At 46.7% G+C, this 51,914-nt stretch carries 35 protein-coding genes and 1 pseudogene; 14 read left to right on the top strand and 22 right to left on the bottom strand.

Annotation, left to right across the window (positions count from 1 at the left end):
- The 6 genes and pseudogenes from rseP to ACYVGO_RS37140 form a co-directional block, all read right to left on the bottom strand.
- Positions 1-1,097, bottom strand: a pseudogene (gene rseP, locus ACYVGO_RS37165) (RIP metalloprotease RseP); the annotation flags it as partial.
- 273 nt (positions 1,098-1,370) lie between these two features.
- A complete protein-coding gene (locus tag ACYVGO_RS37160) occupies positions 1,371-1,586 on the bottom strand; it encodes a type II toxin-antitoxin system HicB family antitoxin (RefSeq protein ID WP_142770677.1) in 216 nt (71 codons plus the stop codon).
- Positions 1,587-1,709: 123 nt separating this feature from the next.
- Complete coding sequence (locus ACYVGO_RS37155; RefSeq protein WP_460973870.1) at positions 1,710-2,882, bottom strand: 1-deoxy-D-xylulose-5-phosphate reductoisomerase; 1,173 nt, start codon at positions 2,880-2,882, stop codon at positions 1,710-1,712.
- Positions 2,879-3,469, bottom strand: a complete 591-nt coding sequence (locus ACYVGO_RS37150) for a hypothetical protein (protein WP_460973869.1) — start codon at positions 3,467-3,469, stop codon at positions 2,879-2,881. The genes ACYVGO_RS37155 and ACYVGO_RS37150 overlap by 4 nt, the downstream gene beginning before the upstream one ends.
- On the bottom strand, positions 3,453-4,829 hold the full coding sequence (locus ACYVGO_RS37145) for an AAA family ATPase (RefSeq protein ID WP_460973868.1): 1,377 nt from the start codon (positions 4,827-4,829) through the stop codon (positions 3,453-3,455). Before ACYVGO_RS37145 ends, ACYVGO_RS37150 begins: the two co-directional genes overlap by 17 nt.
- 6 nt (positions 4,830-4,835) lie before the next feature.
- Positions 4,836-6,338: a GH3 auxin-responsive promoter family protein gene (locus tag ACYVGO_RS37140; protein ID WP_460973867.1), complete on the bottom strand. Its 1,503-nt coding sequence runs from the start codon at positions 6,336-6,338 to the stop codon at positions 4,836-4,838.
- A gap of 190 nt (positions 6,339-6,528) precedes the next feature.
- On the opposite strand from ACYVGO_RS37140, the gene ACYVGO_RS37135 reads away from it, so the two are divergent.
- From ACYVGO_RS37135 to porU2, 10 genes are all read left to right on the top strand, one after another.
- Positions 6,529-7,554 (top strand): rod shape-determining protein, encoded by a 1,026-nt coding sequence (locus tag ACYVGO_RS37135; RefSeq protein ID WP_018619308.1) that lies wholly within the window; start codon positions 6,529-6,531, stop codon positions 7,552-7,554.
- A gap of 88 nt (positions 7,555-7,642) precedes the next feature.
- Positions 7,643-8,479, top strand: a complete 837-nt coding sequence (mreC, locus tag ACYVGO_RS37130; protein ID WP_142770682.1) for a rod shape-determining protein MreC — start codon at positions 7,643-7,645, stop codon at positions 8,477-8,479.
- A gap of 92 nt (positions 8,480-8,571) precedes the next feature.
- Positions 8,572-9,078, top strand: coding sequence for a hypothetical protein (locus ACYVGO_RS37125; protein WP_142770683.1), 507 nt, complete (start codon positions 8,572-8,574; stop codon positions 9,076-9,078).
- 89 nt (positions 9,079-9,167) lie between these two features.
- Complete coding sequence (locus ACYVGO_RS37120) at positions 9,168-9,650, top strand: GAF domain-containing protein (RefSeq protein WP_460973866.1); 483 nt, start codon at positions 9,168-9,170, stop codon at positions 9,648-9,650.
- A 97-nt stretch (positions 9,651-9,747) separates the two neighbouring features.
- Complete coding sequence (locus ACYVGO_RS37115) at positions 9,748-10,212, top strand: DUF4890 domain-containing protein (RefSeq protein WP_460973865.1); 465 nt, start codon at positions 9,748-9,750, stop codon at positions 10,210-10,212.
- 182 nt (positions 10,213-10,394) lie between these two features.
- Positions 10,395-11,465, top strand: a complete 1,071-nt coding sequence (locus tag ACYVGO_RS37110; RefSeq protein ID WP_460973864.1) for an NHL repeat-containing protein — start codon at positions 10,395-10,397, stop codon at positions 11,463-11,465.
- Positions 11,466-11,480: 15 nt separating this feature from the next.
- Complete coding sequence (locus tag ACYVGO_RS37105) at positions 11,481-13,007, top strand: c-type cytochrome domain-containing protein (protein ID WP_460973863.1); 1,527 nt, start codon at positions 11,481-11,483, stop codon at positions 13,005-13,007.
- A 177-nt stretch (positions 13,008-13,184) separates the two neighbouring features.
- Positions 13,185-16,664, top strand: coding sequence for a DUF1553 domain-containing protein (locus tag ACYVGO_RS37100; RefSeq protein WP_460973861.1), 3,480 nt, complete (start codon positions 13,185-13,187; stop codon positions 16,662-16,664).
- 91 nt (positions 16,665-16,755) lie between these two features.
- On the top strand, positions 16,756-18,207 hold the full coding sequence (locus ACYVGO_RS37095; RefSeq protein WP_460973859.1) for a DUF1501 domain-containing protein: 1,452 nt from the start codon (positions 16,756-16,758) through the stop codon (positions 18,205-18,207).
- A gap of 39 nt (positions 18,208-18,246) precedes the next feature.
- Positions 18,247-21,501: a putative type IX secretion system sortase PorU2 gene (gene porU2, locus ACYVGO_RS37090; RefSeq protein WP_460973857.1), complete on the top strand. Its 3,255-nt coding sequence runs from the start codon at positions 18,247-18,249 to the stop codon at positions 21,499-21,501.
- A gap of 8 nt (positions 21,502-21,509) precedes the next feature.
- On the opposite strand, the gene ACYVGO_RS37085 is transcribed toward porU2, so the two are convergent.
- The 10 genes from ACYVGO_RS37085 to ACYVGO_RS37040 form a co-directional block, all read right to left on the bottom strand.
- On the bottom strand, positions 21,510-22,187 hold the full coding sequence (locus tag ACYVGO_RS37085) for a hypothetical protein (protein WP_460973855.1): 678 nt from the start codon (positions 22,185-22,187) through the stop codon (positions 21,510-21,512).
- Positions 22,188-22,207: 20 nt separating this feature from the next.
- Positions 22,208-23,185: a hypothetical protein gene (locus ACYVGO_RS37080; RefSeq protein WP_460973853.1), complete on the bottom strand. Its 978-nt coding sequence runs from the start codon at positions 23,183-23,185 to the stop codon at positions 22,208-22,210.
- A 36-nt stretch (positions 23,186-23,221) separates the two neighbouring features.
- Positions 23,222-23,374 carry a lasso RiPP family leader peptide-containing protein gene (locus tag ACYVGO_RS37075; RefSeq protein WP_460973851.1) on the bottom strand — a complete coding sequence of 51 codons (153 nt, stop codon included), beginning with the start codon at positions 23,372-23,374 and terminating at the stop codon, positions 23,222-23,224.
- A 29-nt stretch (positions 23,375-23,403) separates the two neighbouring features.
- Positions 23,404-24,495, bottom strand: a complete 1,092-nt coding sequence (locus ACYVGO_RS37070) for a T9SS type A sorting domain-containing protein (RefSeq protein ID WP_460973849.1) — start codon at positions 24,493-24,495, stop codon at positions 23,404-23,406.
- Positions 24,496-24,723: 228 nt separating this feature from the next.
- Entirely contained in the window at positions 24,724-25,932 is a 1,209-nt protein-coding gene (gene mraY / locus ACYVGO_RS37065; RefSeq protein ID WP_142770694.1) for a phospho-N-acetylmuramoyl-pentapeptide-transferase, read from the bottom strand.
- Positions 25,933-26,033: 101 nt separating this feature from the next.
- Positions 26,034-27,512, bottom strand: a complete 1,479-nt coding sequence (locus ACYVGO_RS37060; protein ID WP_460973846.1) for a UDP-N-acetylmuramoyl-L-alanyl-D-glutamate--2,6-diaminopimelate ligase — start codon at positions 27,510-27,512, stop codon at positions 26,034-26,036.
- Between the two features lie 106 nt (positions 27,513-27,618).
- Complete coding sequence (locus ACYVGO_RS37055) at positions 27,619-29,730, bottom strand: penicillin-binding protein (protein WP_142770696.1); 2,112 nt, start codon at positions 29,728-29,730, stop codon at positions 27,619-27,621.
- A complete protein-coding gene (locus ACYVGO_RS37050) occupies positions 29,720-30,118 on the bottom strand; it encodes an FtsL-like putative cell division protein (RefSeq protein ID WP_142770697.1) in 399 nt (132 codons plus the stop codon). The genes ACYVGO_RS37055 and ACYVGO_RS37050 overlap by 11 nt, the downstream gene beginning before the upstream one ends.
- 83 nt (positions 30,119-30,201) lie before the next feature.
- Positions 30,202-31,695 carry a M20/M25/M40 family metallo-hydrolase gene (locus ACYVGO_RS37045; RefSeq protein WP_142770698.1) on the bottom strand — a complete coding sequence of 498 codons (1,494 nt, stop codon included), beginning with the start codon at positions 31,693-31,695 and terminating at the stop codon, positions 30,202-30,204.
- Between the two features lie 248 nt (positions 31,696-31,943).
- Entirely contained in the window at positions 31,944-32,618 is a 675-nt protein-coding gene (locus tag ACYVGO_RS37040; protein WP_460973844.1) for a DUF3431 domain-containing protein, read from the bottom strand.
- A gap of 202 nt (positions 32,619-32,820) precedes the next feature.
- Here ACYVGO_RS37040 and ACYVGO_RS37035 point away from each other — a divergent pair, with 202 nt between their 5' ends.
- Both ACYVGO_RS37035 and ACYVGO_RS37030 read left to right on the top strand, forming a co-directional pair.
- A complete protein-coding gene (locus ACYVGO_RS37035) occupies positions 32,821-34,899 on the top strand; it encodes a S9 family peptidase (protein WP_460973843.1) in 2,079 nt (692 codons plus the stop codon).
- A 124-nt stretch (positions 34,900-35,023) separates the two neighbouring features.
- Positions 35,024-36,565 carry an FG-GAP-like repeat-containing protein gene (locus ACYVGO_RS37030; RefSeq protein WP_460973842.1) on the top strand — a complete coding sequence of 514 codons (1,542 nt, stop codon included), beginning with the start codon at positions 35,024-35,026 and terminating at the stop codon, positions 36,563-36,565.
- A 93-nt stretch (positions 36,566-36,658) separates the two neighbouring features.
- Here the strand turns inward: ACYVGO_RS37030 and ACYVGO_RS37025 are convergent, their stop codons facing one another.
- From ACYVGO_RS37025 to ACYVGO_RS37005, 5 genes are all read right to left on the bottom strand, one after another.
- A complete protein-coding gene (locus tag ACYVGO_RS37025) occupies positions 36,659-38,032 on the bottom strand; it encodes a glucoamylase family protein (protein WP_460973841.1) in 1,374 nt (457 codons plus the stop codon).
- Between the two features lie 103 nt (positions 38,033-38,135).
- Positions 38,136-39,803 (bottom strand): glucoamylase family protein, encoded by a 1,668-nt coding sequence (locus tag ACYVGO_RS37020; protein WP_460973840.1) that lies wholly within the window; start codon positions 39,801-39,803, stop codon positions 38,136-38,138.
- Between the two features lie 77 nt (positions 39,804-39,880).
- Positions 39,881-40,801 (bottom strand): LamG-like jellyroll fold domain-containing protein, encoded by a 921-nt coding sequence (locus tag ACYVGO_RS37015; RefSeq protein ID WP_142770704.1) that lies wholly within the window; start codon positions 40,799-40,801, stop codon positions 39,881-39,883.
- A gap of 179 nt (positions 40,802-40,980) precedes the next feature.
- Positions 40,981-42,516, bottom strand: a complete 1,536-nt coding sequence (locus ACYVGO_RS37010) for a RagB/SusD family nutrient uptake outer membrane protein (RefSeq protein ID WP_460973839.1) — start codon at positions 42,514-42,516, stop codon at positions 40,981-40,983.
- Between the two features lie 14 nt (positions 42,517-42,530).
- Entirely contained in the window at positions 42,531-45,599 is a 3,069-nt protein-coding gene (locus ACYVGO_RS37005) for a SusC/RagA family TonB-linked outer membrane protein (protein WP_460973837.1), read from the bottom strand.
- 235 nt (positions 45,600-45,834) lie between these two features.
- On the opposite strand from ACYVGO_RS37005, the gene ACYVGO_RS37000 reads away from it, so the two are divergent.
- Positions 45,835-48,693 (top strand): ligand-binding sensor domain-containing protein, encoded by a 2,859-nt coding sequence (locus ACYVGO_RS37000; protein WP_460973836.1) that lies wholly within the window; start codon positions 45,835-45,837, stop codon positions 48,691-48,693.
- Positions 48,694-48,778: 85 nt separating this feature from the next.
- Here ACYVGO_RS37000 and ACYVGO_RS36995 read toward each other — a convergent pair whose 3' ends face one another.
- Positions 48,779-50,062 carry a Gfo/Idh/MocA family protein gene (locus tag ACYVGO_RS36995; protein WP_460973835.1) on the bottom strand — a complete coding sequence of 428 codons (1,284 nt, stop codon included), beginning with the start codon at positions 50,060-50,062 and terminating at the stop codon, positions 48,779-48,781.
- A 297-nt stretch (positions 50,063-50,359) separates the two neighbouring features.
- Here ACYVGO_RS36995 and ACYVGO_RS36990 point away from each other — a divergent pair.
- Positions 50,360-51,914, top strand: a 1,555-nt coding sequence (locus ACYVGO_RS36990; RefSeq protein ID WP_460973833.1) for a hypothetical protein, incomplete at its 3' end; no start/stop codon positions are given.

The raw sequence follows: 51,914 nt of genomic DNA, 5'->3' as shown, positions 1-51,914 counted from the left end.
CAGAAACGGTCCCAAACCCAAATACCGCCGAATAGATTCTGAGCGATACCAATTGGGCCACTTAGGGCTTTAGAAGCTGAAACCTCTCCCCGGAAAATTTTACCGAATCCTTTAATGTTATCGAACACCACCTGAAACGCCTTCGCTGTACCCACGCTTAGGGCTTCACCAAAGGTATAGTCCTGCTTGGTGAAGGGCAGCAGAAACTCAGGATAAAAACCAATCGTTCCCTCGGCCGTAGTCGTCATCTTGAGCGTATCGAGCTTGCCGTTCCGATTAATGCTAAGGGTTATGGGTTTGTTTTTAAGCGGCTTTACGATCTCCGTAAACTCGTGATAGAATTGGATGGGTTTGCCATTGATGCTGGTGATCACATCGCCTGCTTTCAGGCCTGCCTTGCCAGCGGGTTGACCCGGTACTAACTCGGCAACTTTGAAGGGTTCAATGGGTTCAATAAATTGCCCGGCGGCTTTTTTGTCGGCCAGCTTGTCCACAAAATTATTGGGGATATAGATGTCCATCTGCTTCCCGTTTCGCTCAATGGTATAGGAGCTATTGTTGCCTAAAAACACATCTGAGCTACGGACTTCATTGAAGTCGGTTATTTCTTTTCCGTTGACTTTGAGGATCTTATCGCCGGTCTGTAAGCCAATGCCTTTCGCCAGGTCGTACGCCACGATACCGTATTTAGCGTCTTTGGCTGCCAGATAGGTATTCCCGTTTTTATAGGCTAGGATGACGAAAATCAGGATGCCTACAATAACGTTGACGATAATGCCGCCCAGCATGACGACCAGCCGCTGCCAGGCTGGCTTCGCTCTGAACTCATACGGTTGGGGCTCAGCATTGACGTGGGCTGTGTCGAGCGATTCGTCGATCATGCCCGAAATTTTTACAAAGCCACCCAACGGAATAGCGCCGATACCATATTCGGTTTCACCCCGTTTAATACTCCAGACTTTAGGAGGAAAGCCAATAAAATACTGTTCTACGCGCATCCCAAAGGCCTTGGCAGCCAACAGGTGCCCCAATTCGTGTAATCCAACTAAAATTGACAGACCCAAAATGAGCTGCCCTGCCATTACTAAAATTTCCATTTGATTTGTCTTGAGTTCATTATTTGCGACTTAATAATCGCTCGATTACTAGTTGTTTATCAATGCCCAGATGCTCAGCCATATCGCTCACTATACTATTCAGCGTTCCAATTTTCAAGGGCTTATGCTGGGGAATACTAAGTGTATGTTCGCCGTTCTGCTGAGTTCTGATAATGATATGACTCCCTGTTTAATGATGAAACTGATAGCCATAACGCTCCAGACGCTTAGCTAAATCAGTCCCATTAAGGTCACGCGGTAATTTCATCCAACTCAGGCTAATGCGAAGACTTCATTAACCTGAAGCCGGATGGTTTGAGGTAATTCATCTGGTTTATCGGAAAAATAGCCCGAAACAGCGTCTTTAATCATTAGCTTTAATTCATCCAACGTATCACCTTGCGTGATAATTGAGCCACTTGCCAATTTTGTCCTGGCAACATAGCCACCATCTTCGTCTGGCTCAACCTGAAACACAAGTTCTTTCATAAAAAGTCAAGAGTTATTCGAACTGCGCATCGATGAATGCACTGGAATTTGCAGTGAATTACGTCAAAGGTCAGCAATCCACGTGAATATAAACGCTGTGCTTTATTGATACCGTACAAACAGCTAAACCAAACTTTTAATTCGCTCCATGGCCAGCCTGCGGGTTTCCTGATCTGTGCTTACGTAGTCATCGTAAGTTGGGATTTGCACAAAGGTAGCTTTGGCTAAACAGCCTTCAATAATCTCCGAGATTTCCAGAAAGCCGATTTGGTCATGCAGAAAGGCATCTACGGCTACTTCATTTGCCGCATTGATAATGCAGGCTGCATTACCGCCTTGGTCAAGGGCATCAAAAGCAAGCTGTAAATTACGAAACGTTTCGAGGTCGGGTTGCTCAAATGTGAGGGACGGATAATCCATGAAGTTGAACCGTGGAAAATCCGACTTCAACCGATTTGGATACCCCAAGGCGAATTGAATCGGCAGGCGCATATCAGGTAGCCCCATTTGTGCTTTTAGACTTCCGTCCTCAAACTGCACTAAGGAATGAATGATGCTTTGTGGATGGACAACCACGTCAATCTGATCGGAGCGGAGGCCAAACAACCATTTGGCCTCGATGACCTCCAGCCCTTTATTCATCAATGTAGCGGAGTCGATGGTGATTTTGGCCCCCATCGTCCAGTTGGGATGCTTGAGCGCCTGCGCCTTCGTCACCGTCGATAAAAACTCCCGTGATTTCCCCCGAAATGGACCACCCGACGCTGTCAGGATGATTTTCTCAATGGGATTGTGAAACTCGCCCACCAGGCACTGAAAAATAGCCGAGTGTTCGGAATCGACCGGGTAGATGTTCACCGCTTTCTGGGCAGCCAGCTGCGTGATGAGTTCGCCCGCGACAACCAACGTTTCCTTGTTAGCCAGCGCGATGGATTTTCCCGCTTCAATGGCCTTGATAGTTGGCAACAGACCCGCATAGCCAACCATGGCGGTCAGCACCATATCGATCGTGTCCATCTGGACAACAGAAGCAATGGATTTTGCACCCGCGTAGACTTTGATGTCGAGTGGATCAAGGGCCAAGAAAACCTGATCGTAGCGATCTTCATTACAGATGACAACGACGTTGGGTTTCAGCTCAATGGCCTGCTGAATAAGTAGTTCAGCGTTGTTGTTCGTTGTCAGTACCTCAACCTGAAACTGGTCGGGGTGGGCCTTAATCACATCGACGGCCTGCGTTCCAATGGAGCCGGTCGAGCCGAGGATGGCGATATGGCGTTTTTTTGGTTCAGTCATGTAGTTTTTACCAAGTCAAAATTGACTTTTATACCTAATTCTTCTTCGAGGGCGCGGATGTAATAGACTAAACTTGGCCTTGTTTTCAGCAAGTCATCAATAAACTGTTGAGCCGTTTTTTTAGATAAACCAATGGTTTCCTTAAGATTCTCCAAATAACATCTTCGTTCAAAAGCCAGCCTCTCATCATCTAATTTTAAAAGCCGGATGAGATTAATAGCTTCTTGGTCGTTAATAGAGGCTGCTAGATACTCACCCTCGAAATAAATAACTCGCTCTTCAAAAGCATCATCTGTTGGATATAAAATGGGTTGGTAACGTTCCCACTTTGACGCTTTTTCGCCGTTCAATTGAGCCTTCACTAAAAACCAGTTCTGATAGCTGTCATCAGGGGTATCCTTTAATGTAGGGTTGAAATGCTCTATATCCTTTTTATCAAATCGGCCAAAATACTCTTCGGTATAAGCGCAGATATTATGTTGTTCATCGCAAAGAGTGCTGGTCAGCCTCTTATTATCGCCCCCATCTTTATACGTCAATTTTTCTTGCAGAATAATTGAATTGTCTAGTTTATTTACTCTGCGCATATTGACCAGCAAAATTGTAGCGATTTCCTAACTCAAGTCGCTCGACAATGAGTTGATTTTTCTTTTCCTCATCAGTTTCCGCCCGGATTTGCATAGCCAATTGGCGGTACCGCTCATATTCCTCAAGCCCTTTCTGTAACATCAACTCGGCCATTGCGAAATCCTGCCGTAAAATATCATTTGGATCATCACCTTCTGGAGCGACACCAGTATGATAATTTACCTCGCCATTTTCATCGAAATATAAAATGAAGCGTTCGCATGGTTCAAAAGCTGAGGCAATGATAGGGGAGTGGGTAGCGAAGAAGAATTGGGCTTCAGGAGCAAGGGAGGTATAGTACTTTATTAATTCACGCTGGATATCAGGAAATAAAGAACGCTCTGGTTCGTCAAAAAGTATAACGGTATCTTTAGTGTCGAATTTATAGATAGGAATAGCTGTAGCAAGAAGTTGACGTGTACCAGAGCTTATAAAAGTGCTATCAAGTGTAATCCCCTTTTTGGTTTTAATTTTTATAGGAACCTCCGTGCTTTCTGTGTCCATTTCCAAGAAGAAATGATTTAAAAGAGGATTTAAGCATCTTTTTGCCAAATCAATTCTGGGGTTTGGCGTATTATCTCGCCAATGGACTAATCTTTTTATCAATTGATCCGCAGTGATTTTTTCTCTGTCTGAAACAATTCCCATCACCAATTCACGACCTGTTTCATCGTACTGACTAATATCCCTTAGCACATACTCCCAAGTAGGAAGTGACTGACTATCACCCAAGGATATAGTTTTCTTTCTTCCTGCTTCGCTAATTAGATTCTCTTTATCACGTTTGTCATTTTCAACTTGAGTATCTGTTTTTACCAATCCACCAAATATTGACTGAGGAGTGCCTTTCTGGTCAACTAAAAATGCATCTGCCTCACGAGCTATAGAGTCTTTTATGTATAGACAAATTTTATTTGTATCGTTGATTTTGTATTGCTGAGTCTTAGTTCTTTTTTCTAGGAACCAATTACTCAAAAAATCTTTATCTGATTTTCCTATTTCTGAAAACCTATCAAAAAGAATTTGTTGACCATCTATATTAAATGAAAAAATAGTACGTTCAATTGATTCGGGTAGAAAATTGTCAGATAAGGAATTAAAGCTTGAAGTATCGAAAAGTGAAGACATTGCATGTATCAACGCATTCTCTAATTCCCAAATTAAATTCAACAACGTCGTCTTCCCAGTCCCACTCTGCCCAATAAAGCACACCTTTTCTAACGGCTGTCCTTCTTTGGGATGCCCTTTCGGATACGTAAAATCAAACTTTATATTCTTAAACTGACGATACTCGCCAATCTCGATGCCGGTTATTTTCATTTTACATTATCCATTATGCATTACCTCCAATAACCCTTCTGCAATTTTCCGATCATTCGCTAAACGGGGTACTTTGTTCTGGCCACCTAATTTGCCCTGCGATTTCATGTAGCGTTGAAACGCACCACGCGATAGGCTCGTTAGTTTGAGCGGTTGCAGGATGGAGCCCGTAATCAGGTCGTCGTAATATACGTTTAGTTTGGTTAGTCGGTTGTCTACGTCGCGGGCGAAGGCGGCTGGATTGTGCGGGGGGGTGGCAAATTCAACCAGCCATTCATGATAGGGCAAGCCTTCCTTCGGGCTAACCATCGGCGCAACGGTGAACTCAACGACTTCGGTTTCGGGGTGTTTTTCCATTGCGTCTTTCAGCGCCTTTTCTACTTCTTCGCCAATGACGTGTTCACCGAAGGCCGAAATGAAATGCTTAATGCGCCCTGTCACCAGCAGGCGGTATGGCTCCCGCGATACAAACTTCACGGTGTCGCCGAGGGAGTACCCCCACAGGCCAGCGTTGTTGTTGATAATGACCGCGTAGTTTTTGCCTAGCTCCACTTCATCAATGGTGTATCGGCGCGGGTTTTCGGTAAAATAGTCGTCGGCGGCAATGAACTCAAAAAAGATGCCGCTGTCTAACAACATCAATAAGCCTTCTTCAGTCTGGCTGTCTTGAAACGCAATGAAGCCTTCGGAAGCTGGATACGTCTCAATCGAATCAACGCGTTTGCCAATGCTCTCGAATAACTTGGCCCGGTACGGCTCAAAGTTGACGCCCCCGTACACGAACACCGAGAAATCAGGGAAAACATCTTTAATCAACTTGCCCGTACGTTCCTGAATTCGGTCGAAGTACATCTGCACCCAGGGTGGAATCCCCGAAATGAGCGACATCGGTTGCGGCAGGGTCTCGTCTATGATCCGCTCCAGTTTGGTCTCCCAATCGTCGATGACGTTGGTTTCGTAACTAGGCAACTGGTTCGTGCGCAGATAAGCGGGTACGTGGTGGTTAGCAATGCCTGATAGCCGCCCGATGTTGATGCCGGCTTTCTGGGTGAGTTCGGGACTGCCAGACAGAAAGATTAATTTCTTGTCCAGAAAGGCACTGTTTCCTGTTTCGTTAATGTAGTTCAGCAGGGCATCCCTGGCTGAGTTAATGTGGTTGGGGATGGATTCCTGAGAGATCGGAATGTACTTAGTGCCGGACGTTGTACCCGAGGTTTTAGCAAAATAAAGCGGTTTCCCTTTCCAGAGAATATCAGATTCGCCATGCAGAATTTGCTCGATGTAGGGCTTCAGATCTTCGTAATCACGAACGGGCACGGCCTGCCGAAATTCTTCGATTGTCTGAATATCCTTAAACCGGTGGTCGCGGCCAAAAACGGTAGTACGACCGCCGTCGATCAACTGCCGAAACCAGCGTTGTTGAGCCTCGGCGGGCTGGTACATCCAGGTTTGCTGACGCTCGACAACCCACTTTGCCAAAGGCTTACTGACAATTGAACGAATTCCCATAATGGTGCAAAAGTAATGTATAATGAAGAATGAATACTACAAAATGGGGATAGGAGCTGGTAGAACGGTTTTACCATTATTCATTTCACATTATCCATTATTCATTGAAGACATTCTCTTGAATAATCTATATTTTTGCACACCTTTCAATAAACAGTATTTGTAATAAGGCGTTCTGCGCCAACCTATAATGGGACTTTTCAATTTTTTAACCAGCGACATTGCTATTGACCTGGGCACGGCGAATACCTTGATTATTCACAAGGATCGGATTGTGGTAGATGAGCCTTCAATTATTGCAATGGACAAAGTCAGCGGTAAGGTGCTGGCCATTGGTCATAAGGCCATGCAAATGCACGAAAAGACCAATGAAAACATCAAGACAATTCGCCCGTTGAAGGATGGTGTGATTGCTGACTTTACGGCCGCCGAACTGATGATTCGGGGCATGATTAAAATGATTGATACGGGCAGCAAGCTGTTCTCTCCATCGCACCGGATGGTTATTTGTATTCCATCGGGTATTACAGAAGTAGAAAAGCGGGCCGTTAAAGATTCTGCCGAACACGCCGGAGCCAAAGAGGTATATATGGTTCACGAACCTATTGCAGCCGCTATTGGCATTGGCATTGATATAACCCAACCTAATGGAACCATGATCGTGGACATTGGAGGAGGAACAACCGAGATTGCGGTAATTGCTTTGTCGGGTATTGTCTGCGAACAGTCGATTCGTATTGCGGGCGATGTGTTTACCCGCGATATCGTGGATTATATGCGTCGGGAGCATAACCTGCTTATTGGTGAGCGTTCGGCTGAGCAGATCAAAATGGAAGTTGGTTCGGCTCTTCCCGAACTCGACAACCCACCGGCTGATTACGAAATCCGGGGTCGCGATTTGATGACCGGTATTCCGAAAGAAATCAAGGTTACCTACAGCGAAATTGCCTATGCGCTCGACAAATCCATCTCGAAAATTGAAGAGGCTACCATGAAGGCCCTCGAAATTTCGCCACCGGAGTTATCGGCCGATATTTATACCAACGGGATTCACCTGACAGGCGGGGGAGCTTTATTGCATGGTCTCGATAAACGTCTGGGTGCTAAAACCAAGTTGCCGATTCACGTTGCCGATGATCCGCTCAAGGCCGTTGTAAAAGGTACGGGCGAGGTAATCAAGAATCTGGAAATGTATCGGTCTGTACTGATTAGTTAAAGTATTTTTGTGTAGCCTGGACGTCTACGTCCGGATGTAGATCAATAGGCTACACCCGGACGTAGACGTCCAGGCTACACAGTTTACTATGGGAGAGTTAGTCGATTTTTTTATTCGAAGCCGGAACTTCATTTTGTTTGTGTTGCTTGAAGTGCTTTGTTTCTACTTCATTATCAATACAAGCAATTACTGGAGCGCCACTTTTTTCAACACCTCGAACCGGTACGCGGCTCAGGTGCTGGCATGGTCGAATGCGGCTAATCAATACGCCAGTTTGCGTCAGGTAAATGCCGATCTGGCGCTGGAAAACCAGCAACTCAACGCTCGGCTCACAAAATTACTCCAAAGCAAACCCGCTGCTCCTGCGGAATATCGGGCCGACTCTGCCTTTGCCGACCGATTTAAGTTTACTGTAGCGAAGGTGGTAAATAACACAACGCAGTTTGCCAACAACTATATCACTATTGATAAAGGTACCGATGATGGCATCCGGCCGGGCATGGGGGTCATTTCGCCAACGGGGGTAGTCGGTAAAGTAAAGATTTGTAACCAGCATTTTTCGGTTATCACATCCATCTTGCATTCGGAGTATATGATATCTTCACAACTGGTGAAAGCCGGTGAAATTGGTTCGGCCAAGTGGGATGGCGTAGACCCACATCTGATGAAATTAGATGCCATTCCACGCTATAAGCCTGTCAGTAAGGGGGATTCGGTCGTGACTTCAGAACATAATTCGACTTTCCCACCAGGAATTCTGGTTGGACGAGTTCGGTCTGTAGGAGTTCAGCAGAACCAGACCTTCCACGATATTACGCTGAATCTGGCTACGAATTTCAGTAATCTGTCGTTTGTGTACGTAGTAGAAAACCGATTACAAGGCCAGCAAGACCAATTAGAAAAACAAATTGAAACGGAGAAATAGTCGGTAAGTTGGTAAATCGGTAAGTGGCTGACGAATATAGTTCTTGCGCATCAGCCACTTACTGACTTGCCAATTTACCGACTCACTTAAAAATGACTTTTCGCGAAATCGTATCAACATCCCTGCTTTTTTTACTGTATCTGGTCCTGCAAATTCTGCTGGTTCGGAATCTGGTGCTGTTCGATTATGCGTTCTGCTTCGTCTACATTGCCTGCATTCTGCTACTACCAAACGAAACCAGCCTGACCTGGTTGTTACTTATTGCGTTTGTTACGGGCATAATCGTCGATACGTTTTACAACACGCTTGGCATGCACGCAGCCGCAACGGTGTTAATGGCGTACTGTCGACCCCTGATTGTGCGGGCGCAGATCGACGTGCCGGGACTTGAATCAAGAATTGAGTTTTCACTTAAAGAACTGGGGACAGGAGCATTTTTTCGGTATGTGTTTGTGCTGGCTTTTATTCATCATACCGCTTTATTTTTCATTGAAGCCAGTAGCCTTACCCTTATTATTCCAACCCTTATTCGGGTAGCCGCCAGTACGCTCTTCACGACCGTAAGTATTGTGCTAATTCAGTTTTTTACGCGGAATTAGTTTTTTGTCATGCTGACGAAGGAAGCATCTTCGGGTGAGGCACTATATTTAAACTATCGAAGATGCTTCCTTCGTCAGCATGACAAAAAATGGCTGAAACGCTTACTATTCCCCAAACCACAAACCGTCAGGCTATTTATGATAGCCTGATCCCGCAAATAGCCGCGCTTGTTAACGGCGAACCCGACCTTGTGGCCAATCTGGCCAACATTGCTGCTGCATTGAAAGAAGCTTTTGGATTTTTCTGGGTGGGTTTCTATCTCAAAAAAGATGATCAATTGGTTTTAGGGCCATTTCAGGGTCCAATTGCCTGCACACGTATTGCATTCGGGAAAGGCGTTTGTGGAACTGCCTACACCCGAAAAGAGACCATCCTCGTGCCTGATGTTGAGCAGTTTCCGGGGCATATTGCCTGTAGCTCGGCCTCAAAGTCGGAGGTTGTTGTTCCAGTGTTCGATCAGGCCGGGAATGTTACAATGGTGCTGGACGTAGACAGTGATCAATTGAACGACTTTAGTGAGATCGATGTAGTTGGACTTGAGCAGATTGCCCGGTTGATCACCAATTTCTGATGCCCATTCTGGCAATTAAGATGTTATTAAATAGAGGGTGACGATTAAACCGTTGGCGCTATTGTCCGTCTTATGATCGTATTTAATTAGCACGATCATGTTTAAGAACTTAATTGCGTTGGGCGGCTTACTGCTCACTTTATTCTCATTCCCGCTTTTAGCGCAGCAAACCGCAACCCCCGATGCCCCGGCTCAAACGGGTCAGCGTATGGGCCGGGGCCGGGGTATGCAACAATATCAGGCGGGTGACCCGACTACGCGGGCGCAACGGATGACCGACCAGATGACGAAACAGCTGGGCCTGGACGAAGCTACCTCTAAAAAAGTGTATGATCTGACCTTAGCGCGGGCGCAGAAAGTAGATGCCATTCAGAAAGGTACTGACGATAATAAGACAAAGAGTCAGGCACTGAAAGCAAATGCGGACGACTTTAAAATGAAGCTGAAAGGCATTCTGACCCCCGATCAGTTCACCAAGTTCGAGGCTATGCGTGGCCGTATGGGAAGGGGGCGCGGTAACGGTGGCCCTGCTGGCGAAAAGAGCGATCCAGGCCAGGAATAAGCTTAAGTAATAAGTTGAGAAGGCGAAGTCCTGATCGTCGATTTTGTAATCGGCTGTCAGGACTTCGCTTTTTTGTAAACATAAGTTAGGCCTGGATAGTATCTTTTCTCTTATGTTACGTATAGTCAGTTGCAGTAAAGTTTACTCATTCTTCTCTTTTTTAGTAAACGCTACAATAGAATATGGCTTCTTTCTTATCGCGCCGGTCGTTCGTGCGGCAAACCTCATTGATTACAGCGGCTGGAATTGCGGTTCCTGCCAGTTTATCCGCGAAATCATACAAAGCAGGCCTGGAACCAGACATTCTTGGTCACAATGGATTCAAGTACCGCGTTGTACCGGGATGGGGGGTGTTGGATGCTGGTAAAAATCCAGTCAATGATTGCCATGAGATGGTGCAGGATGCCAAAGGACGAATTATTCTGCTGACAAACGAGACAAAAAACAATATTCTCGTATACGATAAATCGGGCAAATTGCTCGAAACATGGGGGCACGATTATCCCGGAGGTCATGGCCTGACGCTCGGTGGCGAAGGCAATGACCAATACCTGCTTATCTGCGACACGGATCGTCATCAGGTCATAAAAACCGATTTGAAAGGTCGTGAACTTATGAAAATCGAGTACCCCAGGGAAACGGGTAAATATGATTACCCAACCCAGTTCAAACCAACCGAAACGGCAATCAATCCGACCAACGGCGATATTTATGTGGTGGATGGATATGGACTGAATTATGTGACACAGTTTGATAAATCCGGTAAGCTCATTCGCTATTGGGGTGGAAAAGGGGAGACGAACGAAACCTTCGATTGCTGTCATGGCATTACCGTTGACCGTCGCGTGGCGGCTAACCCTACCCTGCTAATTACGGATCGGCGACATAATGCCCTGAAACGCTTTACGTTAGATGGCAAATATGTATCGACCATTGCGTTGCCAGGTTCCTACATCTGCCGTCCGGTTATTCATGGGGATAACATTTACGGAGCTGTGTTTCGCAGCACTTCCGATTCGTATCCTGATTCAGGCTATATCACCATTCTGGATAAAAATGACAGAGTCGTTTCAACACCGGGTGGTACGGCTCCCGTTTATCAGGACGGTAAACTGGGCGAGCAGCGCAAAGATCGAAGCCTAAGCACGTTTCTGCATCCGCACGACGTGCTGATTGACCAGGACGATAGCATTTACGTGGCGCAATGGGCTTCTAAAAAAACATATCCTATTAAATTAGAGCGCGTTGCCTAAGAGTATACCCTGATTATGAATAAGTTTATTTTAGTACAGGCCGCTGCGCAACCATCTGATTGGGTTTTGTTTTTTGGGCACTTTCATCCGCTCATTGTTCACTTACCGATTGGCTTTCTGCTAATTGCCGGTCTGCTCGAACTGGATCGACTGACCCGGCGCAACTCGGTTAGTCCGCATACAATTACCCTGATTTTATTCTGGTCGGCGGTGAGTGCTACACTTGCTTGCGTGTTTGGCTTTATGTTATCGCAGGGGGGCGGCTATGAGGAAGATACGCTCAGTTCACACCAGTGGCAGGGTATTGGCGTGGCTGTTTTTGCCTGGCTGGCGTGGGCGGTTAAATCAGAGAATCTGGGTCGGATTTTTCCTTTTTCACAGCTTCTTTATTTGCCTGCGCTGGGCATCTCCCTGCTCCTATTACTGTCGACTGGCCATCTTGGAGGCAACCTGACACACGGGGCGGATTACCTGACCCAATACATGCCGGGGCCAATCCGAACGCTAGCGGGTGTACCACCTAAATTGCCAGAATTAAAAGTTGAACCGATTACCGACGTAAATCAGGCAATGGTGTATCAGCAGATAATAAACCCAATTCTGCATAGCCGCTGCGTACAGTGCCATAACGCCAATAAATCGAAAGCGGGGTTACGGTTAGATACACCTGGAATGATTAAGAAAGGCTCGGAAGATGGCCCGGTATTGGTGGCAGGAAAAGGCACCGCCAGCGACCTGGTAAAAGTATGCCTGTTGCCCGAAGACGATGACCATCATATGCCGCCTAAAGGTAAAACCCAATTACAGGAAGGCCAGATTGCGTTACTGACCTGGTGGATTGATCAGGGCGCTCCTTTCGATAAAAAAGTCTCAGACGTACAAGTCAATGATGCAATTCGACCCGTATTGGCCTCCCTAACCGGTGGTGGGCCAGTTAATACAGGTGCCAATGTTGCCACAACCGGCCCTTCGCCCGAATCACCGGTGTTGACCATGAAAGTAGCAGCCGCCGACCCGAAAGTAATTGACGAATTGAAGAAAGCGGGCTTACTCGTATTGCCGCTCTCAAAAGAGCAGAACCAACTGGAAGTGAGCGCAGTGAATGCCCGTACCTTCAATGATACACAGGCCCAATTGCTGCCTAAACTGAGTACTCAGATTGTCTGGTTAAAATTAGGAGATACGGAAGTCTCAGATGCAACGTTGACCCAGGTAGCCAAACTTAAAAACCTTCAAAAACTGCATCTGGAACAAACGAACGTGACCGATGCGGGCTTAAAACAACTCAAAGGGCTGGATAATCTGGAATATTTGAACCTCTATGGTACTAGCATAACGGATGCCGGTCTGGTTGATCTGGCAACGCTGAAAAATCTTAAGACTATTTATCTCTGGCAAACCAAAGTCACGGAACAGGGCATTGTAAACCTGAAAAAAGCCATGCCCAAACTTGAGGTTATTGGCGGTATCACGGAGAAAGCCGCTGCCGAATTTGCCAAAGCAGCCTCGCCCGAAGCAAAGCTTGGGGAGGCCAAGAAGTGATACTTTCATTGAAAGTAGGTTATAAATGATGTCGAGTTCTCAAACCCGACATAATATTGATTAACTGGTAAAATAGGCTGACAACGCGAAAATATAGTATGATTTTTATGGGCATTTGAGCGTTATTTTTGTAGAGTCATTTTATTGTCAATCAGTTCCTCCGTCGGAGGCTTATATATGCACATCTGGTCTGACATACGGTTTCGATACGTTCTGCTTAGTACAACAGCGGGTCTGTTTGGCGCGTCTGTTTGGTTAACGGCCTGTCAGAGTTCTGTCGAAAAACCGGCGGAAATTGTCGCTATTGAGGCAACCCTGCCCGAAAAAGTTGATTACAACCTGCACGTCAAGCCGATTCTGTCGGATCGTTGTTTTGCCTGTCATGGTCCTGATAAAGCTAAACAACAGGCAGGTTTACGTTTAGATACGCCCGAGGGGGCTTATGAAGCGTTGGCTAAAAGTGGTCATACGGCCATAGTACCGGGTAATTTAGCCAAGAGTGAACTGGTTAACCGAATCATCAGCACCGACCCCGATGTGATGATGCCAACGCCGAAATCTAATCTGAGCTTAACGACAGAAGAAAAAGCGATGCTCATTCGCTGGGTTGAGCAGGGGGCAGAATATAAAGAACATTGGTCGCTTATTGCCCCAGTCCTGCCGGAGATTCCGAAGGTGAAAGACGAGCAGTGGGTAAAGAATGACATCGACCGATTTGTTCTGGCCAAGCAGGAAGCCAAAGGCTTATCCCACGCCCCCGAAGCCGATAAAACGACCTTACTTCGTCGGGTTAGTCTGGACTTAACAGGTTTGCCGCCAACACCCGCCGAAGTCGATGCGTTTCTGGCCGATAAATCCCCGAATGCCTACGAAAAAGTAGTCAATCGATTGCTGAAGAGCCCTCATTACGGTGAACGTCAGGCGGTTGAATGGCTCGATGTGGCCCGTTATGCCGATACGCATGGGTATCAGGATGATGGCTTTCGTACCATCTGGCCCTACCGCGATTGGGTGATTCGGGCCTATAATCGCAACCTGTCGTTTGATCGGTTCATTACCTGGCAATTGGCCGGTGACTTACTGCCTAATCTGAAAGCTTCCGCCGACTGGAAAGAGAAACTCATTGCCACGGCCTTCAACCGGAATCACCAGCAGAGCCAGGAGGGTGGCATTGTTGACGAAGAATATCGGGTAGAATACGTGGCTGATCGAACCAACACGTTCGGCAAGGCTATGCTGGGGCTAACGGTAGAATGTGCCCGTTGTCATGACCATAAATACGACCCCATCAGCCAGAAAGACTACTATTCGTTGTTTGCCTTTTTCAATAGCAACAATGAGCGCGGGCAAATTCCCTACAATGGTGAAGCGGCTCCAACAATCACGCTCACTAAGCCGGAAACAGAGGCCAAGCTGAAGTTTATCCGCGAACAGCTTACTCCGCTTGAACAAAAACTCAATCCGAACCGCCCCGATTATCAACAACGTTTCGGACAGTGGCTGGCAACAACTCCCTCAATAGCCTCGTCAGATTCTGGGTTGTTGGCGCATTACACGTTCGATGAAGCGGATCGGGCTGATGTCGGTGCGTATGTGAAAGAGCAGAACGAGAAACGGAAACTGGAGGACGCCCGAAAAAAGAAAGAGGAAGAAGCCAAAGCCAGGCTGAAAAAGCCTGACGTCAAGGTAGCTGAAAAGAAAGAAGCGCCAAAACCAAAAACCAAAGAAGAGCTCTGGAAAGACCCGCGTAATGCTTTCGCCAATTTGGTGAATGATACCTTGCCCGCTCGCTTAGGTGGCGATCCTGATAAGGTGCCTTACTCGGTGCCCGGCCGATTTGGGAAAGCGCGCTATTTACCGGGCGATAGCTATATTGAATTGCCCAGCAAGTTCGGTGCTTTTGAGCAAAATGAGCCATTTACCATTAGCAGTTGGTTTAATCTGGCGAAGCCGGGTATGGCACTCACGCTGCTGGGCCGTACAACTGGCCCTATGGATGGTCAGCGTGGGTACCAACTTGATTTACTGGCGGATGGGCGACTAAAACTGGCCTTTAGCCATGTTTGGCCTGCCAACGCTATAGATATCGAAACGATTGACAAAGTTCCTGTGCATCAGTGGTTTCAGGTTGCGTTTGCCTACGATGGAACCGGTCAGGCGAAAGGGATTACGCTGTACTTGAATGGACACCCTATCCGTACTAAAGTGATTGCCGATCACCTTATTCACAGTATGGTATACGGCAAAGACAAAACCCACTGGGCACAACACAATTTCTACGTGGGTCGAATGCACGACAATTTCTATAAAGATTTTGCCGTAGATGAACTGCGCATTTACAAGCGCTGCCTGACTCCGCTCGAAATGCCTGCTTTGGCTGGTCAGCCAGACGCGCTCGCTATTGCGCTTAAAACTCCGGTCGCCAATCGTACATCGGCCCAACGGACAGGCTTATATACCTATTACGTGACCAATCAGGACCCGGTTTATCGGAGCGATTATGCCAAAGCAATGAAGTTACGGGGTGATCAGCTTATGCTCTACACCAACTCCGATCAGCTCATGATTATGGAAGAGCGCTCGGTACCGCGAGAAACCCATCTGCTGAAGCGAGGAGCCTACGATGCGCCTGCCGAAGTGGTAACACCCGCCGTTTTGCATAGCCTGAATCCAATGGATGAGGATACGCCGAAGAATAGGCTTGGTCTGGCGAAATGGCTTCTGGCCCCAGAAAATCCATTGTTCAGCCGGGTTATGGTGAACCGGATGTGGCAGCAATATTTTGGCCAGGGATTAGCCAAAAACAGTGATGATTTTGGTAACCAGGGCGCGTTGCCCAGTCATCCCGAACTGCTGGACTATCTGGCCGTTAAATTCCGAGGTGAAGAAGGGTCAGCTGACGCCTGGAATGCGAAAGCCATGCATAAACTGATTGTTATGTCGGCTACCTACCGGCAGGCATCGGCGGTACCTGAAAACGCGCGGGAAGCCGATTCTGAAAATCTATTTTTAACGCGAGGGCCAAGCTACCGGATGTCAGCGGAACAGGTGCGTGACAATGCATTGGCGGCAAGTGGTTTGTTAACGCAGCGCATCGGCGGCCCCAGTGTTCTGCCTTACCAGCCATCGGGTATCTGGGAAGCCCTGGCTACCCGGAATGCAGTAAAATACGAACAGGATCATGGCGATAGCTTATACCGTCGGTCAATGTACACGATCTGGAAACGCTCGTCTCCAGCACCGATGATGCTTGATTTCGATGCGGCCGAGCGGCATACGTGTATTGTAAAACGCCAGAAAACGAGTACGCCTTTGCAGGCACTGGTTACGCTAAATGACCCGCAATTTGTGGAGGCTGCCCGCGTATTGGCGCAGAAAGAAGGAGGAAGGAGAGAAGGGAGTAAAGGAGCAACAGTAATAAATGAGCTTTTTAAAGCTGTCATTAGCCGCCCCGCTCGCTTAGAAGAAATGGCGTTGATGCAGCAACTGTACGCCGAAGAACTGGCTGATTTTAAACAAAACCCGAAGCGGGCAGCAGAGTTATTATCCGTAGGAGAATATCCGGTTCATACTAAACTTAATCCGGTGGAATTAGCTGCCTGGACTGTAGTGACCAGTACCATTATGAATTTCGACGAAGCGATAATAAAAAGATAGCCATTAATGGTTATTGATCGTCATGCGTAGTAGACCAACCAATGACAATTTTATGACGATCAATGAACATTAATGACCATATACAAGTACAATGGACATTCAGGATGAACTTCACGATCAGCTAAGCCGCCGGAATTTTCTGGGCCAGGCCAGCGCGGGCTTAGGCACCATTGCCTTGGCCTCATTGCTGAATCCAACTAATCTGTTTGGTGGCGCTACGCCCGGAGAGAATCCGGCAGTCGGGAAACCACACTTTCCACCGAAAGTAAAGCGGGTTATTTATTTGTTTCAGAGCGGTGCCCCTTCTCAGTTGGAGTTATTCGACTACAAGCCGAAGCTCGAAACCATGTGGGGACAGGATTTACCTGCATCGGTACGTAATGGGCAGCGACTGACGGGCATGAGTGCGGGGCAGAGTCGTTTCCCGCTGGCAGCCTCGAAGTATAAATTTGCTCAGTATGGACCCAGCCAGATGTGGATCAGCGAACTGTTACCCCAAACAGCTGGTATTGCCAGCGACCTGACGTTTATTCGATCCCTACATACCGAAGCCATTAATCACGACCCGGCCGTAACGTTCTTTCAGACTGGAAGTCAACAAGCGGGCCGACCTTCAATGGGTTCCTGGGTTAGTTATGGCCTGGGATCAGATAACCAGAATCTGCCTTCTTTTGTGGTGCTTCTGTCCAAAGGACGGGATGGCGATCAGCCCCTATATGCCAAACTTTGGAGTAATGGGTTTCTGCCATCGGTGCATCAGGGCGTCGTATTTCGGTCGGGGCCAGATCCGGTTTATTACCTCAACAACCCGCCGGGTATCGACAAATCCAGCCGTCGGCGAATGCTTGACTATCTGGGTAAATTGCACCAGGAGCAGTTCAAACATGTGTTGGATCCCGAAATCAACAGTCGGATGGCGCAGTACGAAATGGCTTATCGGATGCAAACGTCCGTCCCCGAAACGCTCGACATCTCGAAAGAACCCAATTATATTTTCGACATGTACGGTCCCGATAGCCGCAAGCCGGGAACGTTTGCTGCCAACTGTCTGCTAGCCAGAAAGCTTGTAGAAAAGGATGTAAAGTTTGTCCAATTATACCATCAGGGCTGGGATCAGCATGGCAACTTACCAAACGACATCAAAACCCAGGCGAAAAGCGTTGACCAGCCATCGGCAGCTCTTATCATGGATCTCAAACAGCGTGGGTTGCTTGATGATACACTTGTGATTTGGGGTGGTGAGTTCGGGCGGGGTGCTTACTCACAGGGGAAGCTCACCCGTGATAATTATGGGCGTGACCACCACCCACGAGCATTCTCGGTCTGGATGGCGGGAGCTGGTGTTAAAAAAGGGATGGTTTACGGCGAAACCGACGATTTTGGCTACAACGTCATTAAGGAGCCGGTTCATGTGCATGATTTTCAGGCTACCATCCTGCATTTATTAGGTGTAGACCATGAAAAGCTCACCTTCAAAAGCCAGGGCCGACGTTATCGCCTGACCGATGTTCATGGAAAGGTTGTGAAGCCACTATTGGCTTAATTATCTTTTCGATGTACCTTTCGCAGTAAAATAAGATACTTGCTGCGCTTGAGAGGGATTCTACTTGTACTTACTCTGTTTCTATTTCCTTGCGTTGGCCAGGCGCAAATGCGTTATGGTAACGAATGGATTGTTCCGTTGCAACCCTATGCGAAAATCAGCATCAATGAAACCGGCCTTTACCGTATCAGTTATGCTGAATTAGTCAGTGCCGGTTTTAACCTGGATGCGATAAATCCCAGAAATCTACAGCTATTTCATCATGGTCGCGAACTGGCAATCGAGGTAGTCGGTGAGTTGGACAATCGGTTTGACGCCACAGATTTTATTGAGTTTTATGCCGAAAAAAATAAAGGCGAGCAAGACAGTTTAGTTTACTACCACACCACGCGAGCCAATCCCTATCATAGTTTATTTTCTGACGAGACGTTCTATTTTTTCACGGTTGGGCAACATGCCGGAAAACGTATTGTAACCTACGCTGCTAAGCCAACAAACCAGAATCCCGAGGAATACCACCTTGAGGAACAGGTTGTTTCGTATTCAGAGCAATATTCATTCAATAATTCGATTGGCTTAATCCCATCCGTTCAGCAGAGCTATTTTGAGGAAGGCGAAGGCTGGACCGGGCACTATATTGTTCCGGACACAGCAGCTAGATTCAGGCTGACATTTGAAAACCGGGTCAAAACCGATGAGGTATACCCCACACTTGAGTTCCAGCTAAATGGTCGATCGCTCAATAACCACCAGCTCTGGTACGCGCTAAATGAAGGCAGCCCACTCGATACAGTTACGTTTGGCTCATTTAGTCCTCAGAAAATAGAGTTGGCTCTACCCGAAAGTGCAATAAAAAACGAATCGGTTTTACTCAAAACGCAGACATTGAAAGCCGGCAATTACGATTGGTACTCAATGACGTATTTTAAAGTCGTTTATCCACAGAGTTTTCCACTGAATGGGCAGCGAAGTAAATATTTTACGTTACGACCAAACTCCATGAACCAGTCTGTCGTGCAGATTAGCGATTTGAGACCGGATTACATTACCTATATCATAACTGATAGCTACAATATTGCCAAAATAACCAGTCAAACAAATCAGTTGGTGGTTCCCAATACCGCAACCGGGCAAAAGCTATTTGTTAGTAATGAAATCAAAAAAGTAGCTGGCATTTCGGTTGTTACATTCCCGATATTGAATCCCAAGGAGTATACCTATCTGATTGTTACACACAATTCGTTGCTTGAATCGGCCAATCAGTATGCAGCTTATCGGGCGTCGGTAGCTGGCGGCAGCTATAAGCCGTTGGTCATCGAAACGAAGGCCATTTACGAGCAATTTAATTTTGGGGAACGAAGCCCCATTGCTATCCGTCGCTTTGCTGATTATATGCTATCGGGTGGGAGTGGTAAATATCTATTTCTGCTGGGCCGGGGTATTAGTTTTCCCGATGTGTTGAAAACGTCGGAATCAGAGGATCTGGTACCCACGTTTGGGTATCCTGGTTCCGATGCTTTACTAACGATGGGCCTGACTGGTTTGCCCGAATTTGTACAGGCACTGCCAACCGGTCGTATCAATGTAACGACTAATCAACAGACGTTGAACTATTTGGCCAAAGTAAAGGAGTTTGAACAGAGTGTACCAGATGAATGGCAAAAACGAATTTTGCATCTGAACGGAGGCCATGACAAAGCTGAGATTACCTATTTGAAGAGCCTGATGGAGCAACTTCGTCCCATTGCAGAAGGCCCATATATGGGCGCGCAGGTCAAAACAATTTCCAAAAAAACCTTTGAGGAAGTCGAAGCTATTGATATTTCTGCTGAAGTGAACGAAGGAGTTTCGATGATAAGTTACACGGGTCACGGCTCCTCAAACACCCTCGACTTTAATTTTGGCTATTGCTCATCGCCAACTAGTAATTTCCACAATAAAGGGAAGTATCCTATCCTGTTTTTTAATGGCTGTAGCATCAATAATATTTTCTATAAATATGACCCGCTCAGTACCGATTGGCTAATTACGCCCGACAAAGGTGCGATTGCTGTTCTGGCAGGCTCATTCTGGAGTTACCCCAATAGCACCCAGCAGTATATTTATAGTCTGTATCAGAAGCTATTTGCTGATAGCACAACCCTTACCCAGACAATAGGGGAAATGCAGCAACGCGTTAATCAAGACCTGTCATCGCAAAGTAACGATCTGACATTGAGGAGCGATATGCAGCAAATTATTCTTCAAGGCGATCCTGCACTGCACCTATTTCCGTTATCGAAACCAGATTACGTAGCCCGAAGCCTTTTTCTCCAGGCACGAAAAATCGGAACTAGTATCGCCACTAATGATTCACTTACCGTTAATCTGATTCTGGCTAATGTTGGAAGGTATATTGCCGGGCAAACGGTTTCAGTACAACTGAAAAAGACCTATACAACTAATGAAACAAGTGTTCAGTGGGTTACCGTTCAAATCAAGTCGGGTCGGGATACATTGGTATTCCCCATCAAAAAAGAGCTTTCGATAACGCAACTAGAACTCACGATTGATAGTTATGCTGTTATTGACGAGCTTAGTGAAGGTAATAATGTCGTCCAAATCGAGTTGGCCGATTGGCAGGAAATTCAGAGAAACAGCGTTTACCCAATTAATGCCTTACCTGATCAATCAAACCCAGTACTGTCGGTATTGATTGATAATCGGGTTCTTAAAAATGGCGACTATGTTTCGGCTGATCCTACTATTCAAATCAATTTGATGGATGAGAATATATTGCCTATTGATAACCTGGCTACTATTCAGGTTTCCATAAAACAATGTGAATCCTGTCCATTTGTCGCATTGACACCAAAAACAGGCTCGGCAACGTCACCTGTATCGCTTATAGCCACGTATCAATTGACGCAACTTCCGGCTGGTAGGTATGAGCTTCTGGCAACCGGCCGTGATGCTGCCGGAAATGCATCCGGTAACGCTTATCGTATCACGTTCCGGGTAGCAGATGCATCGGCTCCCACCCAATGGAAGGTATATCCCAATCCAGGTAATGAAGTCGTGCAATTTAACTTTTTGGTGGTTGGTAAAGTGCCGCCAAAGGAGGCTAAGTTGCAGATTTTAAATGGTATAGGTGTGCCAGTCGATATGTATAACCTTATACCTACTATAGGCGAAAATACGTTTTATTGGGATAATCTCAGTAGTCAGCCATCGGGTATTTATACGGCTACCCTTCAAATTACCTGGGATGATGGACGGCAGGAAACTCTCAAAACTAAGCTAATTAAACGATAGGTATTTTGTTACTCTTTGCCTGCTTCACGTAAAACCCACTTCTGGCGGTAACCAAACTCAATTTGCCCTTTCCCAATACAACTGGGTGAACTTTGACAATAAGCCACTGCAGTAGCTTCCTTATAAATTAGCCCTGTCTGATAGCCATATACCATAAACTGACGATGGAATGAAATGGCTGTCGAGTCGTTTTGTGTGCTGCTAACCTGAATCGTATTGGCGTAATTACCATAAGGTTTTCCAATCTGGTTGTAGCGGTAAGTAGAGATAGGCAGGACATTAAACTCATTTTGATTCCAGACACTTTTGTTTGTAACTGGAAACGTGAGTTTTACAAAAGCCGTGTTATTCTCAGTACGAATCAACTTATCTGGCCATTGTTGTACCGTCCATATTGAATCTGCTTTCCAGGTATCAAACAGACGGCTTCGTTTGTATCGAATCAATTTGTATGTTTTTCCTCCTTGGCCTATCGAGAGTAGCTCACCAATTGTTTCTTTAACATAATAAGTACTCAAAATTGGTGAGCTACTTAAGGAATAACGCTCATCCTGTACTTCATACACCCAGTAGCGCCCTGTCTCAACCGGTACATAGTTACTATCATGTTGTTCTAAAACATCCTGTTGCTGACACGCCTGCAGAAGTAATAAAGTGCCTATAATGGTAATGGGGTAGTTGAACAAGTCGATGGAACAATGATTATTTAGTCTACAATTACTTTGAGTGATTTCTGCTTAGTTTGTCCCAGTCCGAAAAACTGCAACAAATAAATGCCTTTTGATAAGGGATGTGTGGGAGAAACGGACACGATAGTTGGGTTCCCCGTTTTGGCGGTATTAATAGGGATCTCAATACCTGCAACAGTATATAACCTGATGACAGCTGACTGAGCATCTTTCATAGATAGCATAAAGCTGCCATCTGCACTAGCGTTTGGGAATATTTCGGTATTTATATCCTCCTGGAGCGTATAACGAACTGCAATAATGCGTGAATAATCAACAGATCCATCTCTATCTTTCTGTTTTAGTCGATAGTAATAGGTTTGATCAACTTGAACATCGGTATCGATAAATTCATAAGTCGATACCTGGCGGCTAGTAGTTTGGCCTTTTACAAAGCCTATTCCTTCGAATGCTGTGGCATTTCTACTTTTCTGTAAATCGAAACCTTCATTGTTGGTTTCTGATTCAGTAGACCAATTCAACCGCACCCCGTCAGGTTTGGATATACCCGTAAATGATAGCAGTTTCACTGGAAGAGGTCCGTTAAAAATAGATTGTGTTGTGCAAGTACTGGTTCCTTGGGCCGATTTACTTCCAGTTAGCACCAAACTTCCACTACCGCAAGGTAATACTACCGTAGCAGTTGGCAATTGTTGATTGGCTCCCGAAGGGAGGTCCGAGAATGAGCCATTACAATTGACAATGGCTACAGGATTTCCAGAATAGCAAACAGATACGGTGGTACCCCCTGCTGTGAATGTATAGCGCGCCAGTTTGACTGCGGCTCCCGATTGATTAACTGTTATTGTAGGTGTAAAAAGGAAGGTACAGTTGCCACCGCTAGTCGATTGGTAGGTTAATGTATAACTTTGCGTAACCACACATTCGGTGGAAGATGTTTGGGCAAAGCTTTGTCCATAACAGATTAGAAGTGAGATGCATGCCAGGATTTTCATAATCGTGTGGAATGTTTTTTATATACCTACTATGTATTATGCCTGGAAGTCATTGGTTGATGACATGGCATCAAAAGCACTACCACCTTTCAGGGTAAGTTTAGATACGTTTCCGATCTTTATTAGCGTCGGTTTCTTGTAGGTCCTTTTGGTAGATTTAAGTACGGTGGTATACTGGTTAATTTTCATAAAAGTGAAATTCTAGTGTTTGAAACAGGTTATTGGATAATGATCTTTAGAGGTTGTTGATACGAACCATCGGTTGTTTGAAGTTGCAGGTGGTATATACCTGTAGGGGCGGCAACATCTATGGAAAGTTGAGCAGGCGCCTGAGTCTTGTTGATCGTAATAGGAATTTCGATGCCAGCAGAATTATAAAGATGAATAGCGGCTATCTCCTTTTCCTGGGTAGAAAGCATAAAGTTGCCCCAGGTCGGATTAGGATAGGCCAAGGCTTTGGTTTCTTCTGAGGCAGCGCCTACTCGTACGCCAATAATAGTAGATAGCGCTGAGCTACCACCCACATCTTTTTGTCTGAGCTGATAATAATATGCTTGCCCATCCTGAACATCGTTATCCATAAAAGAATAGGTCAATAACTCCTGGATGGAAGTATAGCTCGGAACAAAGCCTATTTTCTCCAATCGTGTAGCTGACCTACCTTTCAATACATCGAATCCTTCATTTTTTTCCTCCCAGGATGTAGCCCAATTCAATTGGACAGCATTCGTCGTTGACTCGCCTGTAAATGATATGAGTTTTACAGGAAGTGGAGCAACCCCGCTAACTGCTAGTGATTGATCCAGCCTGAGGGTTCCTGCGGCATTACTAGCTCCCCATGCGTAGAGTCTGAACCGAATAGGTTGTACGGTATTGACGGTAAAACTTACATTGATTGCTGCATCTATAGTACCGGATAATGGGCCTGTTGATATACTAACCTCTGTACCTCCTCCAATACTATAGGCAATGAGATAATTAGTCGGGCCAGTGCCAGATCTACGCTCAGTTAGGTTTATACTGGCTAAATTTAATTGATGACCTGTAACAGGCGTTAGGGTAAATTCGTAATAATCATTCAAATCCTGTGCACTACTAGTCCAACCACTGGAGTTGATGCTACCGGTTGCTGTTATAGGAGTTAGACCTGTACCTCGTGTAATATCAGAAGCTGTAATGTTAGCGTTAGTAGACGTTACCGCTTTAGATGTTTGATTACCTGGGTCTGCGTTTGTGAAGGTGTAGGTGGCTACTTGGGCAACACTTGTTAGTGAATGCAGGAATAATAGTAGTGGCACGAACTTATTCATAAACGAATACATAATTTTTGGGTAAAAATATGTATATTATTCTAGTGAAATAGATTCTTTACGTGTTTTTTTGCTAGTATGGCCAATTTTAAATATGATTTGGGGCTAGTAATTGTGTGTGTATGAACGTACACGAAGCCATAAAGCCTGTCTGTAGCTACAGACAGGCTTTATGGCTTCGTGTACAATAAATTGATAAGAAACTGGGAGATAAGATGTAAAGGGCGCTTATCGCAGCTTAAGCGTTACCAATGCCAGAACAGCGAGCATAATACCTACAATCCAAAAGCGTGTTACGAGTTTTGCTTCGTGATAGCCTTTCTTCTGAAAATGGTGATGCAAGGGCGACATCAGGAAAATTCGCCTGCCCTCCCCATACTTACGCTTCGTATACTTAAAGTAGCTGACCTGCATAATTACCGATACGAGTTCGACCAGGAAAATGCCGCAGATAATTGGAATCATCAATTCCTTTCGGATGGCTAGAAACAAAACCGCAATAACACCACCCAGCATCAGGCTACCTGTGTCGCCCATAAATACCTGAGCAGGATAGGAATTATACCATAAAAAGCCGACGCAGGCACCTACAAAAGCAGCACAGAAGATTACTAACTCACCCGCATTTGGGATGTACATGATATTCAGGTACTGCGAGAAAACCTTGTTGCCTGATAGATAGGCTAATACACCGATCGTTAAGCCAATAATTACTGAAGTTCCAGCTGCCAGCCCGTCAATACCATCTGTAATATTTGCCCCGTTGGAAACTGCTGTGATGATGAAAATACAGATCAGTACATACACAATCCAGGTGTAACTGTCTGGTAAAAAGCCAAAGAGAAGTGAGCTATAATCGAACTCGTTGTTTTTAACGAATGGTACAGTCGTCAGTGTAGATTTAATGTCAGTGTAGATATCCGGTACAGTCGACGTACTAAGCAACCGCGGGGCATATCGGCGAATTTTAACGTACTCATTAAACGATAAGGTAAGACCGACAATGAGCCCTAAGCCAACCTGGCCAACAACCTTAAATTTACCTTGCAACCCTTCTTTATTCTTCTTGAAAACTTTAATGTAGTCGTCCAGGAAGCCAATCATCCCGGTCCAGACGGTAGAAACGAGAGCTAGTACCACATACACATTGGAGAGCTTGGCAAAGAGCAGGGCTGGAATCAGGAGAGAGGCCAGAATAATAAAGCCACCCATGGTTGGCGTGCCCCGCTTTTGCATTTGACCTTCCAGGCCAAGATCACGAATAGATTCGCCAATTTGCAGATTGCGGAGTATATCGATAATACGCCGACCAAAAATAGCTGCAATTAGCAGAGAGGTTATAACTGCACCCAGTGCACGAAATGAGATATATTGAAAAACCCCCGCACCAGGGAAGTTGTAGCGTTCGTCAAGAAACTGGAAGAGGTAATAGAGCATAAGGACGAATGATAGAATGAGCGAATGATAGAATGAGTGAATAAAACAGGGCGGCTATTCACTCATTCTATCATTCGCTCATTCATAATTGATTGCCAAAGTTACTGATTTCCGCGTTCTGCAAAAGCCTCCTGTAACACGGCCTTATCATCAAAGTCGTATTTGATGCCTTTGATTTCCTGATAGGTTTCGTGGCCTTTACCAGCAACCAGAATAATATCGTGCGGATACGCAATTGAAACCGCTTGACGTATTGCTTCGTGCCGATCCTCAATTGTTTGCGTTTTCTTTACATCAACGGGGGGAACACCAGCTTGCATTTGCTCTAAAATGGCTATCGGGTCTTCGTTGCGCGGATTGTCTGAAGTCAAGATGACGCGGGTACTGAATTTACACGCAATACCGGCCATAATAGGCCGTTTGGCTGCATCACGATTTCCCCCACAACCAACAATCGTAATGATTTGCGGCAGGCGACCCTGTTCGTCTGTCTGGCGCAGACCGTTGATGGTTTCCAATACGTTTTGCAGCGCATCAGGCGTATGGGCGTAATCGACAATTCCCACAATTTTGTTGTCTGAAACAACCTGTTCAAATCGACCCCGCGGTGGAGTAATGCCAGATAGTAAGGTTAATACATCAGTTGGCTCCTCACCTAACAAAACGGCCGCTCCATACACGCTTAACAGATTATAGGCATTAAAACGGCCAATAAGTTTAAACCATACCTCGCGCGCATCGACCAACATGTGCAGTCCAAACAGACTATCGGCCAGGAGTTTACCTTTAAACGTAGCCAGTGTTTGTAACGAGTAGGTTTCTTTTCGTGCAGTGGTATTCTGAAGCATCACCAGACCCCGTTTATCGTCAACGTTCGTTAAGGCAAAGGCGGATGACGGAAGCTGGTCGAAGAATCCTTTTTTTGCCCGGATGTAGTTATCGAAAGTCCCGTGAAAATCGAGGTGATCGTGGGTGATGTTCGTAAAAATACCACCGGCAAACGTCAGGCCTGCAATACGTTCCTGCACAACCGCATGTGAACTGACTTCCATAAATACATGCGTACAGCCATGGGTACGCATTTTTGTCAGTAGCTGATTGGTGGTGATGGCGTCGGGTGTGGTATGTGTTGCCGGAATTACTTCATCATCAATCTGGTTCTGAACCGTAGATAACAACCCACACCGATAGCCTAATCCGCGAAACAGTCGGAAGAGTAGGGTTGCAACGGATGTCTTGCCATTGGTCCCTGTTACACCAACTAGTTTGAGCTTTTGGGAGGGATGATCGTAAAAATTAGCAGCTGCTAATCCCATTGTCCGGGCCGAGTCCTGCACCTGTACATAGGCCACAGAGGAGTTAATCTCAGCGGGCAGCTCTTCGCATAAGATAGCGGCTGCTCCCTGGCGAATGGCCGCTTCAATAAAGCTATGGCCATCAGTAAGGGTGCCACGAATGGCTATAAACAAACTGCCTGGACCCACTTTACGCGAGTCCATCGTCAGATTTGTAATCTCAGTAGTCATGCTGCCGGATGTAGCCAGCAGAGGAGTTTTATAGAAGAGGTCTTTGAGTTGCATACGGATATAACGAACAGCACGTTCGTTTGGCGTCTGCAAAAAAACGGCTTACGCGTGGGACTACCTAATTTGATCGAAAAGTCCTTTCATTGAAAGTAAACAATTGCTACCCTAGCCGCAGTGTTATAGCTTTGCCTGCCGTTTTCGCCGTCTCCATTCCTGGCGAAACGGATTGCTCTTTCACCTTTCCCCTACCTTCAACAGATACCCGGAAACCACGGTTTTCCAGCAGGAACAGGGCATCACGAAGGGTTAATCCTCGTACGTCAGGCACTTGATCAGGGCGAGTTGGCCGCGATTTCCAGCGTCCACCGGATGTTGATTCAACCCAGCCTTCGGTAGCGGGTTCGTTGGTAATATTAAGTGCCGAGCTAATCGTATGCAAGTCGTCGGCATAACCGGCCATCATCCCTGTTGTTGAGCGTGGCTGCGATGTGCGAGCCCGTATTGGGGAATGAATCCGATAATCGTAGGCTACAATTCGATCCGCTACCGTCTTGAAGACGGGCGCTGCTACAGCACCAGCATACAATAAATCTATATTATCTCCCTGAGGGCTATCGACAACCGTAATCATACTATATTTTGGATTATCGGCAGGGAAATAGCCAATGAACGAGGTGTAGTATTTTCCAACCTGATACCGCCCATTCACAATTTTCTGGGCTGTCCCTGTCTTCCCGGCAATGGCGTAATAGGGGTTATTAATGTGTTTAGCAGTGCCCTGAACAACCACACCGCGCAGCAGTTGTTGCGCCTTCCGGATCGTTGCTGGTGAGGCTATCGGCTCCGGAACTACGTACGGTTTATTGTCCTCAATGATCTCATTCGCGAGTTTGATCTGCTTGACAATAACGGGGCGTACCCACCTGCCATTATTGGCTACGGCATTGTAAAAGGCCAGCATTTGCAAGGGAGTAATCTGCATCTCGTAGCCGTACGACATTGACGTTAACGAGACCTTACTCCAGCCTTTCATGTCGGGATTTCGAACAACGGGTACGGCTTCACCTTTCATGTGGATACCCGTTGGTTTAGTCAGGTGAAACTGACGCAGGTACTGGCAATACAGATCGGGTCGTTTGTAAAAATAGCTGCGCATAAGCAGGTGCGTGCCCACATTTGACGATTTCTCGAATACCTGCCGAGCGGTAATTGTTCCATGACCAACCCGGCTGGCGTCGTGAATGCCAAGCCCGTTATAGGTTGCAGAGCCTCCACCAGTGGCCACCAACTGGTCGAGCGAAATGGCTTTTTCTTCCATCAACGCCATCATAGTGGCTAGCTTGAAAGTTGAGCCGGGGTCCGTTCGATCGGCCAGCGCATGGTTGAAGTTTTCGACATAGGTGTTGCCCTGTTTCGTAAGGTTAGCCATCGCCCGAATTTCGCCGGTAGCTACCTCCATGACAATAACACAACCTTTAGACGCATTGTATTTCTCCAGAGCCGAGCGTAACGCCGATTCAGCCATATCCTGATAATTAACATCGAGCGTTGTGTACAGATCCATGCCCGGCTCTGGCGTCATATCCGGGCCATCTTCAACAGGCTTACGGATACCACCCGATAGAACCTCAACCAGACCAACAGCGTTTTTACCCGCCAGCGCGGGTTGAAAACTGGCTTCCAGGCCAATTAGACCCCGGTTGGTTTTGGCATTGAGGTTGCCAATAGTCCGTTCGGCCATCTGACCATAAGGATGATACCGTTCGTAATAAGGACGCAGAACACCACCTCTTGCCGCAACTTTGGGAGAGGATCGAAAAAACGGCCATTTTAGCATCTCCTGCCGCTCCTTAAACGTTACCCGCCGACGATTCAACAGTACATACCGACGTTTGTGGATACGGGCATTGATGATATCGTCTTTATAATCGTTGGCCGAACGGTCCCGGTAAATTCGGGAGAGCAAGAGGGCCAGCGAATCTATTTTTTTTGTGAAGTATTCGGGTTTGGCCATGGTTGGGTCGAGGCCAACCACGTAAGTGGGTAGCGACGTTGCCAGTAGGCTTCCATCGTTTGCGTAGATGTTTCCACGCATAGCCGGGATCGTGTCGCGCCGGATGAGTGTTTCCTGTACGCGCTCACGCCAGAACTTGCCTTTGAACGTTTGCAAATACTGTACATAAACAAGCCGAACCATAACGCCGAACGCCAGAGCAATCACGACGTAGAAAACGTGATTTGCCCGCTGTATAATGTCCTGTTTAATGTTCATCTGACTTGACAACAATTTTATGGGGTGGAGTTTGGCTATCAGCCAGGCCAAGACCTACAACATGCTTACTGATTTCAGATTGTTTGCCGCTTTTATTAAAATCGGCTTGTAAAACGGTGAACTGAGAGCGCAGTTCATCGACCTGGTTTTTGGTGCGTTGAATACGCCGGACCAGGCGTTCAGCATTGTGGTTCAGGCCAATATAAAGGATGAGCAGAAATGTGACCCACAAAATGCGGTCAATGTGTTGAATTGGCCAGGCGTTATCTTCGCCGAAAAGTCGATCCAGGCCGATGGCATCATTGAGCCAGGATGCCAGTTTGAGTTTGCGCCGTTGTTGCTTTTGTTTGGCGACCCGTTCGGGCTGACGGAATGTATTTTTGGCCATGGCTGGGTTAGGTCACGATGGTAGTACAAATAAACAAAAACATCGCTGCCAGACCGATACCAAATCTGTCTTTCCCTAAAAAATTACTCTTTCCATCGCCATTCGTTGGCAATTTGCAGCGGTGTCCGTAGGCCCTGGGCTACCAGATAGTCACGGGTTTGGGTGTCGGTTTGCCGTTTCGTCGGAATCGCGTCAGCATCAGCCAGAGCGTATAAGAGCATGGTTGAATACCGGACTGTATTTTTGAGTTGATCGGCGTTGACAAGATTCATGCGATCGCAGTTAGCGTGGTAACAATCAAGCACCTCTCGGGCCAGATGGCCGTTCATGCCAACTACCGGCACACCTTCGAGCATGAATGGCTGATGATCGGAGTGCAAACCAGCCTGATTCTGCATCTGATTGGCAAATACAGGTTCGACCTCTTTCATGGTTTCGCCAACAGCGTTCAAAAAGGGGACCATGTCCGTACGGCCAAATGCGTTCAGGCCCGTTGGGTCGTTGGTCATATCCAGGTTCATCATATAACGAACCATGTCCAGTTGACCGGATTTTTTTAGGTTCTCAACCATTGCTTTTGAGCCCAGCAACCCCTGTTCCTCGCCCATAAACAAAACGAACTCAATGGTACGCTTTGGTTTCAGTTTCAAGGCTTTAAAGGTGCGGGCAATATCCATGATCGCAAATGAGCCAATGCCGTTGTCAATGGCACCCGTGGCCAGATCCCAAGAGTCCAGGTGCCCACCAACAATGATTTTTTCGTCAGGATATTTAGAGCCTTTCAGGGTAGCAATTACGTTACGAGCCCGGATTTTCCGGCTAGTATTCGTCATATTAATCTGAGCCAGCAGAGGGCTGTGTTCCTCCTGCATCCAGGATCGAATAGCCTCCCCACTTTCGAGTGAGATACAGACTGATGGAACTGAAATCAGTTTACCCGTTACGGAGGCTGTACCTGTCAATAATACGTTGCCCGGCACCAGATTGACCATGATAACTCCAGAGGCTCCGTATTGAATAGCGAGTGCTGTTTTTTCGGAGCGGTGAAGGTTTCTGGCTCCTTTGGTAGGTGCTGCTAAACCAATATTGACCAGGGCAACTTTACCTTTTAATTTACCCTTCAAGGCCGCAAAGTCGCCTTCCAATCCATTCCCAACATCCACAATCTCACCCTGTACATGTGCCTCTACGGGTGAATGCGCCAGAGAAACTACAGATACATCCCGGAAATTATCGCTTTTGTTGGGTGCAATCGAGAGGGTAACCGTATCGCGCATCCAGGCTTCTACCTCAAACGGCTCGTAGCGAACTTCTTTAAAACCATAAGATGCCAGCAAGTCGAACGCATAGGCCTCTGCACGTGTGCCGTTGGGGCTGCCCGTGAGCCGGTGACCGACCTGTTGAGAGGCTTTGGCGAGCGTTTCGTACGCACGGCTGTGTTCAGTTACTTCTTTGTTTATACGGGTAAATGCCTTCTGGAAAGAAAGTTTGTCGGGGTAAAAAGCAGTGAGCGTACCGGCAGTACCGATACAGAACAGCACGAGCCGAAATCGGGGCACGTAAAATGTCCGGGCCATGAGAGGATGGGTGGTAGGATTCTTTGCTAAAGATACAAAAAGGATAACTGATTTTCGATGCCGAATGATTAGACGCAGTAACCCATAAAAGCGTTCGGACGAATTGAAAAAAAAGTACAAAATTTACGTACGAAACGCCATTTTAGATTTGGTTTCCTCTAATCGCTTGCTTTTAAATTGCTGTTAATCAAGGGAAGTGAGGCTCCGTTTGATTAGCAGTTTAAGGCAATTCTCACTTCATAGTGAGTCTAATCGGTCTGTTGATGCCTCATTGGCTTCAGTTGAACGGTTAATCGTCCAGCCAGCCAGCCAGGATCAATTCCTAGTACAGTAAAAACTTTATCCCAGCTCCGTTCAAAACAATGGGCGGCATCAGGAAACGAAACAGATACCTCAAGTGCCCGTTTATAAAACGATACGGGTTTTTGATGCAAAAGGTTGCGATGAACAGCAAATTGTGCGCCCAGCACAAACGTGTAAAGCATTGGTCCATCGCTGTCAAACAGGGCACGGTGAAACCCAACCAGATCTAGCCCACGGCCATCGTCATTTTTACTCCACGGCTGAAATAATCGGTGCCCCAGATTATCGTCGGTATCAATCAGGTGACCAAACCAGTGAAACTCTTTTACCTGAAACGATAAGGGTTCGGTTACCAGTTCACGCAGTGTTTTTTTGAAATCGTAGGCATGATCGAAGGGCTTGCCCTGGCAAAAAACAGTCCACTCGGCCAGGGAGTCGTAGCGATTTACAATGTGATGTAAATACGTATGTGCCTCACGTCCAACGTTAGGTAGTGGAATAACCGTATGTTCCGACACAGGATCGGGGCTTTTGCTATAGACCGTCTTTGTCAAACCAGCAGGCAGATTTCGCAACCAGTTCAGATTTTCGGTATAATGGGCAACAACGAGTTCGATCATGATTTTTCAACCGCAAAGACGCAAAGGAAAGCGCAAAGGTCGCAAAGTAAATATACCCTTTGCCACCTTTGCGCTTTCCTTTGCGTCTTTGCGGTTAAAGAAAACCTTATTTTTACAGCAATCTTCCGAAACAAACTGAAACGACGTCCCCCTTATGAAACGGACTTGTCTACAATTCATTTTTTTTCTCACGCTACATAGCATGACTCAGGCACAAACCCCAACAGTAAATCCTCCCAAGGCCGTTATCAAACCGAAAGAGTTGATCACGAACGGCCATAAACGGATCGATAACTATTACTACCTCAACGAACGCGAAAACCCGGAGGTTATCAAGTATTTAAACGCTGAAAATACCTACCTCGATCAGGTGCTGGCTCCCGTAAAGGACTTGCAGACTAAGCTGTTTGAGGAAATGAAAGGGCGTATCAAGCAGCAGGATGAGTCGGTGCCATACAAAGAGGGTGATTATTATTACTACACCCGATTCATAACCGGAGGAGAATATCCTATTTACTGCCGAAAGAAAGGCTCGTTACAAGGCGCTGAGGAGATTATGTTCGATGGAAATGCGCTGGCGAAAGGACATAACTATTATCAACTCGGTGGGTATGAGGTGTCGGATAATGATGAGCTGGCCATTTTTGCGGAGGATACCGTAAGCCGACGACTCTATACGTTACGGGTGAAAAACCTGAAAACAGGTAAACTATACCCGGAAGCCATTCCAAATACCGAAGGTGGAAGTTTTGCCTGGGCAACGGATAACAAGACACTCTTTTATATCAAAAAAGATCCACAAACGCTTCTCGGCTATCAAGTGTATCGGCACGTGTTGGGTACTGATCCGAAGACCGATGTGCTGGTCTACGAAGAGAAAGACAACCAGTTTTATATGGACCTGGGTCGCTCGAAATCCAAAAAATATATCATCATTGGGTCCGATCACAACGGCGTTTCAACCGAGTACAGATTACTGGAAGCCAGCAAACCCACCGGCGCATTTACCGTGTTTTTGCCGCGCGAAAAGGGTCATGAGTACGACATTGTGCATTACAAAGACAAGTTCTACGTTCGTACCAACTGGAAGGCGGAGAATTTTCGGCTGATGGAAGTACCGGAAGGTAAAACGACGGATCGTACGGCCTGGAAAGAAGTGATTGCCCATCGGCCTGATGTATATCTGGCCAATATGGACGTGTTTGCCAACCATCTTGTTCTGGGTGAACGTAAAGCGGGACTGACCAATATTCGGGTTATTAACCAGAAGACAAAGGTCGATGAATACCTCGATTTCGGTGAACCAGCTTATGTGGCTGGTATTAGTTATAATCCTGATTTCAATACGAACATCCTGCGGTATAGTTACTCGTCTCTGACAACCCCCAACTCGACCTTCGACTATAACATGGATACGAAGGAGAAAACGCTTAAGAAACAGCAGGAGGTTCTGGGTGGATTTGATAAGAATAATTACGTATCGGAGCGAGTGTATGCCACTGCCCGAGATGGGGTTAAGGTGCCTGTTTCGCTGGTTTATCGAAAAGGGACGAAGAAGGATGGTTCATCACCTTTGCTACAATATTCGTATGGCTCCTACGGTTACTCGACCGATCCGGGCTTTAGCTCGACGCGCCTGAGTTTGCTCGATCGGGGGTTTATTTTCGCTATCGCCCATATTCGGGGTGGGCAGGAAATGGGCCGCCGATGGTACGAAGACGGTAAGATGCTCAAGAAGAAAAATACATTTAACGACTTCGTGGATGTGTCGGAGTACCTCATCAAAAACAACTACACCAGTGCCGATAAGCTTTTTGCTATGGGCGGTAGCGCAGGTGGTTTGCTCATGGGGGCAATTATTAATCAGGCACCTCAACTGTACCGGGGTGTTGTTGCGGCTGTACCTTTTGTGGATGTAGTTACGACGATGCTCGACGAAAGTATTCCGCTCACCACCGGCGAATTTGAAGAATGGGGTAATCCGAAAAACAAAGAATACTACGACTATATGCTGTCGTATTCGCCTTACGACAATGTTGAGAAGAAAGCCTATCCCAATATGCTGGTAACCACGGGACTGCATGATTCGCAAGTGCAGTACTGGGAGCCAGCCAAATGGGTAGCCAAGCTTCGGGCCATGAAAACGGACACCAATCAGTTGTTGCTTCATACCAATATGGAAGCCGGACATGGTGGTGCATCGGGCCGTTTCCAGGCATTAAAAGAGATTGCCCTGGAGTATGCATTTATGCTGAATTTAGTAGGGAGCGGCAGTAGTTAGATATCTGTAGAACGCTGATTTTTATGATCAATATGATACTGTTATGATTTTAAAATCATAATCGCTCTTGAAAATCATAAAAATCAGCGTTCTATTTTTTGCGAAATTTATTTTTGCTGCGATAATGATCTTTACAAACCGATCTCTTTCTCAATATTATAGCTGGTTTCTGCCCGTTGCGGCCATTGGCATAATCATCGGTAGTTGCCAATCAGGTAATGAGGCAGCCCAAAATGACCCTGTACTAGCAGAAGGAAAACGGTTGGCAGAAAAGCATTGTGCCTCATGCCACGCCTTGCCATCGCCCAATTTGCTGGATAAAGAAACCTGGGTAAAGCATGTTCTACCCGCAATGGCGCCAAACCTGGGTCTGGAGGTCTATCCTGGAAATCTGTATTACGTCGGACCAAAAGCGGCTATTTCGCACAACAATTGGGAGAAGTTAATGGCCTATTATCAAGCGCTTGCTCCCAACGTACTGAAACCTATTGATAAGCCTGAAGCCGTTGTGAGCGACTGGGCTGTGTTTTCGGTAGAAAAACCACAAGTCGATACGTCGCAAACGGCTATGACAACGCTGGTGGCTATGGATACCATCGGGCACCAGTTGTACTCAAGTGATGCGTTCCGAAGCGACTTAACCCGTTGGGACCGGCATCTAAAACCGACGTTGTTTAAACAGCTTCATTCCGCAGCTGTCGATGCGCGATTTTTTCGCGATGCAACCGGCAACGAACGCGGGCTGTTCACTATGTTAGGTACGATGCGGGCCGCCGACATCTCGAAAGGGGAACTGATTACCCTCGAACTGTCTGGCCGGAAGGGTGTTGATTCATTAACGGTTGCTACGGATTTGCCCCGACCGCTCCAATCGATACCCGCCGATTTTAACAAAGATGGGTTGACCGACTGGCTGGTTTGCGGATTTGGGCATTTGAAAGGTGGCTTGTATTGGCTGAAGCAGCAGCCGAATCACCAGTTTACGAAACTGCCAATTAAGGAAGTGCCCGGAGCCAGTCAGGCGGTGGTCAGGGATTTTAATGCCGATGGCTGGCCCGATCTGATGGTTTTATTTGCTCATGCCGACGAGGGTGTCTGGCTGTTTCTAAATGACAAAAAAGGGGGATTCACCGAACGAAATCTGCTTCGGTTCCCGTCGGTGTATGGCTCAACCAGTTTCCAGTTGGTTGATTTTAATAAAGATGGTCGTCTGGATATACTGTACACCTGTGGTGATAACAGCGATTATTCGAAAGTCCTGAAGCCCTATCACGGCGTGTACATCTATCTCAATCAGGGTGATTTTCGCTACAAACAGACTTATTTCTATCCTATAAACGGTTGCACCAAAGCCGTCGCTACTGATTTCGATCAGGATGGCGATCTGGATATTGCAACGATTGCTTTCTTCGCTGATTTTAAGGATAATCAGTCTGAAAGTTGTCTGATTTTTGACCAGCAAAAGCCGTTACAATTTCGTCCACATGCCATGCCCATCAGCGCATATGGACGATGGATTTGCATGGATGTAAACGACGTCGATCAGGATGGCGATGCAGATGTAGTGCTCGGCAACTTCTCGAAGACATTTATCATTCAGGAAGGTTTGAAACCAACCTGGGATACGCATATCCCATTGATTGTGTTGAGGAATAAGACGCGGTAGAACCAGGATTTGTTTTTGTCATGCTGACGATAGGAAGCATCTTCGGTAGGAGACCTTAAGATGCTTCCTATCGTCAGCATGACAAAAACGTTTCTACTTCAACCAACCACCCGTAAATCCGGCGCGTTTTAATCCTTTCTGGATATGTGGGTTACGCTTCATTAGATTCCAGACGAAATTTGTTCGGGCGTTTTCGGCCATTAACAAAATCGGACCCTGGTCGATGCCAAGATAATCTATGTCAAACCATCCTTTAGCTGTAGACCCATTCGCGTAGGCCGATGGATAGCGATAGGTTGGATTGAAGGCATCTCGAAAACCATATTGACCATATAGCTTACTACCATACTTTGTTTTCATCGCTTTAAGGGCAGGCAGACAAATTTCAGGAGCGAAGGCGACCGAACCTCCGGCCGCTGTAGGCGCAATAGTACCATCATCGACTATTTGCTGGATGGCAGCCCCCCGCGCCCGGTACGAAAAGAAATTTAGATCGGCTACAGTTGTATCTTTTGGGCCATCGCAGGCGGTTAATCCCCAGATGGTTGAACTGTAATCCTGCCATTTAGCTGGATTGGTCAGACAATAAGTGCGATTGGCATAGGTAGCCCGACGTGAGTTTTCGGCATAGTCGATGCCTTTCGCCTGCATGTATTTGTCCTTAATACCCCGGAAATCAATCCAGACGTGAGAGTACTGGTGGCCAAACAAAGGGTCGAAATTTACGTGGGCTTGCCCTTGGAAGTTGGCCCAATTGTAGCTTTTAGTCCAGGCGGTCCATACATCGTTGCCAACCGGGTGCGTAGGCGACCCCAACGCCAGCACGTAAAGCAACATGGCTTCGTTATAGCCTTTCCAGTCAGCCTGAATGAAGCCTTTTTCGGGATGCCACCCCATTGATACAAACGGTGGGCGCGCCTGAATCCAGGTCCAGTCTACGCGTCCATAAATCTGTTCGGCCAATTGACGGATCTCGATTTCAACGGGTGTATTCTTGTCAAAATAGGTCTGAGAACTTAAAATGCCGCCCAACAAGAGGGCTGTATCAATGGTGGACAATTCGACCTGTTTGAAACGCTCTCCAGTTTTCATATCCAGAAAATGGTAGAAAAAGCCTTTATAGCCTGTTACGCCCATTGCTTTGTCGGATTGTGGAGCTTTTGCAAAAAAACGGAGTGTTTTTAGTGTTCGTTCGACAGCCTGTGCACGGGTGATATAGCCGCGTTCGACACCCACCAGGTATGATGTCAGGCCGAAGCCCACAGCGGCAATGCTGGCAAATGAGGGAGTGGGAGCACGGTCAGGAATCAGCCCATTTTCGGGATTGGTGGTGTCCCAGAAATACCGGAATGTGTCATGTTCCAGACTGTCTAAAAACGCATTATCTGTTGCCGTTAACCGGTAAGGCGGTTTCGATTGGGCAAAGGCAATGCTAAGGGTCAGGAAAAAGAGAAAGAATGTTTTCATAGGTCGTTTTTGGGTAAACACAGAGATACAGAGGGTTTTACGGAGAAAACAGAGATACTTTATGCGCTCTGTGAAATCCTCTGTATCTCTGTGTTTAAAATAATCAGTTCAGGTTTGGGCTTTGGAACCCCAGGCCTTTCATTCCCTTTTTGACTTCGGGGCAGCTCATGAATAATTTCCAGAGCAGTTGCGAACGCTGGTTTTCGATCATCACAATAATTGGCCCCTGATCGATGGCTAGATAGGAGTTAGCAAACCAGATATTGGTCAGGTTGAAGGCGTCAACGAAGCCCTGGTCTTTCCAGATTTTATCGCCCAGTTTGTAATAGAAAAACCGGAGCGCCTGCATCGACTCGGTAGGCGTGTAGGGCATGGACGACAAGGCTGCCGTTGGGGCAATGGTACCGTTGTCGTTTGTTGGGTCACGGGCTGAGTAACCATCCTGTTGATCGCTGGCGGTTAGCCCCCAGCAATCCTGACTATAGCCACTATATTGTTTTGGGTTAGTTTTGCAATACGTGTAGTTAATCTGCGAATGGGCGGTGTTTTGTTGCCAGTAATCGGCATAAGTATCCGTCAGGTCATGCGGATTGATCCCTAAAAAAGAATACTGCGAGAAGAACAACGGGCCACCATAAGCGGGCCCCAGCGGGAGTTTAATGCCGTAGTAGCTATTGCCATTGGCCATCTTCCCGTTCTGCGCCCAACTGATATCGTAAACGGTTTTCGGGATTGGCGAGGTGTTCGATGAAGCCGCCAGTACATAGGTAATCAGGGCTTCGTTCCAGCCGCGAATGGGCAAATTCATATCCCAATTATAGTTAGGTGACCAATGCCAGTACAGGTTGGTTTCGGTACCACTCTTGGTAAACCAATTCCATTCGACGCCATCCCAGAGCGCGTTTATAGTTTTTCGTAAGGCAATTTCATCTGCATTCGTCGAACTGTTGAAATACTGCCGGGCGGTCAATAAGCCCTGCATCAGATATGACGTTTCGACCAAATCCGCTCCGTCGTCTTTGGTACTAAAAGGAACCGTTGCACCCGTTGCGCCATTAAGCCAGTGTGGAAAAGCCCCATGATACCGTTTCGCATTGTTGGTCAGGAAATTCGTGATCGTTGTCAGTCGGGTTAGTCCCTGCTGGCGAGTGATAAAATTCCGATTTACACCAACCAGAATCGCCATAATTCCGAAACCACTCCCGCCCGACGTGACCACATCGCCCGACGAATTCCGCTCACGAGCCAACCCTGAAACGGGATGCCCAAAATCCCAGAAGTATTTAAACGTCTGTTTTTGAACCAGATCAAGCAGGAGGGAATCGCTGATGTGGGGGAATTTGTCGGTGTTATCGAAGGAGGTTGTCAGGCTGGCGTTTACCGTTGAATTCAGAACCGAATTTCGGGCTGATTTCAGGGTCGGCTGTACTGTAAACTGATAGGCGGTCAGTGCGCTAAGCGAATTTTGGGGTGTTACTGTTACAATCGTATCGCCACTGGAAACAGTATAGTTCAGTGGGACAGAGGCCCCCGTTGATTTTTGCGTTAACTGAATAGCTGAAGAAACGGATTCTTTCTGAACAGGTGCCGAAAAAGACACCGTTATCACTGGATTTGTACTACTATTCTGAAAGTTAGCACTAGCCGATGATTGGCCATCTACCTGAATGGTGTGGTAGTAAAATGATTCGGGCGGCTCAATATCCTGCGTTTTTTTACAGGATAGGCCCGTGGCTACCAGAAGCAGCGCGATTAATTTAGTGGTATTCATTTCAGAGTTTTTCAGAACGTTAGTAATAGGGGCTGTTCTCCAGAAGAAAACAGCCCCTGATGGTACTTTTATTGGGATTAGCGTCCTGCAGATTCGAGTTGATATAAATAGCCGATATCAGTACCTGACAAGGCTTTGTTATAGACACGAATTTCGTCTATTGACCCATTAAATAAACCCTGCCATGCCTGAGCTGCAGATTGGGTATAGCCAGCATTTGCGTTGGGCCACGCACCGATTACAACTTGAGTAGGTGTTGCTAACGTGATAGGCCCAATACCTACACCATTTACAGTCCTGTTTCTATACGTACTGTTCGATACCAACTGGCCATTGGCATATAAATCAATATTAGAGCTTGAACCATCATACACCATGACGTAATGAACCCATTTATTGGCTCCTTTTACAATCTGGTAGGTTTTTCCTGCATCTGCAAGCCCAAAACCAGTAACATTATCACCTCCAGTGCTATAGTTGCCATTTAAAAATGTATGGAAAGCACTATGTAGCTGTAAAGTATCACTGGCAGCCTTGTATGCACCTGTTTCAACATACATATTTAGGGGTCCCTGGTTCCAGTCTCCTTGTGCAGATAACGCCTGCGTTAAGGCAAATACAGAAGAAGCGGTAGTTCCATTATTAGCTACTTTAACCCACGAACTTACCGTTACACTTGGTATAGCACTCGCACTACTCAAAGCTGTTATAGTAGGATACAGCAGATAGCCAGAATTTAGTTGAAGAGCCTGGCCTTTAGTTCCTGTTGTAAATGAAGCATTGCTACTGTTCGATGGAGCAGTTCCCGAAATCGTTTCATTATTGGTTCCATCAAACGTCCAGTGAGCTTTCAGGTTGGATGCCGCTACATCATTTGATGTGTTATACCCACCAATAGGAGGCAAGGTAGCCACATCATCGTCTTTTTTGCAGGAGGTAAAAGCCGCACTCATTACCAGCCCTGCCATTACCCACGCTGAGATTTGTCTCGTTTTCATGATTAATTGGTTTTAATTGTACTTGGAAATTGGGTTTGTATTAAATTAAAAATGCTTGTATTCAGGCGTTTGTATTGGCGTTTTTGTCATCCCGACGCAGGAGGGATCTTCGGAAGCATCAAAAAAACATTCTCTCCCGAAGATCCCTCCTGCGTCGGGATGACAAAAGCAAGAAATCATCAATAGCCTGGATTCTGATCCAGTTTGCCCCCGCTCAGTTGAATTTGTAGACTTGGTACAGGCAGCAACTCGTTCTTGCCCGCGACGAAATTCTTTCCAGCCGCCTGCATCACCTGAGCAGCGCGGCCTGTGCGGACTAAGTCGAAAAAGCGGTCGTGTTCCATAGCCAGCTCAATCCGGCGCTCTTGCCAGATGGCTGTACGTAAGTCGGTTTGAGAAGCGGCTTTGGTGGCAGCTAATCCGGCGCGGGTTCGTATCTGGTTCAAATACGTAATCGCCGTTCCCGATTGGCCTAGCTCGTTATTGGCTTCGGCGTTCATCAACAGCACATCCGCATAGCGCAACAAACGCACATTTTTCTGCTTTTTGTCGCGGTTGCCCAGATAGGGTTCTATGCTTGGGTTCTCGCTGGCGTAGGCTTTGTAGTTGTAATAGAGATTCTGCACCGAATCGGCACTGGGAATGCGGAAACCATCATACAGTACCGTTCCAACGTGTTTTCCACTGTTATCGATGGTGATAATGGTAGAGGCTCTGCGCTTGTCACCCGCTTCATAAGCATTTACCAAATTCTGGCTCGGCGTATCGAAGCCAAAGCCTAAGTCAGTCCAACCACCTTTGCCACCTACGCGTGGGCCCTGCCAGGTGGCATAACCACCAACAGCTATATCGCCATTGTTGAACGTGCCACTCTGGGTTTCGAAAATCGACTCGCTGCTGTTATTGCCTACGTATCGCCAAATGATCGTGTAATCTGGTACTAGTGAATACTGGCCAGAATTAATCACCTCCTGGGTTAGAGCCTGTACTTGCTGCCAGTTCTTACGATACAGATACGTTTTGGCCAGAAGCGCCTGGGCCGCTCCTTTATTAGCGTGTCCTACGCCTGCCTGTGCCCGCAAGGGCAAATTGCTAATGGCATACTGGAGATCCTGCGTGATAACAGAATAGATAGTATCGACTGGGGCGCGGGTCTGAAAAGCGGGATCTGTGTTAGCGTCCTGCGCATCTTTAGGCACCCGAACAACTTTGGGCACTTTGCCAAAAAAACGGACCAGATTGAAGTAGTAATAGCCGCGAATAAACCGAACCTCGCCAATAAGCCGAGTTTTGGTCGCTGCATCTATTGAGGCTGTTTCCAAAGCGGCCAGCGCCTGATTTGCCCGAGAAATACCGCTGTAATAGCCATTCCATAAAGCGGCTACGAAATTATTGGTTGGCGTCGTCGTGAAATTGTCAATATCCTTCAGGCTCGGCTGGTCACTATCGAAGCTGCCTTTATCGGCGTCATCAGAAATGATATTCGTTGCGGCAATGAAGCTGATACCGTGGACATCGCCCCCGTCGCCCCCAAATGCCTCGCTGTTATAGAGGCTATTATATACGCCCGTTACTAGGTTGATTGCCAGATTAGGGTCGGTAGCGGTCGTAGCCTGCCCTTGTACGGGCACATCCAGAAAACTTTTCTGGCAGGAAGCCGTCAGAAATAAGGCTGCAAAGCCCGTGCTTATATAAAGGAATGGATTGCGTTTCATGTTTGTCGAGTCAGTTAAAAGCCAATGTTTAGCCCAGCGACAAGCGTACTGGGCATTGGATAGGCGTTTAATTCAATTCCCTGGGTGGTTGGGCTACCTGTTGTTACAATACCGGCGCTGCTGGTGGCATTAAAGCCGGGCAATTCTGCCGTGAAGCCGCTGTATTTTTTGAGTGTGAATAAATTCTGCCCCGTTACAAAGACACGCACGTTGCTGGCACCTATTTTTTTCAACACCGCATCAGGTACGCGATACCCCAGCGTCAGGTTGTTAATCCGCGCGAAATTTCCCGATTCAATGAAGTAAGTAGAAGGAGGAAGGTTGCCGCTGTTGGCTGCTGGTTCGGTCTGGATACCACTACCCGCCGACCAGCGCTTATACGCAACGGATTTTTCGACATTGTCCAGTGCGCCCTGACGGAATGCGCGCTTGCCATTGTAAATCTGGTTGCCCACGTTGCCGTAGAAATCAACACTGAGGTCGAAGCTTTTGTAAGTCAGCCCCAGATTTAGACCAAAATAGGCTTTTGGCTGGTACGATCCGGCAAATACCCGGTCGTTATCATCGATCTTGCCGTCACCGTTGGTATCCTGGTATTTGAAATCACCCGCATTGGCCGAGGGTTGAATGACCTGGCCCGTTGCGTTTTTGTAATTGGCTATTTCATCGGCATTCTGGAAAACACCCAGTACCTGCAATACATAAAAGCTACCTACAGGTTGGCCGTTATCGGTTCGGGTGGTGTACTGCTGATTGGCTCCAATTCCCCCGTCGAGAATCGGTTGTCCGCCGTTCAGGCCAATCACTTTGTTTTGATTCAGGGTGGCATTACCCCCGATACGGTAGGAGAGATCATTCGTGATTTTTCCCCGCCAATTCAGCGTAAATTCAAATCCCTGATTCTGAATCGAGGCCGCATTTGTCAGAACCACACCATCGGCATCCCCCGATACAGAGGGGACTTTGACGTTGATCAGCAAATCTCTGGACTTCTTATTGTAATAGTTGACTTCGCCGGTGAGTTTACCGTTCAATGCAGTGAATTCAACGCCTAAGTCAGCTTCTTCGGTGGTTTCCCACTTCACATTCGGGTCTTTAATTTGAGTGATGGCGCTTCCGGGCGTTGCAATGCCACCACCAAAGGGATAGGCCAGATTGGGCGCTACGGTTACGGTGTAAGCATCGGTTGGAATCCGATCGTTGCCCACTTTACCCCAACTGGCCCGCACTTTAAGCAGGTCGAAAATCTGCTGACTAGCCATGAAGCTTTCGTTGCTGATTACCCAGCCCGCGCCTACCGACGGGAAATATCCCCAGCGATTCTGGGCCGGGAAACGGGATGATCCATCGGCCCGAATCGTTGCCGTGAACAGATATCGGTCGTTGTAATTGTAATTCATCCGACCGATGTACGAATTGCGATTGTATTGATCGCCCGATCCATCGTTGGTCGATGTATTGGCGTTCCCGGTGTTGATATACCACAGATTCTGCGCGGCTGGAACATCTTTCCGGAAGGCGGTAAAGCTAGTGAGTGTATATTTCTCCGCCGTTGTACCAACCAACACCGTCAAGGCGTGCTTGTCGAACTTCTTATTGAAGGTGATCAGGTTATCCCAGGTCCAGTGAAAGGTTCGGGTATTGATGAACTTCAGGTTGCTGTTGGGATTCCGCTGATTACCACCGGGATTGATAAAGGTTGTTGTATCGTTGTTGAACTGGTAATTGTACTCGCGAGTATTCAGGTTAACCCAGTCGCCCCCAATGTTGGTGCGGTATGTAATCCAGTCAACAGGCTTGATTTCGAGGTAAGCCGATCCTAACAACCGGTTGTCTGTGGCGTGGTTGTTATTTTTCTCGATGTCCAGTAGTGGGTTGCCTACATTCTGATAAACCGAGGTGTTACCATACTTTCCATTCTCTTTCGATTGAATGAGCGGGGCAGCCCGGTAGGCATCATTGTAAGCCGTTCCGAGGTTGGCAATCTGGTTATCGCCGTTAGCGTAGGAGGCCGATATGCCTACTTTGACGTATTTGTTGAACGTGAAATCGTTGTTGGCCCGAATCGAAAACCGTTTGTATTGATTGTCGATCACAAGCCCCTGATCGGTGTAGTAGCCAGCGCTTAGGAAGTAGGTCGATTTGTCGGTGCCGCCGTTTATGGAAATGCCATGATTTTGCTGAAAGCCGTTTCTCAGGATCTGTTTGTACCAATCGGTAGAAGTCGTACCTGGACTAACGATGTTGCCCGTGGCCGCACTAACGTAGTTGGCATACTCCGTGGAGTTGGCCATCGGGACCAAGTACGAAGGCATCCGAAAACCCGCATTGCCCGAATAATTCACGGTCATTTTGCCAACCGTGCCGCGCTTGGTAGTGATGATAACCACTCCGTTTGCCCCGCGTGAGCCATAAATAGCGGTGGCCGATGCATCTTTCAAGACGTCAACATTCACAATGTCGGCCGTATTGATGTTCGAAATGTCATCAGTTAGCACCCCATCCACAACGAACAGCGCAGCGGTACCACCCAGAGCACTGCCCGTACCCCGAATCCGAACAACGGGCGAACTGCCCGGTTGGCCACTACTAATGATCTGGACCCCAGCGGCCTTACCCTGAAGGGCCTGGGTAGCCGTCAGTACGGGTTGCTTTATCAATTCCTCGCCTTTTATAGTGACCGTTGCCCCCGTCACATCCGATTTGCGCTGCGTGCCATAACCGACCACAACTACTTCGTTCAATGATTTAGTGTCTTCTACTAAAGGGACATTGATCGTTGTTCGGCCACCGATAGCGATTTCTATTTTCTGATAGCCAATGCTGGAAAAGACTAACGTTGCGTTGTCATCTGCCTGAATGGTATATGTTCCGGTGCCGTCAGTGACTGTACCGGTTGTGGTTCCTTTTACCTGTACGGTAACACCCGGCAGTCCTACACTTGAGGTGCCATCTGTAACTTTTCCTGTTATTCGAATAGGAGCAACTCCAGCCTGAGCGGAGTTAATTGTTAACAAGAACAGTAGCTCTGCAAGCAATAGCGGAAGCCCTGTTGATTTCCTATAAAGTGAACGTTTTTTCATAACTGATCTGAGTAAAGCCGTTGCCAATGCAGATTCAATACTTGATTTTGTTACTTAGGTACATTTGCCTACTTAACAAAAAATAGCACTAACTTTCCTATATTTTTTTGCACAAAAGTAGGGTGATCATGATTCGGCTCCTAAAATAAGCCTACATCATTACCACATCATAATGCCCTTTTTAGGCTAATTTTGATGCTTTTGATCACATCATACCTTTATTTCCGTGTTTGCCATGAGTGGATTTAAGGGCCGTTCCATAGTGCCTGGTTTTATACGAATTATTATTTGTTCTCTGCTGGTTTTTGGAGGTCGATCTGTGCAGGCTCAATCGCCGTATAGTTTTTGTCGGCCAGAGTTAATTCAGTATACCAAGCAGGTGTATGGAGCCTATAATCAGAATTGGGGGGTGGCTCAATATCGGAAAACCCGGTTTTTATATTTTGCCAATTCAAAAGGATTGCTTGAATTTGATGGGAGTAACTGGCAAGTTTATGAATTACCCCGGAAGCAGCGAGTTCGGTCAGTAGCCGTAGATGAAGAGGGACGAATTTACACGGGCGCTCTTGGCGAGTTTGGATATTGGTTTCCTAATGAACAAGGTGAGTTAGTGTATCACTCGTTAGTCTCGCTAATTCGGGAGCAGGCTTTTCGGAATGAAGAAATCTGGAATATTCTGGTAACACCTCAGGGCGTCATCTTTCAGTCTTTTGCCTTTATCTATCGGTACCAGCAGGGGAAGGTAACGTTACTGCAACCTCCTGCAACGGTTCTGTTTGTACATCAGGTTCGTAATCGACTATTACTGGAAGTACTAAAGAAGGGCCTTTATGAATTACAAGGTGATCAGTATACGCTGGTGAAAGGAAGTGAATTTTTGGGCGCTGAAACGGTCAATTCTATCTTACCCATCGGTGATAGGGATATTTTAATCGGTACAGAACGGACTATTTATCGGTATGACGGCAATCAGTTTAGGCCTTTTAACGCTCAAATAAACGCCTTCATGCAGCAAAACCGCCTTAATCGTGGACTGCTGATTGGGCCTGACCTCTATGCATTTGGGACGCTATTGAATGGCGTACTCATTGCTACTGCTGATGGGCAGATACGCTATCATTTCAATCAGAAGAACGGGTTGCAAAATGGCACTGTCCTATCAATGTGCCAGGATGTCGATCATAATTTATGGGTTGGTTTAGATAAAGGGATTGACCTGATCAACCTCAGTTCGCCTATTCGCTATTTTATCGATCATGAAGATGACCTGGGGACTGTATATGATATGGCCCGATACCGAGATAATTTGTACTTGGGCACCAATCAAGGTGTTTATTATAAGTCGCTGAAGCAGGCTGATGGGCTGTTTCAATTGATTCCGGGCACGCAGGGACAGGTATGGGACTTGACAGTAGTGGATGATCAGCTCCTGTGTGGGCACAATAAAGGCACGTTTCGAATTGAAGGAGCCCAGGCTCAGTTGCTATCGGGTATTACGGGTGGCTGGGTGTTGGCACGCCTGAAACACCATCCGGATAAACTCGTTCAGGGAACGTATACCAATCTGTGCATCTATCAGAAAGATGCGTATGGAAAATGGGTTTTTTCGCATACTGTCGAAGGGTTTTCGGCTCCGGTTCGGCAATTGGATGAAGATGGGGAGGGCAATATTTGGGTCAACAAAGCAGCGAATCAGGGCTTACAGCGCCTGCGATTATCGGCCGATTTACGCCGGGTAGATGTGAGTAAGATGTATGCAGATGCGGAATTTCATAGCCCTGCTCTTAATTTATGCCGGGTTCAGAATCGGGTGGTTGTTACATCAACCAAAGGCTTACGCGTATATGATCCGCAACATGATCGGTTTGTTCCTGCGCAAACGAGTTACCCATGGGCTGAATCGAGTATCCGAAAAATTTTTCCGATGCCTGATTCCACTTTGTTCCTGCTACGCCAGGATGGGTCGGTGGCCTGGACACAGCCTCAGGGACGTGTATCCAATGATATTGCTGTTAAGACTAATCAATGGGTTGAGGACTTTGAAAAAATTGTGCCGCTTGATACAGGTTACATTGCGTTTTGTCGAGAAAATGGCTTTGCCCTACTGCCCCGTACCGAATTTAGTCATCTGAGTGGCTCAGTTCCTAAGCCGGTTATCCGAACCATTATACCCGTAGATGATCCTGGTATAAGCTACACGTTTCGGGGAATTTCGGTGCTACCTCTACTGTCTTTTTCACATGCACAGTCAAACCTGCTTATCAGTTTCTGTACACCATATTACACGCAGCCCGTCAAGTACAGTTACTGGCTTGAGAACAGCATGAAAGCCTGGTCTTCGTATGCAGTTCTGCAGCAAAAAGAGTTTAACAATCTGCCGCCAGGGAACTATGTGTTTCACCTGAAATCGAATCTGAGCGCCCATGAAAGTGTACTGGCATTTGAGATCAGACCCCCCTGGTACTGGAATAACTGGAGTCGGTTACTCTATCTGTTGTTCCTGGGCTGCCTGTGCTGGTTCCTGTATCAATTGCACCTAAGACGCGTTGCGGTACAGCAGAATCGAATCCAGAAAAAACTGGAACGAAAGCTGCGCCAGCAGGAGGAGCGAAGCCAGCAGAAAATTATCTTGCTTCAGAAGGAACAGCTAGAGCAGGGCCTTATTCAAAAATCGGAAGAGCTGGCCAACTCAACAATGGCGCTCATTCAGAAAAACGAGTTACTGGTTCAGTTAAAAGAAGAGCTGAATCGCGTGAAAAACCGCTCGGGAAGCCGGTTGCCAGGCGATGATTTTCAGCGCATCAATACGTTGATCGATACTAATATTTCGAGTGAGCAGGACTGGAAACTGTTTGAGTCGAATTTCAATAAAGTGCACGAGCAGTTTCTGAAGCACCTGTTGGAGAAGTACCCTGATCTTGGGCAGGGCGATCTGAAACTTGCGGCTTATTTGCGCATGAACCTATCCACTAAGGAGATTGCGCAACTGCTGAATATCACCTCGCGCAGTGTTGAATTAAAACGGTATCGACTCCGAAAAAAACTTAATCTGGAGGCCGATATGAACCTGAGTGAATTTATGATTAAGTACTAGCTTGTCGTTTGACGTTTTTAGTCTGAGGTTCGAAGTTTCCGTACAGGCTAACTTCGAACCTCAGACTAAAAACGTCAAACGACAGCTATATCAAATCCCAGCCTTTTCGGTACTCACGCGAGAGGAATGCATTGGCAGCGGAATTATGCCTGAATTTCTCTTTTCGGGCATTCCACTCTAAGGGTTGTCCGAGCCGGTATGAAATCAGGCCGAGGTGCATAGGCATGGTCATTTGCCGGGCGTAGGCTAAATTCGATTCGGGCTGTTTACGGGATTTGACGGAGTTAATAAAGTTTTGCTGATGCCCCGGTGATCGCTCGATTGTGATCGGAATTTCGGGTATATCATTCATTACAATTCCATTAATTGTAATTTCCCTCGTATTGTAGTCGCATAGAAGCGTCCCCTTCTCACCTTCAAAATAGGCACCAATCCCTTTTTTCTCCGCACCTGGCACATTGGGCGGTGTGCTGGTCCAGTGTAGCGACAAATTGTCGAATTCGTAATCAATATCGATCCACTTAGGGGCATCACCAATACCTTCGGGAGCTTCCCCTTTTGCGCTTATGCTTTTCAGGCCGGTAGGATTAATAGCCCACCAGACTACATCGGCAATGTGGCACCAGAAGTCCTGAAACACGCCACCTGAGTAATCTAGAAAATAGCGGTACGTAAAATGGCAGCGTTCTGTTGTATAGAGGGACACGGGTGCGGGCCCCTGCCACATATCCCAATTCAGGGTAGACGGGGGCGTCTGGTAATTTGCCGGACCAAGCACGGGTGGAAATCCTGTTTTCCAAAGCCGTACGGTTTTTACGTTACCTATAGCGCCAGATTTAATGATTTCTACAACTCGATGGTAATTGTCGCCCGCATGAATTTGGGTACCCAATTGAAAAATTCGATCGTAGCGATTTAGGGCTTTTAGCATCTTCTGCCCTTCCCGAACACTGTAGGAGAGCGGTTTTTCACCATATACGTCTTTCCCGGCCTGAAACGCCATAATGGCTACCTGAGCATGCCAATGATCGGGGGTGGCGCAGGTGATAGCGTCGATGTCATTGCGGTCGAGCAGGTAACGGAAATCGGAGTATGTTTTGGCGACGGTATTGGGCTGAAGAGTTTGTAAGGTAGCCAACGCTTTGTTCAGATGAGTTTCATCCACATCACATAAACCGACTACCTCTACATCTGGCAATTTGGCAAACCAGTTCAGGTGATTCGTCCCCATTCCGTTAAGGCCAATGTGGGCCACACGAACGCGGTCGCTGGGAGCAACTTTACGTTTCAGGCTCGGAAATAGGGTCATACTAAGGGCAGCCGCGCTCCCCTGCTTCAGAAACTCACGGCGATTGGGTTGGTGGGTCATAGGATAAGGACAGAGCCAATATAGTCGTTGTCAATTACTTGCTACATCAAATACCAGAGAGGAGAATAATCTACTGTTTAAGGCTTATTAGCTATAAATAGGATTATGTGTTGATACATTTAAAGTGGTTACACTTAGGTTGCCGAATAATATGTTTTTTTTCTTTGGGGTAACAGTAATCTACATTTATGGCACTGAACAATTCAATTAGTAAATTAAATCAAGATTTAGTTTATGGATTAATTGATTGGGTTACTGTTTCCACAAAAATCATCTCTTTTTAAATGACTAACGTTTATGAAACAAATTTCCACTTCCTTACTCAAGGAGCGCTTTTTTTACTGCCTCACCTGGGTTGCTCTCCTTTTATTACTATGTCTGGGTTTTCAGGTTAAGGCCCAACAAAGTAGCTTAGGCGCGCCCAATTCGTTAACATCAACACCTTTTGTTAATACGCCTTTCTCCGTTACCCAAGCGCATGCCAGTACGCTTGCCAGCTGTTGGGAGGGAGACGTAGGCCTTTGTGTTCTAGGCCCCAATGTTCCAGGCAGGGCGATAGACAATGACTTAACCAACTTTGCGAGGACAAACATCGCTGTTAGTGCAATTTCCTCTCTTACAGTTGGTGATAACAATCCGGCAACTATTTATAATGCCAAAAACTTTGCTGGCTTTGTTATAAGCAACTCGTCCCTTTTGGAAGCTACTTTATTTGGCTCAGTAACTATAAGAACGTATAAAAATGGCGTGTTCCGTGAAGCAAGCACTAGTGCTAATCTGTTGGGAGTAAGTTCGAGTTTAATTTCTGGCGCTTATGAAGTAGGCTTCTATACAACACTGGATTTCAATCAGATATCCATAACATTTACTAACCCGTTAACAGTGGTTACTTCGTATGATGTATACTATGCGGTTATGAGGAGGTATGGTCCTGACAATACACCGCTGACTTGCAATACGTCTACCCCGTTGAATAGTCCAACTTTCCCCGCTATTGTCAATCCTGACAACACCGGTTTTGGCGGGTTATTAAGCGTTGGGACTATAATCAATCCAGACAATGCAATTAGTCCCAGTACCAATGATGCCGCATCACTGGCAATAACGGCATCTGCTTTAGGTACTGGTTATTTCTCTATAAAGCTTCAGGATCAGGTCTTCAACTCAACAACAAATGCGCTTGATGATGGCTACCCAGCGGGTACATTTGCGGGTATTGACCTTAGTAATCCATCATTGCTAGAACTTGGCGTAGGAAGTGGCTTCATTGTACAGACTTACTATCATGGAACACCTACCGCTGATATTGCTGCTAGTGGTGGCCTTTTTGTAGCAGGCAATACGGCATTACTAACGGGTACAGGGCGTCGAACGCTTGGGTTAGTAACAACAACGAAATTCGATGAAATAAAATTAACTGTAACAGGAACAGGCGCTAACGTTGGTACTGTGCTCATTTATGGAGCCGTTGTTAAACGTTTATGTGATGCACAACCACTTGTATGTAACACAACATACCCATTGAGTAATACCGCCTTTCCGACAGTTATTGATCCGGCAAGAACCGGCTTAACGGGGGTACTTGGGGTGGGGGCATCCATTCAAGACGAGGGAAATGTAATCAGCACTAGCACAACCGATTTTGCCACAATTACCAATACCGCATCAGTTGCAACGGTTGCCTCAATAGCCGTCCTAAATCCAATTAGTTCATATCCCGCGGGTACGTTTGCTGGTTTTGCAGTCAACAAAGTCGCCGGAGTACTTGCTCTCGAATTATTTGATCGGTTAACCATTACTACCTATAGAAGTGGGACACTCGTTGAATCCAGAAGCGCGGGCAACTTACTTG

This window comes from Spirosoma migulaei, assembly GCF_054776855.1.
Note: the sequence above shows the minus strand (reverse complement) of the source record. Positions and strands in the feature narration are given on the sequence as shown.

What these genes read in the sequence shown, in the direction of transcription:
- ACYVGO_RS37060 (WP_460973846.1), bottom strand. Translation starts at nt 27,512, where the DNA reads ATGCAACTCAAAGACCTCTTCTATAAAACTCCTCTGCTGGCTACATCC.
- ACYVGO_RS37030 (WP_460973842.1), top strand. Translation starts at nt 35,024, where the DNA reads ATGATCTTTACAAACCGATCTCTTTCTCAATATTATAGCTGGTTTCTG.
- ACYVGO_RS37125 (WP_142770683.1), top strand. Translation starts at nt 8,572, where the DNA reads ATGACTTTTCGCGAAATCGTATCAACATCCCTGCTTTTTTTACTGTAT.
- ACYVGO_RS37000 (WP_460973836.1), top strand. Translation starts at nt 45,835, where the DNA reads ATGAGTGGATTTAAGGGCCGTTCCATAGTGCCTGGTTTTATACGAATT.
- ACYVGO_RS36995 (WP_460973835.1), bottom strand. Translation starts at nt 50,062, where the DNA reads ATGACCCACCAACCCAATCGCCGTGAGTTTCTGAAGCAGGGGAGCGCG.
- ACYVGO_RS37115 (WP_460973865.1), top strand. Translation starts at nt 9,748, where the DNA reads ATGTTTAAGAACTTAATTGCGTTGGGCGGCTTACTGCTCACTTTATTC.
- ACYVGO_RS37055 (WP_142770696.1), bottom strand. Translation starts at nt 29,730, where the DNA reads ATGAACATTAAACAGGACATTATACAGCGGGCAAATCACGTTTTCTAC.
- ACYVGO_RS37100 (WP_460973861.1), top strand. Translation starts at nt 13,185, where the DNA reads ATGCACATCTGGTCTGACATACGGTTTCGATACGTTCTGCTTAGTACA.
- ACYVGO_RS37070 (WP_460973849.1), bottom strand. Translation starts at nt 24,495, where the DNA reads ATGAATAAGTTCGTGCCACTACTATTATTCCTGCATTCACTAACAAGT.
- ACYVGO_RS37025 (WP_460973841.1), bottom strand. Translation starts at nt 38,032, where the DNA reads ATGAAAACATTCTTTCTCTTTTTCCTGACCCTTAGCATTGCCTTTGCC.
- ACYVGO_RS37120 (WP_460973866.1), top strand. Translation starts at nt 9,168, where the DNA reads ATGGCTGAAACGCTTACTATTCCCCAAACCACAAACCGTCAGGCTATT.
- ACYVGO_RS37020 (WP_460973840.1), bottom strand. Translation starts at nt 39,803, where the DNA reads ATGAATACCACTAAATTAATCGCGCTGCTTCTGGTAGCCACGGGCCTA.
- ACYVGO_RS37160 (WP_142770677.1), bottom strand. Translation starts at nt 1,586, where the DNA reads ATGAAAGAACTTGTGTTTCAGGTTGAGCCAGACGAAGATGGTGGCTAT.
- ACYVGO_RS37075 (WP_460973851.1), bottom strand. Translation starts at nt 23,374, where the DNA reads ATGAAAATTAACCAGTATACCACCGTACTTAAATCTACCAAAAGGACC.
- ACYVGO_RS37145 (WP_460973868.1), bottom strand. Translation starts at nt 4,829, where the DNA reads ATGAAAATAACCGGCATCGAGATTGGCGAGTATCGTCAGTTTAAGAAT.
- ACYVGO_RS37005 (WP_460973837.1), bottom strand. Translation starts at nt 45,599, where the DNA reads ATGAAAAAACGTTCACTTTATAGGAAATCAACAGGGCTTCCGCTATTG.
- ACYVGO_RS37135 (WP_018619308.1), top strand. Translation starts at nt 6,529, where the DNA reads ATGGGACTTTTCAATTTTTTAACCAGCGACATTGCTATTGACCTGGGC.
- mraY (WP_142770694.1), bottom strand. Translation starts at nt 25,932, where the DNA reads ATGCTCTATTACCTCTTCCAGTTTCTTGACGAACGCTACAACTTCCCT.
- ACYVGO_RS37045 (WP_142770698.1), bottom strand. Translation starts at nt 31,695, where the DNA reads ATGGCCCGGACATTTTACGTGCCCCGATTTCGGCTCGTGCTGTTCTGT.
- ACYVGO_RS37035 (WP_460973843.1), top strand. Translation starts at nt 32,821, where the DNA reads ATGACTCAGGCACAAACCCCAACAGTAAATCCTCCCAAGGCCGTTATC.
- ACYVGO_RS37140 (WP_460973867.1), bottom strand. Translation starts at nt 6,338, where the DNA reads ATGGGAATTCGTTCAATTGTCAGTAAGCCTTTGGCAAAGTGGGTTGTC.
- ACYVGO_RS37010 (WP_460973839.1), bottom strand. Translation starts at nt 42,516, where the DNA reads ATGAAACGCAATCCATTCCTTTATATAAGCACGGGCTTTGCAGCCTTA.
- mreC (WP_142770682.1), top strand. Translation starts at nt 7,643, where the DNA reads ATGGGAGAGTTAGTCGATTTTTTTATTCGAAGCCGGAACTTCATTTTG.
- ACYVGO_RS37040 (WP_460973844.1), bottom strand. Translation starts at nt 32,618, where the DNA reads ATGATCGAACTCGTTGTTGCCCATTATACCGAAAATCTGAACTGGTTG.
- ACYVGO_RS37150 (WP_460973869.1), bottom strand. Translation starts at nt 3,469, where the DNA reads ATGCGCAGAGTAAATAAACTAGACAATTCAATTATTCTGCAAGAAAAA.
- ACYVGO_RS37050 (WP_142770697.1), bottom strand. Translation starts at nt 30,118, where the DNA reads ATGGCCAAAAATACATTCCGTCAGCCCGAACGGGTCGCCAAACAAAAG.
- ACYVGO_RS37105 (WP_460973863.1), top strand. Translation starts at nt 11,481, where the DNA reads ATGAATAAGTTTATTTTAGTACAGGCCGCTGCGCAACCATCTGATTGG.
- ACYVGO_RS37155 (WP_460973870.1), bottom strand. Translation starts at nt 2,882, where the DNA reads ATGACTGAACCAAAAAAACGCCATATCGCCATCCTCGGCTCGACCGGC.
- ACYVGO_RS37015 (WP_142770704.1), bottom strand. Translation starts at nt 40,801, where the DNA reads ATGAAAACGAGACAAATCTCAGCGTGGGTAATGGCAGGGCTGGTAATG.
- ACYVGO_RS37080 (WP_460973853.1), bottom strand. Translation starts at nt 23,185, where the DNA reads ATGAAAATCCTGGCATGCATCTCACTTCTAATCTGTTATGGACAAAGC.
- ACYVGO_RS37095 (WP_460973859.1), top strand. Translation starts at nt 16,756, where the DNA reads ATGGACATTCAGGATGAACTTCACGATCAGCTAAGCCGCCGGAATTTT.
- ACYVGO_RS37110 (WP_460973864.1), top strand. Translation starts at nt 10,395, where the DNA reads ATGGCTTCTTTCTTATCGCGCCGGTCGTTCGTGCGGCAAACCTCATTG.